The sequence below is a fragment of the Mucilaginibacter limnophilus genome (genome assembly GCF_004005815.1).
In the GTDB taxonomy this organism is placed as follows: domain Bacteria; phylum Bacteroidota; class Bacteroidia; order Sphingobacteriales; family Sphingobacteriaceae; genus Mucilaginibacter; species Mucilaginibacter limnophilus.
This window is the reverse complement of the sequence record NZ_SACK01000009.1, coordinates 115343-173013: the sequence shown is the minus strand read 5'-3', so window position 1 is coordinate 173013 and position 57671 is coordinate 115343. Positions and strand designations below refer to the sequence as shown.

Genomic DNA, 57671 nt, shown 5'->3' with positions numbered 1-57671 from the left:
AATTATTGCAACCCTTTCAACGGGCCTGTACACCGCCTGCCGTAAAGCGGATATATCAGGCAATGACACCAACCCCGATAGCGAATGGCTTAGCGGCGGCTCGCAAACGGCTTTTGATGAAGGCAGCGGTGCTTTTTCTCATATCTTCAATTCGCTGCCCGAGCATCTGGAACGGGTGCACGAAATTGGCGACCAGCAATTTGAGGCTACCTTCGTATCGGCACCCGCGCCGGTAAACCCGGGACTTGGACCAATATTCAATAACGTTTCGTGCTCATCATGCCACGTGGCCGACGGACGCGGAAAAGTACCGGGAACGGGCGAGTCGGCAGCCAATATGTTGTTCAGGGTAAGTATTCCGGGTGATACAGAGCATGGCAACCCGAAACCGGTTCCCGGCTTTGGCGACCAGCTGCAAACGCGTGGCCTGTTGGGCAAACAGCGCGAGGGCGATGTGCAGATTACTTATACTACCCAAACTTTTGAGTTTGCTGATGGCAGCACTTATCAGTTACGTACCCCGCATTATGTAATTATTGATCCGTACACTACCCTGCCTGTAGGCATTTTATTGTCACCACGTGTGGCAGCACCGGTGTTTGGACTGGGATTAATTGAAGGTATAAGCGAAGCAGATATTGTTGCCGGTGCCGATCCTGATGACAAAGACGGCGATGGCATAAGCGGCAAGCCAAACTACGTTTGGGATGTACTGAAAGAGAAAAAAGTATTAGGCCGTTTTGGCTGGAAAGCCAATCAGCCTACATTAATGCAGCAGGTAGCTGCTGCCTATAATGGCGATATCGGCATCACCAATTTTGTTTTCCCGAAGGAAAGCAGTGAGGGACAAACCCAATTTGACGCGGATCCGGGTTATAACTACGAGCTTAGCGACAGCCTTTTGCACAGCGTTGAATTTTACATTCGTACACTGGCTGTACCCGCCCGCCGTAATGCCGATAACGCGGTGGTGAAACAAGGGAAGGACATTTTCATTGCCTCTGGTTGCATAAAATGCCATAAAGCCAATGCGCGCACTGCGGTGAATGTAGCCTTGCCGCAGCTAAGCAACCAACTGATCCATCCTTATACCGATCTGTTATTACATGACATGGGTGAAGGCCTTGCCGACAATCGCCCTGACTTTGATGCCAGCGGAACCGAATGGCGTACTGCACCGCTGTGGGGTATTGGACTAACACAAAAAGTAAACGGGCATACTAACTTCTTGCATGATGGTCGTGCCCGAAACCTAATGGAGGCCATAATGTGGCATGGCGGCGAAGCCCTTCCAGCCAAAGAATATGTACGTAAGCTTTCTAAAAACGACCGCGATGCCCTGCTGGCATTTTTAGGTTCACTTTAATATAGCTGCCGCGGCTTTAGCGCAGTTGATTCCATCAATAGCCGCTGAAATAATACCCCCCGCGTAACCGGCACCTTCCCCACAAGGAAACAAGCCTTTTATTTGCGGATGCTGTAACGTTTCGCGGTCACGTGGTATTTTTACCGGTGATGATGTGCGTGATTCAACACCAACCAGTAAAGCCTCGTTGGTATAATACCCTTTCATTTTTTTGCCGAAAACGGGTAACGCTTTTCGCAGTCTTTCATTTATCCAGTGCGGTAACACTTCTTTCATCTGCACACTTTTAGTGCCGGGCAGATAGGAGTTTTCGGGCAAGTCAACCGATAGCCGTCCTTCCACGAAATCAACCATCCGCTGCGCGGGAGCAACCAGTTTACCGCCACCGGCTTTAAACGCCGCCTGCTCAATTGCCTGCTGAAAGCGCAGCATTTTAAACGGATCGGTATCACTTCCCTTTACATCTTCAAGGTTGATTTGCACTACGGTGCCTGAATTGGCGTATGGATTGTTTCGTTTCGAAGGACTCCAGCCGTTTACTACTATTTCGTCAACATCTGTAGCACAGGGGGCGATTATACCTCCCGGGCACATGCAAAACGAGAACACGCCGCGACTGTCAACCTGTTCAACCAGGCTGTAGTACGATGGCGGCAGGTACGGCCCGCGGTAATCGCAATGGTATTGTGCACGGTCAATTATTTCCTGCGGATGCTCAATGCGTACACCCAGCGCGAAGGGTTTTGCTTCTATCAGCACATTTTGCCGGTGCAGCATTTCAAATATATCCCGCGAGGAGTGGCCAGTCGCCAGGATTACGGCATCGCCATCTATCTTTTCACCGCTTGCCAGTTCAACACCTTTTATAGTATCGAAACTAATTTGTAAAGCGGTTACTTTTTTATTGAAATGCACCTCGCCGCCCGCGTTTTGTATGGTTTCGCGCATTGCAGTAATAATTTGCGGCAGCTTGTTGGTACCAATATGCGGGCGCGCGTCAACCAAAATATCTTCGGTAGCGCCATGTGCAACAAATACTTTCAGCACCTCATTCACATTGCCGCGCTTGGTTGAGCGGGTGTACAGTTTCCCATCCGAATAGGTACCCGCCCCACCTTCTCCATAACAATAGTTTGATTCTGTATTAACCAAACCTTCTTTATTGATATTGGCCAAATCGCGGCGGCGTTGTTTTACATCCTTACCCCGTTCTATCACAATTGGTTTTAATCCGGCCTGTATGCATTGCAATGCAGCAAACAATCCTGCAGGGCCGGCACCAACAATTATTACCGGTTTTTTGTCAGCCGCATTTGGGTACTCAATACGGTAATGATCCGGCACATAAATTTCATCAACAAACACCTGTACCTGCATGCGGTACACCACCTTGCGGCCACGCGCATCAATCGAGCGTTTGAGTATTTTAAAACCGGTTATTCTTTTAGCAGGGATTTTTAACGCTTCTGAAGCAAGCGTTCTAATAAATGCTTCGTCTTCATGTTGCCCGGGCGGGCATACAATTTCAGTCTCTTTTATCATACATGTGCCGGGTTTTTATCCCGGATGATGCAAAGTTACACAAAACATGTATTTTTATGATATGTTGACATTGTGTCATACACCTATCAAGTTGTAACAACGGTATGCCTTTTGATATCTAAACTGAAATTTCACCAATATTAAAATTAAAATGAAAAAATTATTATCGGTAATATTAGTAGTAGTTGCGACCATGTCATTAAGCTCATGCAGCTATAACAGCATGGTAAAACTCGACGAGAATGTAAAAAGCAAATGGGGCGCCGTGCAAAGCCAGTACCAACGCCGTGCCGACCTTATACCTAACCTGGTAAATACTGTAAAAGGTGCAGCCAATTTTGAAAAAGTTACATTAACCGCAGTGGTTGAAGCGCGTGCCAAAGCAACTTCGGTACAGGTTGATCCTACTAAGCTTACTCCCGAATCAATAAAAGCATATCAAGCCGCGCAAGGCGAATTGAGTACTGCACTTGGCAGGCTGATATCGGTTACTGAAAACTATCCAACCTTACAGGCAAACTCAAACTTTAAAGATTTACAGGTGCAACTTGAAGGTACCGAGAACCGTATCAACGTAGCCCGGATGGACTTTAACACCGCGGTGCAGGAATATAACGGCAAAATACGCTCGTTCCCGGCAAATCTTACCGCCAAAATGTTCGGCTTCAGCGAAAAAGGATATTTCACTGCCGAAGCCGGTGCAGACAAAGCGCCTAAGGTTGAATTCTAATTTATTTGTGAGTAATGAATGGTGAATAGTGAGTTGAGATTCATTTCACTATTCACACCTCACTATTCACCACTCACCAATCACAATCATGAATATATTTAACGACGAGGAGCAGCAGCGCATACAAAAAGCCATCGAGGCTGCCGAGAAAAATACGTCAGGCGAGATACGCATCTGCATTGAAAAAAAATGCAGCGAAGAAGTGCTTGACCGCGCCGCCAAATATTTCTACCAGTTAAATATGGATAAAACCAGGCTGCGTAATGGCGTGCTTATTTACCTCGCCACTGTCGACCGTAAGTTTGCCATTATTGGTGACGCAGGCATTAACCGCCAGGTACCCGAAAACTTTTGGGATGAAACTAAGAATCAGATGCAGGAACACTTTAAACATGGCAACTTGGTTGACGGTATTGTTACCGGCATCACCATGGCCGGGCAGCAACTTAAAAAGTTCTTCCCTTTTATAGAGGGAGACAGTAATGAACTAAGCGACGACATTGCCCAGATGAATGGCAATTAATCTTTAAAATCTAATGCTTAAAAAATATATAGTTGTTATAAGTCTGCTATTAACCGGCATATTCGCTTTCGGGCAGGAGTTTCCTGAAAAGCCGAACAAACTGGTTAACGACTATGCAGATGTTTTATCACCCGAGCAGGAGCAGCAGCTAAGCGCAAAAGTAGAGGCCTTTGCGGATTCGACATCTACATCCATCGCTATAGTGACAATGAAATCCGTTGGCGATTATGATATCGGCGATTATGCTTTACAACTTGGCCGTAAATGGGGTGTTGGCCAAAGCGGCAAAAATAACGGCATAATGATACTTGCCGCTATTAACGACCGCAAGCTTACCATACAAACCGGCTATGGTGTTGAAGGCGCCCTGCCTGATGCCATTACCCGCCGCATACGCGAAGAAGACATGAATCCGCGTTTTCGTGAAGGTGATTTTTACGATGGGTTTGATGCCGCGGTTGATGATATAATAAAATACACCAAAGGCGAATACAAAGCCGAGCCTAAGAAACAAGGCAAACAAAATGGAGGCGGCGGCTCGGTAGGCTTCATCATAATCATAGTAATATTTATACTGATACTTGTATTCAGAAACCGTGGCGGTGGTGGAGGCGGTGGCCGTATAATCGACCGTCGCGGCGGCGCGAGTCCGTTCTGGTGGTTTTTAGCCGGCAATATGCTTGGCGGCGGCGGGCGCAGCAGTGGTGGCTGGGGTGGTTTTTCCGGCGGTGGTGGCGGCTGGGGAGGCGGAGGCAGCAGCGGCTTTGGCGGCGGAAGCTTCGGCGGAGGCGGCTCAAGCGGCAGCTGGTAATGTTGAACAAATATTTTATATTAATACAAAACAAAAGGAGCGCGATAACGCTCCTTTATTGTATAATAGCATTATGAACAATCTGACCTGGAAAGTACTCGAATCAAACTATATACATAAAGGCTCCTGGGCAACCCTGCGTACCGATAAATGCGAGATGCCCGACGGCCGGATAGTACCTGCCTACTATGTACTCGAATATCCAAACTGGGTGAATGCCGTTGCGGTTACCGAGGATAACAAAATACTAATGGTTACGCAGTACCGCCATGCGGCTGAAATTATTTCACTTGAGATACCGGGCGGCGTTATAGATGGCGACGAAGCGCCCGAGGCTGCCATGCGCCGCGAACTGCTGGAAGAAACAGGTTACCGGTTTGATAATATCGAATACCTGGCAACCATATATGCCAACCCATCAACTGCAAACAATAAAACCTTTTGTTATTTAGCAACAGGTGGTGTAAAAGTGCAGGAGCAATCGCTGGATGAGCATGAAGAACTGATAGTGCATGAATACACCATTAGCGAGGTAAAGCAGTTCCTTGCGGAAAATAAGATAGCACAGTCGTTGCACTGCACTGCTTTGTTTTATGCGCTAATGAAGCTGGGTGAAATTGGTTAAAACCACATACAATTTTTTTGTATCTTAGTAAAGATGAAACACATAATTGATACACCACCGCGTACAGCTATGGAAGTATTTAACTTACTTCCTGAAGGAACATTATGTGAAGTAATCGATAATGTTCTGTACATGTCGCCATCACCTACAACCAATCACCAGCGAATTTTGCTTGATATAGTAGCAGAATTAAAAATTTATATAAAAACTAATAAGTTCGGTGAGGCCTTTATTTCGCCATGCGACGTTTACCTGGATAACGAACAAAGCGTTGTTCAACCTGATATTATATTTCTAAAAGCCGGTAACGATCATATGGTGCAACGTAAAGGTATTTACGGATCACCGGACTTGATGATAGAAATATTATCATCGAACAAAAAATACGATAGAGAAGAGAAGTATGCACTTTATCAGCGTAATGGTGTTGCCGAATATATTATGATAGATAGTGACACCAAGGAAGTATGGCCTTATATATTGGTTAAAGGCAGCTATGAGCCGCAGCCAATACTTAAAGGTGAGATTTACATTCATCAATTGCAATTAAGTATTTCGTTCTAACTACTCCGGGCAGTTATCTTTCCTTCTGGTATCGATTATGTAAATAATCTTCCAGCCTCCAACTGTTTTTAACAGCTGAAAAAAGTTAACACCGCAATGGCTAAAGTTACCGTCGAGGTAAAATTTATACGGCGTCCATACGCTGGCAAGCTCACCATCTATTTTAATGTTGCCCCAGGTAATACGCTCATCCCATACTTCTTTATGTGGCGTGCCCACGGCTTTTAAAAATTCACTTGCTTTTTCTGAATACAGATACGAGTTTCCATCTTTCTTTTTAGCTACGCCCTGTAACACCATATCCTTATGAAAGGCTGAGTTTAGCAATGTGCTATCGCCTTTGCGCATGGCATCAAACATGGTAGTAATGGTTTTCTTAACAGCATCAGTTTCGTTCTGCTGCGCGAAAACCGGCATGTAGCAAATAGCAAGTAAAAGCAATAAGGCTAACTTCTTCATGCTCAAAAATAAAAAAAGCCCTGCGTTATGCAAGGCTTGGTATTGTTAGAATAAGCATTAGCTCATTTTTAGTTTCTTTTGAATATCAGCTACATAGCCTTTAAACTTCTTATCGGTATCAATAAGGTCTTCAACGGTTTGGCATGCATAGATCACTGTCGAGTGGTCGCGGCCGCCAAAGAAATGACCTATTGATTTCAGCGAGCTTTTAGTATGCGCCTTAGCCAGGTACATAGATATCTGACGTGCCTGTACAATTTCACGCTTACGGGTTTGCGATTTTACCATCTCGATAGGTACTTCAAAATATTCGCAAACCAGGCTTTGTATATATTCCATTGAAATTTCTTTGGTGGAATTCTTTACAAAGTTTTTCAGCATCTGCTTGGCCAGGTTCAGGTCGATATCCTTACGGTTAAGTGTCGACTGCGCCAGTAATGATACCATCGCGCCTTCAAGCTCACGTACATTGTTATCAATATTGTGCGCTACATACTCAACAACTTCGTTTGAGAGTTCTATGCCATCCTGATAGATCTTATTTTTCAGGATTGCCATACGGGTTTCCAGATCAGGCACCTGCAAATCGGCAGACAGGCCCCATTTGAATCTCGAAAGCAAGCGCTCTTCCAAACCTGCAAGGTCTTTAGGCGCTTTGTCTGATGTAATGATCAGCTGTTTGCCCGACTGGTGCAGGTGGTTAAATATGTGAAAGAAGAAATCCTGTGTTTTTTCTTTACCGGCAAAGTTGTGCACATCATCCATAATCAGCACATCAATGGCCTGGTAAAAATTCACGAAATCGTTAATGTTATTATGCTTCAGCGCATCAACAAACTGCTGGGTAAATTTCTCGCACGATACGTACAGAACCAGCTTGTCTGGTAAGGTCTTTTTTATCTCATTACCAATGGCGTGTGCCAGGTGGGTTTTACCTAAGCCAACGCCTCCGTATAACATCAGCGGGTTAAATGAGGTGCCACCCGGTTTAGCGGCTACGGCATAGCCTGCAGAACGGGCAAGGCGATTACAATCACCTTCTACAAAATTTTCAAAAGTGTAATTGCGGTTTAGCTGCGGATCAACGTTCAGTTTTTTAAGACCCGGGATAACAAAGGGATTTTTAATATCCTTATTAATAGCGATAGGCACCGGCATTGACTGGTTTTTACCTTCGGCTCCATTACCGGTCGACGGCATATTGGTAGTATAAGGCTTATTCGATGATGATTGCTCAACAACGATGTTATACTCCAGGCGGCCTTCATCACCCAACTGCTTTTTTATGGTTTTGCGCAGCAGGCCAACATAATGCTCCTCCAGCCACTCGTAGAAAAATAAGCTCGGAACTTGTATGGTCAGAACGCTACCCTCTATTCTTAAAGCCTTGATTGGTTCAAACCAGGTTTTAAAACTTTGAGCCGGTATGTTATCCTTTATTATCTGAAGGCAGCTATTCCAAACGTTCGTACAAGTTTTTTCCATATATAGATTCGGTAAAATATTGATTTACAAACCCCATACAACACTTCCGATGAGGCAGCTACGGAACATCGAATATTCAAAAAAAAAGCTGATTAAAAAATTAAAAATGAACTTTTTGAAAAAATAAATTTTCCTAAAATTAACGCTGATTTTTTGCAAAATTCAAGTTCAACATCTATATTTTAGGCGAGCACGAAAAGGAAATTTATTTAATTAGAACTCATTATTTGGCCTAATTTTTAAAAAAATTTCGGCTTAAAACAAGCCTTCAAATATGTGTTGAAACGTGTTTGTCGCAGCCCTTGATTAACGGAAACTACCGGGGAAGGTTTAGAAAATTTTACAATTTAATATTCGCCAAATACATGTCGCAGAGTGTCAGCAATTTCACCCAGAGTGGCGTAGTTTTCAACAGCCTCTATAATCAAAGGCATCAGGTTATCAGTACCACGCGCGGCGGTTTCAAGGTGCTGCAGGCACTGTTTTACGGTGGTATTATCACGTTGCGCTTTCAAAGATCTCAGCTTTTCGGTTTGCTTTTGCCTGATGGTGTCATCCACCCTGAAAACCGGTGCTTTAATTTCATCCTGCTCGGTTAGCTTATTCACCCCTACTACTATCCGTTCACCGGTCTCTACCTCATTCTGGTATAAGTATGCTGACCGAGCTATCTCCTGTTGCATGTAGTCCTGCTCTATAGCCTTTACCGATCCGCCCATTGCGTCTATCTTATCTATATAGGTATAGGCGGCGGCTTCTATTTCATCTGTTAGCGCTTCTACAAAGTATGATCCGGCCAGCGGGTCAACCGTATCAGTAACACCGCTTTCAAACGCGATAATCTGTTGTGTACGCAAGGCTATCTTGGCTGCGCTTTCTGTAGGCAGTGACAGGGCTTCGTCATAACCGTTGGTGTGTAACGATTGAGTCCCGCCCAGCACCGCGGCAAGCGCCTGCATACTTACACGTACTATATTATTTAAGGGCTGCTGCGCGGTTAAGGTTGAACCGCCGGTTTGCGCATGGAAACGCAGCTTTTGCGCCGAGACATCGGTAGCGCCAAGTTCTTTTGTAATGTTCGCCCACATGCGCCGTGCCGCCCTGAACTTTGCTACCTCTTCAAAAAAGTTATTATGGCAGTTAAAAAAGAACGACAACCTTTTGGCGAACACATCTATATCAAGCCCTTTTTCAATAGCGGCTTTCAGGTACGTTTTGCCGTTGGCCAGTGTAAATGCCAGCTCTTGTACTGCTGTTGAGCCCGCTTCGCGGATATGATAACCTGATATGGAAATGGTATTCCATTTAGGCACCTCTTTGCTGCAGTACTCAAATACATCTGTTATAAGCCGCATAGAAGGTGCAGGAGGATATATATAGGTACCCCGTGCAGCATATTCCTTTAATATATCGTTTTGTATGGTACCCGATATCTTTGCAAGATCCTCGCCCTGCTTTTTTGCCAGGGCGATATACATAGCCAGCAATATCGAGGCAGTGGCATTGATGGTCATTGACGTGGTGATATCCTGCAGTTTGATACCGTCGAACAATATCTCCATGTCCTGCAACGAGTCGATGGCTACCCCCACCTTGCCTACCTCACCTTCGGCCAGTTCATGGTCGCTGTCATAACCTATCTGCGTGGGCAGGTCGAACGCCACCGAAAGGCCCATAGTGCCCTGACTTAATAAATAATGGTATCGCTTGTTTGATTCCTCGGCGGTTGAAAAGCCTGCATATTGGCGCATCGTCCACGGCTTGCCGCGGTACATATCCTTTTGTATGCCGCGCGTATATGGAAATTCACCCGGAAGCTCATCCATTCCCGAAGGTCGGGTGTAAACTTCTTTTATCTCGATGCCCGAAGTAGTTGTGAATTTCTTGCCGGCCATATTACAACAGGTTTTCGAGGTCTTTTTTAATCAGCGTTATGCCAATTCCGTATGGGTCGGTATCCATAGTGCTAAGCGCAGTAAGTATAGTTTTAGCCAGTTCGGTACCGGTTGCGTTTACAGGCAGCGCCTGCGCGGCGCCATTTATCACCGATAAGGTATCATCCTTTATTTTTTTCGCTACATCCCATGCACGGGCGCTTACATACAGCTGTTGTGTAACGTTGTGCTGATATTCGTTACGTATCTCGGCCATAATAAGGTGCTGCAGCTCGGCAGCCGAAAACGTTGGCGCGTTAAGCCTCACCAGCATGTTAACGGGATTTATCCGCTCGATAAAAAGCACCAGGCGCTCATAAGCCTGCAGCTTTAACGGCAGCGCCTGGCTTTGCAGGTCGACTTTATAATTCCCTTCCGCTGATGCTTTGTATGTGTCTAAGTAAGGCTTAAACAAATAATAAGCTACCCAAACCACACCTGCGCCCGAAAGCGTATATGTTAAAATGCTGACAATAATAGGCGGCAATACCATAGGTTAGTTGAAATGTTAAGGCCGGGTCATAAACAGGCCGTTGCCAACAAAAATCTGCAATTTATAGTATATTTGTGTAGATAATTAAAAATAACATGAGTATAGCTGTTGAAACCGCTCCGGTTAGCTTTACACCGGGTGCTGTAAGGGAACTATTTAAATTGAAAGATCAGCAGGAAATTGGCGATGATTTTGGTTTACGGGTAGGCGTTGAAGGTGGCGGCTGCTCAGGCATGAACTATGTGCTTGGCTTTGACCAGAAAAAAGACGGCGACCATGAATACAATATTGATGGCATAAGGGTATTTATGCACAGGGCGCACGGCATGTACCTTGCAGGTATGCAAATAGATTTTCAGGACGGCCTTAACGCGCGTGGTTTTACATTTAACAACCCTAACGCAGCAAGCACTTGCGGCTGCGGCAGTTCGTTCTCAGTTTAAAAGAGACACTTCCTTACAAAAATACGAAAGCAGCTTACGGGCTGCTTTTTTTATTTAAACCCATTGCCACTCATATTATTTATTTTTGATGTAACAAAGGCAGCCATGCTCTTGTCTTAACAGCATTAAATACCCATATGGCGGTAAAAACCACCCTTCGCGAAAACATATCCATTGCCCTGCAATCAATAGGCGGTAACAAACTGCGCACTGTGCTTACCGCGCTTATAATCTCCATAGGTATAATGGCGCTTATAGGCATACAAACAGCCATTGAAGGTATCAAGCAAAAAACCAACGATGCTTTTGCAGGACTTGGCGCCAACTCATTCACCATACAAAACATGGGTGTTAACCTGAACTTCGGCCCCGGCGGGCAGATGAAACAATACCCGCCTATCAGTTACGATCAGGCTGTACAATTCAGAAAAAACTTTAAACTACCAGTTTCCATTTCCATAAACCTGGATGTTACCGGAAACGCCATAGCCAAATACGGTAACGAAAAAACCAACCCGAACATTACGGTGAAAGGCACCAACGAAAATTACCTGCTAACCGGTGGGTACAAGCTTGCGGCCGGTCGTAATTTTTCTTCGAGTGAACTTGAAAGCGGCGATAACGTGGTAATAATTGGTGAAGAGATCAAGGAAAATCTTTTTAAAGATAAAGACGCCGTAAACAAGTCGATGTTTATTGGTGATGATAAGTTTAGGGTGATTGGTGTACTGGCATCAAAAGGTTCGGGCTCACAGTTTGGCGGCGATAAGGTATGTTTGATCCCGGTGTTCAAGGCAAAGCAAATTATTAATAACAGCAAGCCTACCTTTAACATTGTGGTTACAGTTAACCAGCCGGAAGCAGTGACCGCTACGGTTGATGAAGCAACCGCGCTGTTCAGAAACATTCGCGGACTAAACGTTGCACAGCCTGAAAACTTTGAAATATTCAGAAGCGATTCAATACAAAAGCAACTTGACAGCCAGATAGGCGGACTTAGCGTAGGCGGTATGGTGATCGGTATTATAACATTAATTGGTGCGGCCATTGGTTTAATGAACATCATGCTGGTTTCGGTAACCGAACGTACGCGTGAAATAGGCCTGCGTAAATCCATTGGCGCCACACCCGCTGTTATCCGTAAGCAGTTTTTAATTGAAGCTATTGTAATATGCCTGATTGGCGGCGCCGGCGGCATTGTGCTTGGCATCGGCATTGGCAACCTTGTTATCCTGGCTATGGAAGGCTCTTTTGCTGTACCATGGGTATGGCTTATTGTGGCAATAGTATTGTGTACGCTTATAGGTATGATATCCGGTTACTATCCTGCAAAAAAAGCTGCCCGGCTTGATCCGGTAGAAGCGCTACGTTATGAATAGGATAACAACTAAACAATAAAAAACAAAAGTCCCTGTATTCATCATACAGGGACTTTTGTTTTTTATTGTTCTTACAAGGGATTCTGGTTAATATATTTTTCCCATTCCCAGGCTGATGACATCATTACATCAAGGCCAAGTTCGGTTTTCCAGCCCAGTTTTTCTGATGATTTTGTAACATCACCCCAAACCTGCTCTACGTCACCCGGGCGTGGCGGACCAATCTGATAGTTCAGTTTTACACCGGTGGTTTGCTCAAAAGCTGCTATTACCTCAAGCACTGAACTGCCTTTGCCTGTACCCAGGTTAAATACATCGTACCCTGTAAAGCTGTCCTTTTCGGCAAGTTTTAATGCCGATACGTGTGCTTTAGCCAGATCAACAACGTGTATATAATCACGGATGCAGCTGCCGTCAGGTGTGTTATAGGTATCACCGAAAACAGTTATCTTTTCACGTTTGCCTATAGCGGTTTGCGTAATAAAAGGCACCAGATTTTGCGGAACGCCGATAGGCAGTTCACCAATCAATGCCGATTCGTGCGCGCCTACCGGGTTAAAGTAACGCAGGGATATCACTTTATAATTGCTGCCCGAGGCTACCATGTCTTTGAGGATCTCTTCGGCAACCTGTTTGGTGTTGCCGTAAGGCGATTGCGCAGGCTGTACCGGCGCATCCTCAGTAACAGGCAATTGTTCCGGCTGGCCATAAACAGTGCAGCTTGATGAAAACACAAAGTTTACCGATTTGCCATAATATCCGTTAAGCAAATTGATAAGCGAATAAAAGTTGTTGCGGTAATATTTCAGCGGATGTTGTACCGACTCACCCACTGCTTTAAAGGCCGCAAAGTGTATAATACCGGCGATATCATTTTCAGTTGCTACCAGGTTTGCTACTGCTTTTTCATCACAAAGGTCAACCTGGTGAAATATCGGTTTGTATCCGATGATCTTGGTAAGCTGCTCTAAAATTTTAGGATGTGAGTTAGACAGATCGTCAACAATAACAGGTTCGTAACCCGAGTTTACCAGTTCAACAACCGTATGCGAACCGATATAACCCATGCCGCCTGTTACCAGAATTTTTGCCATGAGATTTTATTTGTTATAGTTTGAAAAGTCTTTATGCTGAATTTCGTGCTCGGGCAACGATTTGAAGTATTCGTAAGTGATCTTTAAACCTTCGCTGCGCGATACCTTCGGCTCCCAGCCTAATATTTCTCTTGCTTTGGTGATATCCGGACGACGCTGCTTCGGATCATCAACCGGCAATGGCAGGCTGATCAGTTGCTGATTAGTACCGGTTAACTTAATGATCTCTTCACCAAACTCGCGGATGGTGATCTCGTCAGGGTTACCGATGTTTACCGGCTGCGCATAGTCGCTGAACAACAGGCGATAGATACCTTCAATTAAATCGTCAACGTAACAGAATGAACGGGTTTGTGAGCCATCACCAAACATGGTAAGTGATTCGCCGCGCAAAGCCTGGCCAATGAAAGCCGGTAGTACACGGCCGTCGTTCAGTCGCATACGCGGGCCGTATGTATTAAAGATACGTACAATGCGGGTTTCCAAACCGTGGAAGGTATGGTAAGCCATGGTCATGGCTTCCTGGAAACGTTTGGCTTCGTCATATACACCACGCGGGCCAACCGGGTTAACATTACCCCAGTACTCTTCCGGCTGAGGGTTGATGTTCGGGTCGCCATATACTTCAGATGTTGACGCAATAAGCATGCGTGCACCTTTTGCTTTGGCAAGGCCAAGCAGGTTATGCGTACCCAATGAGCCTACTTTTAATGTTTGTATAGGAATTTTCAGGTAATCGATAGGGCTTGCCGGTGATGCAAAGTGCAGAATGTAGTGCAATTCGCCGGGCACAAACACGAAACTTGATACGTCGTGGTGGTAAAACTCAAAATTTTCCAGCTTAAACAGGTGCTGAATGTTCCGGAGATCGCCTGTTATCAAATTATCCATAGCGATAACATGGTAATCTTCTTTAATAAACCTATCGCACAGGTGCGACCCTAAGAAGCCCGCGGCTCCGGTGATCAGTATCCTCTTTCTTGACATATGTGGTTGTTTTTAATAGTGATTGCTGGTAAGCCTTACAAACGGTAAAACCGCTTATTTGATTTATAGTTGTTATTTTTATCCCCCGACGAATATAACAATTCGTTCACTAAAAATGATTTTACTATACAACATTGGCGTCCGTTCATATTATTCACTGTTGTTTATTGCCTCGTTTTTTAACAAGAAGGCAAAGCAGTGGATAAACGGCCGGAAGGCACAATCGTTTGTACGTTATCCGGGTAGTATTTGGTTTCACTTTGCATCACTTGGCGAATTTGAACAGGGCCGCCCTGTGCTTGAAAAACTTAAAGAAAAGCATCCCGGACGCAAAATTGTGATCACTTTTTTTTCTCCTTCAGGGTACGAAATCAGGAAGAACACTCACCTTGCCGACGCGGTATATTACCTGCCTTTAGATACTGATGCCAACGCCCGCAGATTTATTGAAAGTGTGCAGCCGAATATGGCAATTTTCACAAAATATGAGTATTGGTACCATTTTTTTCACAATCTGCATAAAAGGCAAATTCCGCTGTATATCATCTCCGGAATTTTTCGTCCTGAGCAGGTTTTCTTTAAATGGTATGGCGGCCTGCATCGCAGGATTTTAGGCTTTGTGAGCCACTTTTTTCTGCAGGACGACAACTCGAAAAGGCTGCTGCAGGGTATCGGCATAAATAATGCCACAGTGAGCGGTGATACCCGCTTTGACAGGGTGTGGGCAAACGCGCAAAACCCGAAGCCGCTGTTGGAGATTGCCGCCTTTGCCGGCGACAGTAAGGTATTTATTTGCGGCAGCACCTGGCCCGCCGACGAGCAGTTGCTTGCTCATTTAATAACCAAGCATCCTTCATATAAGTTCATCTTTGCCCCTCATGAGGTTGAAGAAGCACGCGTTGCTGAACTTGCCGCTTCGTTGCAGGTACACCAGGTATTGCGCTATTCGCATATCGTAGAGAGTACGGTTTTAGACGAGTATAATGTGCTCATCATTGATAATATCGGCATGCTGTCGTCATTGTATCAGTACGGCCATATCAGTTATATAGGCGGCGGTTTTGGCGTAGGCATCCACAATACACTTGAGGCCGCGGCCTTCGGACTGCCGGTAATCTTCGGACCGAATTATTCACGGTTTAAAGAAGCTAAAGACCTCATTCCCCTGCATGCAGGTTTCAGCATAAATAATGAAAACGAACTGGAAACTGTAGCCGGTAAGCTGATAAATGATGAAACGTTTTACGCCTTAGCAAGCCAAAACGCGGCAGAATATGTGGAGCGTCAGAAGGGAGCAACAGAAATGATATTAGCTCACATCAATGCTTAGCCTATTATTTAGGCCTGAAATAATATCATTATATATTTCGGTACCTTTACCTTTAATTAAGGCGGTATTAAGCACTACATTGCTACCATAAAACAGTTTATTATAATAATACACAGGGTAGTCCCAAACTGATTGTGGTTTTTGGTTTTGTTTCATGTGAAAAGATATTACTCCTGAATCGTATAGATAGATATTATTGATATCTTTCCAATATATAAACCGCTTGTAGGTATTGTCGCGGATAAATGTATCGTTAATTTTTAATGCTACTTCTCCTTTCAAACCAGTCTTAATAAACTTTAAATTATTAAGGAATACAATAATGATTATTATAAGGAGCAGGGCATTTAAAGAAACCCAAAAACCATTATTTTTAGATTCAATTAGGTATATAACCAGCATCAAGGTAACTAACGACAGATAAAGCAGATAAACAATTACTGCTTTTTTGCTGTAGATAAAGGTTTGGTTTTGCATAGATATAAAACTATATATTTCGCCGGATAAATAAAAGATGATAACTACCCGCAAAAACAAGCTTATCGAATGGTTTTTTCACTGGTACATTATAAAGCTTGTTGATGGTAATTTCAGCTCGTTTAATTTTAACCAGGTTAAGGTTGACAACCGCAGGTCGGTTTTACTGCTGGCTAATCACTTCAGCTGGTGGGACGGCTTTGTGCTTTATTATTTAAATCAAAAGATATTTAAAAAACGCTTTCACATTATGATATTGGAAGAAACTGTGCGCAAAGTTTTCTTCTTTAAATACCTTGGGGCATTTTCAATCAGCAAAAACTCCAGGGATATGCTGGCTTCACTTAATTATGCGGCAGACCTGTTGAAAAATCCCGACAATCTGGTGCTGATATTTCCGCAGGGAAAGCTGTATTCGAACTTTGTTGATGAAGTTTACTTTGAAAAAGGAATACAACGGGTTATCGAAAAAGCGGGTAAAAATACGCAGGTTGTATTTGCCGCTACTTTTATCGAAAACTTCGGACACAAAAAGCCCGGTATTAACGTTTATCTACAAAACAACAACAGTAACTTTGCAACGCTCGATGAGCTTTCGGCCGCGTATGCGCAGCATTACAGTGAGGCAAAACAACAACAAACCCAAATAAGTATATAGTGATCATCGCCATAACGGTTACCTTCTTTTTCCTGATACTGCGTTTTACGGTTACGTTGTTCAACTTTATTTCAAACCCCAAGCTTCCCCGCATAGGTACCCGCCAGCACGATCTTGTTTCGATACTCATACCCGCACGTAACGAAGAAAAAAATATATTGGATCTGCTACAATCTATAACCGCACAGGAATATGAAGATTATGAAGTGATCATTCTTGACGACGGCTCGACAGATGGCACTTATCAGCTTTGCGCAAATTACGCTGCCACTCATCATAAGTTTAAAGTAATAAAAGGCGCCGAACTGCCTGATGGATGGCTTGGTAAAAATTACGCCTGCCACCAGCTTGCAAAACATGCCAGGGGCCGTTACCTGTTGTTTTTAGATGCTGATGAAACCATTGAGCATGGCCTGATCAACAGCGCTGTACACCGCATGCAACTCCGCAGACTGGCTTTATTGAGTTTGTTCACCAACCAGCAAATGCTGACTTTTGGTGAAAACCTGGTAGTACCATTAATGCACCTGCTTTTGCTTAACCTGCTGCCTATCCGCCTCATTTATTTGGCTAAACACTATGCAGTAGCTGCCGCAAGCGGTCAGTTCATGTTTTTTGATGCCGAAGTTTATCACAAAGAACAATGGCACCAAGCCGTCCGTGATAAGGTGGTTGAAGACGTAGAGGTGATGAAAAAAGTGAAGGCCGGCCGCTACCGGGGCGAAAGCCTGCTGGCCAACGGCATGATATATTGCCGCATGTACACGGGTTTTTTTGAGGCATTAAACGGCTTCAGTAAAAACTTTCTGGCGATATTCAATTACAGCGTGTTAGGCTTTTTAACCTACATCATTATAGTAATAGGTGGCCCTTTGCTCATTATTACCACACTTAACCTGCCGCTGATATTTTTTATGGTGGGGTTGATTGTTTTAACGCGCATTATGGTATCTTTATCTGCCGGGCAAAACGCCTGGCTTAATGTGCTGCTCCACCCCCTGCAAATGATCAGCCTTACCTGCATAGCTTTTTTGGCTATACAGCAATACTTAACCCGTACTACAACATGGAAAGGCAGAAAAGTATAACTTATCCGGCTGTCAAAAAACAATATGCCCCACCACGTACTGGTAAGTGGCTGGTTACCCTGATCCTTTTATTTCATGCGGTTGGCATAGTTGGCTTTACCCTTATAAAAACAAGGCCTTTTTTTTTAGTATTAGTGCCCTTCCATTTACTATTGATGACAGTATTAGTGGTAAAAAGCCACAACCGGCTGAGCAAAAAATTTCTTTATTTTTTTATTATCACCGCTTTAGCCGGCTTTATAACCGAACTGGTTGGTACAGCTACCGGTTTGCTTTTTGGTACTTACAGCTATGGCAGTACATTAGGAATCAAAGCTGCAGGGGTACCGCTTTTGATGGGGTTATTGTGGTTTTTAATGATCTATTCGGCCGGGGTTACCATGCGTTTATCCGGCTTAAAGTATATCGTTTTGCGAGTGCTTATTGGCGCTGCATTGCTCACCGCCCTCGATTGGCTGATTGAGCCTGTTGCAATTAAGTTTGATTACTGGAACTGGAAAAATAACATCATCCCGATGTATAATTATGTGTGCTGGTTCGGGCTTAGTTTGGTACTTCTGTTAATTTTTGAACTGTTCAGGTTTAAAAAACAAAGCGGTGTAGCGGTAGTTTTTTTGATTACGCAGTTCATATTTTTCATTGCCCTGAGGTATGTATAATATTATGATGTTTTTGGCGTAAATTTGTAAAGGCATGGGAGAGTATAATTTACAGGTAACAATAGATCAGGATTCGGGCTTTTGCTTCGGTGTGGTATTCGCCATTGATATGGCTGAAGAAATACTTGACGAAGATGGCTACCTCTATTGCCTTGGTGATATTGTGCACAACGACGAGGAAGTTGCCCGCCTGAAAGGCAAAGGCTTGCGCATCATCGATCATACCCAGCTAAAAGATCTGCATAACGAAAAGGTGCTGATACGCGCGCACGGCGAAGCGCCCGAAACTTACCGAACTGCGTTAGAAAACAATATTACGCTTATCGACGCGTCGTGCCCGGTAGTGCTGAAGCTGCAGAACCGCATTAAAACATCATACGACAACAGCGAGAAGATATTGATTTTTGGTAAACATGGCCATGCCGAGGTGATCGGCTTGGAAGGGCAAACCAATAACGAAGCGCTGGTTTTTCAGGATATCGCCGAACTGGATAATGTTGAACTGCCGGCCAACTTTACATTGTACAGCCAAACCACAAAAAGCATGGACAAGTTTTATGCTATAAAGGATGAGTTGCAAAGCCGTGGTTACGACGTAAAGGCTAACGATACCATCTGTCGCCAGGTATCAAACCGGGATAAAGACCTGCCAAAGTTTGCCATCCGTTTTAATAAGATCGTTTTTGTATCGGGCAGGAAATCATCAAACGGCAAGGTGCTGTACGAGGTATGTAAAAAACATAACCCGTACACCTACTTCATTTCGGCGGTTGACGAACTGGATAAAACCCTGTTCTCGCCGGGAGATACTGTTGGCATAGCCGGCGCTACCTCAACGCCCATGTGGCTAATGCAGGATGTGAAAACGGCACTGGAACAATTTTAAGCATACTATTTGCTGTAATAGCATATTCATGCACAAACAGCCCTCACATACCGGTTTCTTTGTAGCCTTGCTTGTTTTAGGCAGTTGGGCGGCTTGCATTGTGTCGTTAATGCAATGGCAGGTTAATTTCAGCAATCCGTTACTGTACTTGTTTATTTTATTGCAGATGCACCTGTACACCGGGCTATTTATCACCGCGCACGATGCTATGCATGGCACTGTATCGCCCAGTAAAATACTTAACAATGCCGTAGGCTATGCTTGCACGTTTTTATATGCGGCATTCTGGTTCCCTTATTTAAATAAACAACATCACAAGCATCACCGCCATGTGCATACCAATGATGATCCTGATTACCATCACGGGAACTTTATAGCCTGGTATTTCAGCTTTATGCGGAATTACCTTTCCATCTGGCAAATCATCATCATGGCAGCCGCGTTTAATATTCTGAAGATTTGGATACCGCAACAAAACCTGCTGTTGTTTTGGGTTACGCCATCGCTGTTAAGCACTTTGCAGCTGTTTTACTTCGGCACCTATTTGCCGCACAAGGGCGAACATGATAACCTGCACCAGTCGCGCAGCCAAAAGCGTAATCATATATTGGCGTTTTTCAGCTGTTACTTTTTTGGGTACCATTATGAGCACCATGATTCGCCGGGTACGCCGTGGTGGAGGTTGTGGAAGACAGAGCCGCCAATTAGCAAGTAGTTGTGTCATCCCGAACTTGTTTCGGGATCTCCTAGGATATTCGTTGGATTGATGCTGAAGCAAGTTCCGCATGACAACCTTATAACACCACTCAACTTAGTAAACTACTTATCTACTCACCAACCCTCATCCTTCTGCAATAAATATTTCCTGTTTAGGGGGTTAGGCGGCTTTTTGCTATTTTTGGAGCCTCAAAATATATTATGGCCAAAAAGGGAATTCTGCTTGTAAATTTGGGTACGCCCGACACTCCTTCAACTGCTGATGTGCGCCGTTACCTGGATGAGTTTTTGATGGATCCACGCGTTATAGATGTAAACCCTGCTTTGCGTACCTTTTTGGTTAAGGCGGTGATAGTGCCATTCAGGGCGCCAAAATCGGCTAAATTGTATAAAGAGATTTGGAGCGATACCACCGGTTCGCCTTTGAAGCATTACAGCATTTTACAGCGCGATGCCTTGCAGCAGCGCCTTGGCGATGGCTATATGGTTGAGCTGGCCATGCGTTACCAGAACCCGTCAATCGAATCGGCTTTAGACAATCTGAAGAATGCGTTGGTTGAAAGTATTTTGGTTATTCCGATGTTTCCGCAGTACGCATCAGCAAGCACCGGTTCGGTTTACGAGAAAGTTATGCGCCTGATGAAAGAATGGCCAACCCCGCCGCCTGTTAGCTTTATCAACTCATTTTATGATGACGATTTGATGATAAAAACCTTTGCCGATAATGCGTTAAAATACAATCCGGGTAGCTATGATCATATACTGTTCAGCTTTCACGGCTTGCCGCAGCGACAATTGATTAAGGCCGACCATACCCATAGCTGGTGTTTAAAAGTGAACGATTGCTGCCAAACTATCAACGATAAAAATAAATTCTGCTATTCGGCACAATCATATCATACCGCAAAGCTGATAGCTGCTGAGCTGAACATCCCTAAAGAAAAATATACTGTTTGCTTCCAGTCACGCCTGGGCAGCGACCCATGGGTACAGCCATACACCAGCGAAGTTATAGCACAACTGGCCAAAGAAGGCAAAAAACGCCTGCTGGTATTTTGCCCTGCCTTTGTTGCCGACTGCCTGGAAACCGTTTATGAGGTTACTGAAGAGTACGGTGCTGAGTTCCGCCACCTGGGGGGTGAAGAAGTGCAGCTGGTAGAAAGCTTGAACGATTCGCCGACATTTATTGACGCGCTTGAGCGTATGGTGAGAAGGAATTCGTCACTTGACCAGTTTCAGCCGGTTGCCTAAATTTGGTGCATGCTATTAAAACCTATCGAGCGTGTTGAGGAGATAAGCAATGATAATTTTCAAAAGTTGCATCTTCAGCAAAAAGAACCGGTAATACTTAGAAATTTTGTAAAGGGTAGCGCGGCGTTAACCAAGTGGGATTACGATTACTTTAAGAAAGTTGCGGGCCATCACAAAGTTAATTTGTATGGCCGTGAAGATGCTTTTAATGACCATGCTACCAGTCCGCCGGTACAAAAAGCGACTTTTGGCGAGTACCTGGATATGATCTCGTCTGCTCCGTCTGAACTAAGGCTTTTCCTTTTCAATCTGCTGAAGATAGAACCTGAACTGAAAAAAGACCTGGTTTATAACGACCCTACAGGCGGAAAAATAGTATCATGGTTACCATTTATGTTTTTTGGCGGCGAAGGCTCAAGTGTGCGGTATCATTATGATATTGACATGTCGCATATATTTCTAACCCAGTTTAAGGGTGTAAAACGTGTGCTGCTTTTCTCGCAGGAACAAACTCCGTTGCTATACAAACTTCCATATAACTTTCATGGGGTAGCCAACTTAAATAACCCCGCCGACGAACGTTACCCTGCCCTTAAATATCTTAAAGGCTGGGAATGTGACCTGCAGCCCGGCGAAACGCTATATATTCCTTCAGGTTACTGGCATTACATTAAATACGTTACCGAAGGCTACTCAGTAAGTTTGCGCATGCTGAACGAAAGCCCTATGGAACGCCTGCGTGGTTTTCGCAACATTGTTATTACCCGGCGCATTGACAACACCATGAGGCGGTTATTTAACGGCCGGTGGCTTAAATACAAACTTAACCAAGCCGATAATGCAGCAAATAAAGCGATAGAAAAGCTGAGTAAAAACTCTGCTTAAGCATTTTAGTCTATTGCCAGAATAAAAAATATCATCCATATTTATAAAAAATTACTTCATAAATATGGGACTTTTTAGCAGGCTGCTTAACGAACTGATTGATATTATCGAGTGGGTTGACACCACCAATGACACCTTGATCTGGAAGTTTCCCCGGCAGGACAACGCCATCAAAATGGGCGCCAAGCTTACCGTGCGTGAATCGCAAGTGGCAGTATTTATCAACGAAGGCAAAATAGCCGACATATTTCAGCCAGGCATGTATGAGCTTACCACCCAAAACATGCCCATACTTACCACCCTGCAAGGATGGAAATATGGTTTTGAAAGTCCATTTAAAGTTGATGTATATTTTGTAAGCACACGCCTGTTTACTAATCAAAAATGGGGCACCAAAAACCCGGTGATGCTGCGGGATGCCGAATTTGGCCCGGTACGGTTACGTGCATTTGGCTCGTTTGCCTTTAAGGTGAAAGATGCCGCGGTTTTTTTGAAAGAAGTATCGGCAACCAATCCGGTTTATACTGTTGATGAGATAAACGAGCAACTGCGCAATACCATTGTATCACGCGGTATGGATGCTGTTGCGGCTTCAAAAATCGGAATATTAGATCTGGCCGCTAATTATGATGAAGTTGGTAACCTCATAAAAGTGAGCATACAGCCCGATTTTGATTTATATGGCTTAAGCCTTACCACGGTGCTGGTTGAAAACATATCATTACCGCCCGAAGTGGAAGAGGCGCTTGACAAGCGCACCAGCATGGGCATATTGGGTAACCTGGGCGCATTTGCACAATACCAGGCAGCTAACGCCATCGAAAAATCTGCCGAGAACAGTATCGGCGGTAACTTAGGCGCTGCCGGTATGGGGCTGGGTGTTGGCGCTGCAATGATGGGGCAGGTAGGCGACCTGTTTAAACCTAATAATGTAAACAGCTTTGCTGATACGCCGCCGCCTTTATCAACTTCTGTACAATATTTTGTTGCCATTAATGGCAAACAGGAAGGTCCTTTTAGTACGTCGCAGGTTAGTCAATTGGCAAGCGAAGGTAAAATATCAGCCGCCAGCATGGCCTGGAAAAAGGGCATGGCCGAGTGGTCTGCTGCCGGTTCATTCACTGAACTTGCAGCATTGTTTACTGACAATACTCCTCCACCGCTACCGCAATAAGTATGGAAACAAAACCGGCCGCTGTAAGCGACCAGCTGAAATGTAAAAACTGCGGCGCTATACTACATTTTGAGCCCGGTACCCGGAATTTAAAATGCGATTATTGCGGAGAAGTAAACGAGATTGACACAACACCCGCTGTGGTTGAGGCTATTGCTTATGACAAGTTTATTTCGGAGGTTCAGCCATATCAGGACACCAAAAATGCGCAGGTAGTTAATTGTAAAAGCTGTGGCTCGCAAACTGTTTTTGATAAAAATGTTACTGCCGGCAAATGCCCTTTTTGCGCCTCGCCGCTGGTAATTGAGCTTACGGTTAATCAAACCATACTTCGCCCGCATTATATATTACCATTTATGATTACTTGCGATGGCGCAAATGATTTTTTCAAAAAATGGATGAAAGGCTTATGGTTTGCGCCAAATGATCTTACCGAAAAAGTAAACAGTAACGCCTCTTCACCATTACAGGGGGTATATATGCCTTACTGGCTTTATGATACCGATACTACCACACGCTACACAGGGCAACGCGGCGAATATTACTATACTACCGAAACATATACTGAAACAGTAAACGGAAAAACAGAAACCCGCACCCGGCGTGTACGCCACACACGCTGGTACGATACCTCAGGCACGGTGTACTGTAATTTTGAAAACGTTACTGTACCATCAAGCCAATCGTTACCGCAGGATACTATGATAAAACTTGGTCCGTGGGACTTTAACCAGCTGACAAATTTCGACGAACGTTATTTAAGCGGATTCAGGTCGGAAAACTTCCAGGTTACCGTACAAGAGGGACTTGGGGTTGCTGAAAAACTTATTCAGCCTCAAATTGAAGACGAGGTGCGTAGTGACATCGGTGGCGACGAACAGCGTATAGACAGTACGTCAACACAACATAATAATCTTGGTGTAAAGTATGTTATGCTGCCGGTTTGGGTTAGCTCATATAAATACAATAACAAAATTTACCAGTTTACAGTTAACGCCTGTACCGGCGAAGTAATAGGCCAGCGTCCGTACAGCGCTATTAAGATCATTCTTGCGGTTTTGGCTGCACTGGCTGTGATAGCGTTACTAATCATTTTCTTTTCGGGTAATCAGCAAGCGTCATATTAAAAGGATAACGTATAACCTGCTTTACCTTTCGATGTTAAGTGCGATAAGTAAACCTGTAAGTGCAAGATAAACTCCGGTAAAACACAAAGTGGCAGTACTGTAAAATTCAACAACCCCCACAAATAATAATACTAAATAGGCAGGAAGAAGTGCGGCAAGCAGCCATACAATTAATATTTGTTGGTAATAAGAGGGAGTACTATCTTCAAAATCTTCGTGATTATTAAACTGCTCAATACGCTGGCGCAGTAAACAAACGGCATGCGCATGCATTGCGTCGTCGTATTGAAACAGGTCATCAGTTTCATAATATGCCAGTATGCTTTCGGCTTCGGCCCGGGCATTTTTTTGTTTTGGGGGTAAAAAGCTTAACGCGCCGCTCAGGTTGTTTTTATGCCCGGCATCTTCAGTTATAGCAATAGCAAGGCTGTCTTCAGTAAATTGGTTTAGCAGCGAAACTTCCTCATTCTTGTTGGTATCGGCATTAATCAGGTTGGTACAATCAGCTGTAGCAGCAGCTGGTTTTTCGGCTAAGGTTTGCATGATAGATACAAATACTTGCCACCTTAACTAAATATAAAACAATTGAAAGATAAGGTGGCTGTTGAAAATCAACACAGTAGTGCAGTGCAATTATAACTGCCTTACTGACATTAATATAATAACTATCTGCAAAACAACAAAATGGTTTATTTTATTTCATTTATTGTATATATGTACAAACATGTTTTTGCATTTTGTAAAAATGATTTAGCAATTAACAGGCCTTTCGTAAGTGTTTTTACCTTTGTGTAGTGAAAATAACGCAGCGCTATTTTATTGAGCTTGCCTATGATGGTACCAACTATCATGGCTGGCAGATACAGCCTAACGCTGTAACCGTACAGCAATTGCTCAACAAGGCGCTATCAACCATTTTGCGCCAACAGGTTGAAACCACCGGCTGCGGCCGTACCGATACCGGAGTACATGCAAAAGAATTTTTCGCGCATTTTGATATACAGGCCATGGACTATGGACCATTGACCATGGACTGCCGGGGTATCAACGCCCTGCTTCCGCATGATATTGCCGTTAAACGTATTTTTGCGGTAGATAATGACGCGCATGCGCGGTTTGACGCTACGTTGCGCAGTTATGAATATCACATACATTTTCAAAAAGATCCTTTCAAACACACCTACTCGTGGCTGCTGCGCAACAGGCCCGATACCGGTTTAATGAACGAGGCGGCAGCAATTATTAAAGAATATACCGACTTTAGCTGTTTCAGTAAATCGAACACGCAGGTAAAAACCAATAATTGCAAAATAAGCCGTGCCGAATGGTTGGAAACAAACGACAGCATGGTATTTCATATTTCGGCCGACAGGTTTTTGCGTAATATGGTACGCGCCATTGTAGGTACGCTGATACAGGTCGGTCGTCGCGAGATACCACCCGAAGCCGTCAGGGATATTATAAACAGTAAAAACCGCAGCAACGCCGGAACATCTGTACCGGCATGCGGGTTATATTTAACGGAGGTGAAATATGAGATTTTGAATTTCGGAAATCCAATTTCGAATTTTGAAAATGCGAATGAGAAGCATACTAAATCAGCTAACAATTAATAAAGGAAAAGACAAATTCGAAATTGAATTTTCGAAATTCGAAATAACAATATGGCAGAAGTAACCGGAAAAGCGCTTGATTGGAAACTGCTGGGCAGGGTAATGCACTACGTTAAACCTTTTAAGGTAACGTTTGCTATTTCTGTATTCCTGACCATATTTTTGGCTGTGATAGCGCTGGTGCAGCCAGTACTAATTGAAAAAACGCTTGATGATTATATCATTCCCGGCAATTATAACGGGCTGATAATTATGGTTAGCCTGATGCTTGGGCAGCTTGCCTTACAAACTGTAGCGCAGTATTATCAAACGTATTTGACCAGCGTTTTAGGCCAGTCCGTAATACGCGACCTGCGTATAGATGTATTTAACCATGTCACCAGCCTGCGGTTAAAGTATTTTGACCGTACACCGATAGGTGTGCTGATCACCCGTACGGTGTCTGACCTGGAAACCATCGCTGATATCTTTGCCGAAGGCTTGATTTCTATCATGGGCGATATGCTGCTATTGCTGTCTATCATCGGCTATATGCTTTGGCTCGACTGGCGGCTGGCGCTTATCACACTGATACCGATGCCTTTACTGCTAATGTCAACGTCAATTTTTCAGCGGGCAATAAAATCAGCTTTCCAGGATGTGCGTACACAGGTAGCGCACCTGAACACTTTTCTACAGGAGCATATTTCGGGCATGAGCGTTATCAAATACTTCGCCCGTGAAGAGCAGGAGTTCCGCAAGTTTAACGCGGTAAACAAAAAGCACCGCGACGCCAATATCCGCAGCAACTGGTCGTACTCAATATTCTTTCCTGTTATTGAAATTTTATTCGCCATATGCATGGGCTTGCTTGTGTGGTATGGCTGTGAGCGTATTTTAGGCGATACCTTAAGCATCAGCGACCCTGAAAAACGCCTTACCATTGGTAAAATATCAAGCTTTATCTTTTTGCTGAACTTGCTTTTCAGGCCGGTGAGGCAGCTTGCCGATAAGTTTAACACCCTACAAATGGGCATGGTAGGCGCCGACAGGATTTTTAAGGTTCTGGATACCGATGAAGTGGCCGAAAACAAGGGTACCCTAAAGCCGGCTATCTTAAAAGGCGACATCCGTTTCGAACATGTTTGGTTTGCTTATAATGATGAGAACTGGGTCTTGAAAGACATCAACTTCCATGTTGAGCCTGGCAAAACGCTGGCACTGGTGGGTGCAACAGGTGCGGGTAAATCATCAACCATAAATATACTGAACCGCTTTTACCAGATTGGCAAAGGCAGCGTAAAAGTTGACGGGCATGATATTCACGATTATGATGTTGACTACCTGCGCAGCCGCATAGCCACGGTTATACAGGACGTATTCCTTTTCAGCGATACCATTGGCAACAATATCAGCCTGAACAACCCCGCGATTACCCGTGAGCAGGTTATTGCCGCAGCAAAAGAAGTAGGCGCACACGAATTTATTGAACGCCTGCCCGGTGGATATGATTATAACGTGATGGAACGCGGTGCAACACTTTCAGCAGGACAAGCGCAACTAATCTCTTTTATACGGGCGCTGGTATATAACCCGACAATTTTAGTGCTTGATGAGGCTACATCATCAGTTGATACCGAAACCGAGCAACTGATACAAAATGCCATTCAGAAACTGATGCAGGGGCGCACGGCCATCGTTATTGCTCACCGCTTGTCAACCATACAAAATGCAGATAATATCATCGTGCTTGATCATGGTGAGATCAAAGAATCGGGCACGCACCAGCAACTGCTTAAAATTGATGATGGATATTACCGCAAACTATATGATCTGCAGCTGAACTCGTCGGGTATAGCGCGGTAAGTTAGTCGGGCTGAACTTTACCTTTGTCCATGCCCTTTTGAGCAGGAGGCGTTTTTATTGGATTAACCGGCTGCTCGTCATTCTCGTGCACTTTGGCAATATCGCCGCCATGCGGTTCATCGGCATCATACAGGCGGTCTTCGTTACGCACCTTGCTTTCGCCGCCGTTGTCTGCGGGGCGGTCGGTTGGTGTATCTGATGGTGACGGTTTCTCAGGGTTGTTTGCTGGCTTTGTCATAATTAGTAAACAGCCATGCAGGGCTATTGTTTATCGTCATAAACTTCGCTGCTTAAGTTAATTTTTGTTAAACAGGCGAAAGCATAACGCACAGCGTTATTTAAATAACATATAAACTTTTACCTTTATAGCGGGTTTGTTAACTTCGCAAGCAGGGCTGTGCATAAGTCATAGCTGCGGCGAACATTATACAACAGTACATGGAAGAAATTGAAGTAAGCGCAGAGGCGAAAAAAACCAAGTCGATATACATATCTACCGTATTCGGACTGGCCATGGTTCTATTAATGATAGGGTTGCTTGGCCTGCTGCTGGTACATGCCAATAAGATATCGCGCTACGTGCGGGAGAACATCGTTTTGAACGTGTTTGTTGATGAAGCTGCTCACGAACCTGACGTGCTGGAACTGCAAAAACAGCTTGAAGCAAACATAATGGTTAAGCAAACCCAGTACGTTAGTAAAGAGCTTGCTGCACGTAACCTGCAAAAAGATCTTGGCGAAGACTTTGTGAAATTCCTGGGTTATAACCCGCTTTCGCAATCGCTGGATGTTTACCTGAAAGCCGATTATGCAAACAATGCCGATATTGAAAAATTCAAGGCACAGCTACTTAAAAACCCGATGGTGAAAGAGGTTAAATATCAGCAGTCGTTAGTGTCTGACATGAATAATAACATTACTAGGATCAGCCTGATCATATTGGCATTCGGCGGCATCTGGGTGGTGGTTTCGGTAGCATTAATCAATAATACCATCAGGCTGGCTATTTATTCGCAAAGGTTCCTGATAAAATCAATGCAACTGGTAGGCGCTACCAAATCTTTTATACGCAAGCCGTTCATCACTTATGGTATTTGGCACGGACTGCTGGGCGCTTTAATTGCTATCATCATCCTGATGGCGACACTGTACTTTGCGCAAATGCAGATACCCGACCTTGTGGTACTGCAAAGCTATACCGAGTTCGGACTGGTGTTCCTCGGCGTAATAGGCATCGGAATATTCATTTCAGGCATAAGTACATACTTCGCTGTAAACAGATTTCTAAGATTAAAAATATACCAGTTATACAGGTAACACTCATTTAAAAATTTATCACTCAATAAAAACATGGCACAAAAAGTAACAAAACCAACTACGCCATTTAAAACACAACCGACGCCAGCGAACAACACGCCGGTCAACTTTATATTTGATAAAGCTAACTACACCGTATTCATTATTGCCATTGCCGTGGTTGCGCTCGGCTTTTTCCTGATGTCGGGCACTACCGATATCTACAGCACAACCAAAATTGTGGTAGCGCCGGTGGTAGTACTTATCGGTTTTGGAATTGGTTTTTACGCGATATTACGTAAACCCGCTTCTAAGGCATGATAGATATTGTTCATGTTATTATTTTGGCAATTATTGAAGGTTTAACCGAATTTTTGCCTGTTTCATCAACCGGCCACATGATCATCGCCTCATCGGCAATGGGTATAGCTTCCGATCCTTTTATCAAGCTGTTTACTATAGCCATACAGCTTGGGGCCATACTTTCGGTTGTCATTCTCTACTTCAAACGTTTTTTCCAGTCGACACGCTTTTACTTTAAATTGCTCGTAGCCTTTATACCATCGGCTGTTTTTGGTTATCTATTAAGCGATAAGATAGACGCGTTGCTTGAAAGCGCACTTACCGTAGGTATTACACTGTTTATAGGCGGCATTATTTTGCTGTTTGTTGATAAATGGTTCAACAAACCGTTGGTTGAAAAAGAAGAAGACATCAGCTTTTTAACCGCGTTGAAAATCGGCTTTTTTCAGTGCCTGGCCATGATTCCCGGCACCTCACGTTCGGCAGCTACTATCATCGGCGGCATGTCGCAAAAGCTTAGCCGCACCGCTGCTGCAGAGTTTTCTTTCTTTTTGGCCGTACCAACCATGTTTGCTGCAACCGCTAAAAAGCTGCTCGACTTTTATAAAGAAGGCCATGTATTTTCGGGCGAAGAAGTTAAATTACTGCTGATTGGAAACATTATTGCCTTTATAGTTGCGCTGTTGGCTATCCGCACCTTTATTACCTTTTTGGAGAAAAAAGGCTTTAAGATTTTCGGCTGGTACCGCATTGTTGTTGGCGGCATAATCATCGCGCTTTATCTAAGCGGGCACAACCTTGAAGTAATTTAATCAACAAACATTATACTAAATAGCGATGCGTTTGAAACCCATCGCTATTTTTGCTTTATAAACGTACGTGAAAGAGAACTACACCCATATCAATGAATTTGCAGAAGGCGAACTGCTGCTGATAAACAAACCTTATCGTTGGACCAGCTTTGATGTTGTTGGTAAAATACGCAACGCTTTTAAGCCGCTTAAACTGAAGGTAGGTCATGCCGGTACACTCGACCCCTTGGCTACCGGGCTGCTGATCATCTGCACCGGTAAAATGACCAAGCAGATAGATACGTTTCAGGCTGAAGAAAAAGAATATACCGGCACTATGGTATTGGGCGCTACAACACCATCATATGATATGGAGACCGAAGTCGACCAAACTTTCGATATCAGCCATATCACTGAAGAACAGCTTCATGCCGCTACCCGGCAATTCACCGGGGATATACAGCAGTACCCGCCTGCGCATTCGGCAGTAAAAGTTGAAGGTGAGCGACTATACGAAAAGGCCCGCCGTGGCGAAGAAGTAGAGCTTCGCCTGCGCAATGTTACCATTACTGAGTTTGAACTTACACGCGTTGAGTTGCCCGAGGTTGATTTTCGGGTAGTGTGCAGCAAAGGCACCTACATCCGCTCTCTGGTGAATGATTTTGGGAAGGCCTTAAACAATGGTGCCTACCTGTCGCGCCTGCGCCGCACCCGCAGTGGTAATTTTAAAGTTGAAGATGCCCGTGAGGTGATGGAGATGGTGAATATTATCAGAGAGTTAAAGAGTGTACAAGCATAGCTTTAGTGTCCTACTTGATTCAGCATCTCACATGCAAAGTAGCCCGTCCTGTAGGATGCCGAATCAAGTTCGGCATGATGAATATTAACTATTCAAAGTGTCCTTTAAGTCTTGCATCTCTGGATTAACAGATTGAATAAGGTCTACCTTCCATTGTTTATGCCAGTTCTTTAGTTGCTTTTCTCTGGCAATAGCATCTTCAATACAGTCAAAATGTTCGTAGTAAACCAAATCAAACAGTAAGTACTTTTTGACAAACACAGAACCGTCGCCATTAAGATGTTGCCAAACACGCGAATCAAGATTACTGGTTACACCTATGTAAAACGTTGTTCGGTATTGGTTGGACATAATGTAAACATACCCTTGTTTAAATACCATATTCAATATTAATAAATAATAAGGTCATGCTGAACTTGGTTCAGCATCTCTCATGCAAAGTAGCCCGTCCTGTAGGATGCCGAATCAAGTTCGGCATGACGTTTCAATAATTACACAAACATCTTCCTAACTAAAAATCATCCCAAAACCATACATTTGCAGCCAATGAACATCTATCATCATATTGATGAGTTTAAGCCGGTAAATAATGCTGTGGTTACTATCGGCACGTTTGATGGCGTACACCTTGGCCACCGGAAGATAATTGAAAGCATTGTAAGCCTGGCGCGTGAAACCGGCGGCGAAACGGTAATACTTACTTTTTTTCCGCATCCGCGGATGATACTTAATCCGGAAGATGAAAGCCTGAAGATGATCAACACCATGCAGGAAAAGGCGCTGTTGCTTGAGCAGCTTGGCGTGGATCACCTCATTATCACCCCATTTTCGCGCGACTTCTCAAACCAACTGCCTGAGGATTATATCCGCGATATGCTGGTGAACAAAATCGGCACAAAAAAAATTGTTATCGGCTACGATCATCGTTTCGGCAAAGACCGCAGCGGCAGCTTAAACGATCTTTTGCATCTGTCGCCACAATATGGTTTTGATGTGATACAAATACCTGAGGAAGATATTGATGAGATAGCCGTCAGTTCGACCCGTGTACGTAATGCCTTGCTTGGAAACGACATTAAACAGGCCAATGCCCTGTTAGGCTACCCATACTTTCTTACCGGAAAAGTGATCCGCGGCGACCAAATCGGCCGTAAAATAGGCTACCCAACTGCTAATATCCTGATAGAGGAGCACTATAAACTGATACCTGCCGACGGTATTTTTGCCGTTACTGTTGAGGTTGAAGGCGAAACGCATAAAGGCATGGCCTATATCGGCAGCCGCCCTACCGTAAACGGTGTGACCCGTAATATAGAGGTGAATATTTTTGATTTCAGCCGGGAAATCTACGGCCAGCAAATACGCATGAATTTTCTGCACTATGTTCGCGGAGACGTAAAATTTTCGTCCCTGGAAGAACTGCAGGCACAACTGGCCAAAGACCAGCAAGCTGTACTGACCTTACTTTCTGATTAAATTTTCTTCTTTCTTCCGGTTAATCAGCAATTAAGTATTTATTAATACCCTGCCATACTTTAGTAGCTCAATTACTAACCGTATTATGAGCAGAATAAAAAGCATATCGCCTTGGGCGACCTATTTCCTTAGCGTATTATTAGTCATTATTTTTTACGGATCTAACTCATCGTATGCACAAAGCGGGCGGCTGATGGCGGGCACCGCCAAAATAAATATCACCCCTAAAACCGATGAACCGCTGCACGATTCGGTATATGCGCGCAGCCTGATACTTGATGTCGCCGGTAAACGCCTGGCTATTGTAGCTGTCGACCTGGCAATATTTTCAAGCGACCGCGTGGTACAGATATGTAAGCAAAAGTTCGGACTGCAGCAGGTCATCATCAGTTCATCACATACACATTCCGAGCCGCATCCGGATGGCAAATGGGCTTTTCAAAATAACATCCATGTACCTTTTTATGAGGAACAAATAATCAAGGTAGTAGGTATGGCTGTAAAGAACATGTTCGAGGCGCGCATCGCTGCCGGGTACAAAACATTTCCGCAGCTTGGCTTCAACAGGTTGATCATTCGTGAAGATGGCCATGCAAAACAATCGTGGACAGGGGACGCGCATTACAAGGTAGAAAACCCCGACCGTATCCCGTTCGGCCCGGTTGACCAGGAACTGGGCTTGTTAAAAATCACTGATAATCAAGGCAACACGCGTGCAGTGATCATGAACTATGCTATGCATTCAGATATTGTTTGTTTTAATTATGCTATATCAGCCGATTACCCGGGCGTTGCCACCCGCAAGGTGGAAGAAGCGCTGGGTAAGGGCATAAACTGCCTGTTTGTACAAGGAGCCGGCGGGAATATTGAGTCGTTACAGATCAGCAGGCGGCGGTCGGGTCCTAACGACCCGATGCCTACCGATTACGGCGTAATGGAACGCGTGGGTGAACTACTGGCATGGGAAGCTATTAGTCTGGCAAAAAGCATACAAGCGCCTTCAGCTACCGAAGCTGACATAAAACTGATGGCGGATTCCATCACTTTAACCGGCAGGTACAACAAGTCGTTAAAATACAATGTGCATTTTTCAACCATCCTCATCAATAACAAGATCGCGATAGCTGTTTGCCCGGGTGAGCCCTTTGTGCAGTTCCAGCTCGACTGGAAGCAAAAGATGAATCTGGCAAACGCCAGCGGCTTTTTGTTTGGTTACTCGTGGAGCGGCGGCAAATGGCCGGGCTACATGGCCGATGTACGCTCGGCGGCTTTGGGTGGTTATGGTGCAGATGAAGGCGGCGACCTGATACAGGTAGGTGCGGGTGAAGCCATAATGACCCGGCAACTGGAAAACTATTACAAGCTAACAGGTTTGATGCGTAGTACCCCGCCGCAATAACAGCCGGTTGCTATCAACCAATTTTACGGTTATTTGTATTATCAAATACAATTACCATATTACCTGCGTATGGCCAAGCTGAACATTGATAAACAGGAAAGTGAGTTTTTAGACGAAGCTATCGCCCATTGGCAAAAGGAAGGTTTGGTTGATAGTGATCTGGCCGGAAAACTTAAGTCATCATACGAAATAAAGGGTTTCGACTGGATGCGCCTGGCTAAGTACTCGTTTTGGGTGGCGCTGGCTTGTGGCGTGATTGCCGTTGGTTCGCTGATTATTGACAGGGATGTTATTGAATTATTGAGCAAGCTGTATAACACACCCGATATTATAATCAGCCTACTTTCGGGTATTGCGGCGGCTTACTTCTACTATATAGGCCGCAAACGGCAAAGGCTTTATCCTGAGAAAGTTTTCAGTAACGAAGCGCTGATTTTTGCCGGAGTGTTATTCACGGCAAGTTGCGTTGCTTATTTAGGCAAAACGTTTGATAATGGTTCGGGGCATTATTCGCTGCTGTTCCTGCTTTCAGTATTTGTGTACGGCTTTTTAGCCTGGCGGATAGATTCGGGTATGATATGGCTATTCGCGCTAATATCGCTGGGCAGTTGGTTTGGCACCGAAACAGGTTACCAAACCCGATGGGCCGACTACTTTTTGGGTATGAACTACCCACTGCGTTTTGTGGTATTCGGCAGCTTGCTGGTTATTGCCTGCTATCTGCTTAAAAATAAAAAATGGTTAGAGCGCTTTTGGGAACTTACCTATGTGGTAGGATTACTTTACCTCTTCCTTTCACTGTGGTTATTAAGCATTTTTGGCAACCTGGGCAGTGTGGACAGCTGGTGGCAAATCAAGCAAATCAGTCTGTATTACTGGGGAATTATCGCCGGGATTGTGGCAGGCGGCTTCTTGTGGTACGGCCTTAAAAAGCACGATGTGATAGCCCGCGAGTTCGGCATAACTTTTTTGCTAATATTTGTTTATACCAAATACTTCGAGTACCTGTGGGAACACATGAACCGTACGCTGTTCTTCGGCATACTGGCCATATCGTTCTGGTTCATAGGCCGTAAGGCTGAAAAAATATGGAACATTAATGCCGGCAAAAAAGAACCAACGGCTAATGCTTGAGAAAAACCAGATAGATCTGCTTAAAGATGTGGTAAGCCGCAAAAGCGAAGAAAAGTACCGCTATACTAATGTTGATTACCCTCGTACTTAACTCAAATTTGCTTTGAATATACTGTGCAAACTTAGCATAGGCATATAGGCACAAAAATGATCCGCCTGCCGAACCTAAACTAAAAATTACCAGCGCAAACTCGCCGTCCAGTATCCACTGGTGAGTAATTAAATAAGTACCGGTGATAGTCCAGAAAGGGATTTGCATAGGGTTGATAAAACCCAGCATAATGCCGTATTTAATTGCCGAGTGATTAGAGTATTTGGTTTTAGGCGGTTTATTACGATTTATCCAGGTGATGGTTCCCAAAATCGTAAACAACGCTATCATTACATAATCTATAGCCGTATCAAGCTTGGCTTGTTGCGACAGCCACTTGGCGGCATGCATAATAAACAGCGTAAAAAAGAACTCGATGATAGAAAACGCGGTGATAAATTGCATGGCTTGTTTAAAACCGCGGTTTATGGTGATCTGCACCAGCGTTAGGTTGATATTTCCCGGGGGAATATACCCTATAAAGTTAGCTGCAAGGCCCAGAAAAAAAGTCAGGAAGATCATCCTTTAGATATCATAATTCAGGCTGCGAAGATAAGGAATATCTGAAATTGCAAGGTTAAATAAATGCGTCATTGCGAGGAACGAAGCAACCTCTGAACTTTCATGTGGATTTACATGCGTAGAGATTGCTTCGTTCCTCGCAATGACGGGCGTTTAAATATGAATAAATGACTTTACTTCTTCAACCCTATCTCTATCAGCCTTTCATCAAGGTATTCGCCTGCGGTGATATCCTCATAAGCCTTTGGATGTTCGGCATCGATGCACGACTCAAGGCAGGTTAAGTCCATGTCTGATTTGGGGTGCAGGAAAAACGGTACCGAAAAACGTGAATTTTTCATCAGTTCGCGCGGCGGGTTTACCACACGGTGGGTTGTTGATTTCAGCTTGTTATTGGTAAGCCTTTGCAGCATGTCGCCAACATTCACCACCAGGTCTTCACCATGCGCTTTTACCGGGAACCATTCACCGTCGCGGGTAAGTACCTCAAGGCCGTCGGCGCTGGCGCCAATCAGCAGGGTAATCAGGTTGATGTCTTCATGTGCCCCGGCACGAACCGCGTCATCCGGCACGGCATCAGGGTTTTCAATAGGAAAATAATGCAGCGTGCGCAATATGGAGTTGCCGTTGTGTACTTTGTCGTCAAAGTAATTTTCGGGCAGGTTTAAATAAACGGCGATGGCTTTAAGCAGGTGCTTGCCAATGGTTTCGAGCTTGCGGTATATTTCTGATGTTACAGCGTTAAACTCAGGCAATTCTTCTACCTCTATATTTTCGGGATAAATATCCTTAACAGGATCGTTATCTTCAACGGTTTGCCCTATCTGCCAAAATTCTTTCAGGTCAGGTTTGGTGAAGCCTTTGGCCGTTTCTTTTTCCTTACCCGTATACCCCCGCTGACCGGCAAGGCCGGGTATCTCATACTTATTCTTTATTTCATCAGGCAGGGCAAAAAGTTTTTTTACCTTATCGTACAGCTCGTTTATCAGTTCTTTGCTTAAACTGTGGTTGGTAATGGTAACAAAGCCGGTTTCGTTAAAGGCTTTGCCGATATCGTTTGAGAACTTTTTACGCTGCTCATCGCTGCCTTGCACATAATCGTTCAGGTCGAGCGTTGGAATATTTACAGTACTCATATTATTTATCAGTTAATATTGGTATAAAGATAGCGGTAAATAACTGCATTTGTAAGCTATTTGTAACCTTTAAGGGATAATCAACCTAATAGTTACAGGGCATTAAACGTTTGACAAAATTGAAAGTCAGAGATGTATATATTGAGTGAATTATGAGAATCTTCAACAAAATATGGGGCTTTATTTTAATAGTACTTCTAACAGTACTGGCCTCTCCAAATAAAAGTTTCGCCCAGGATTATGTTACCGACCAGGACTTTTACGACGAACTGGAGCCTTACGGTACCTGGGTGTATAACCCCGACTATGGTAACGTTTGGGTGCCCGATGTAGAGGATGGCTTTCAGCCTTATTCAACCCGCGGGCACTGGGTAATGACATCATATGGCAATACCTGGGTGTCTGATTACGACTGGGGTTGGGCACCTTTCCACTACGGCCGCTGGACATTTGACAACTATTACGGCTGGATGTGGGTACCTGGTTACGAATGGGCACCTGCATGGGTAACCTGGAGACAGGGTGGCGGCTATTATGGCTGGGCGCCTTTAACTCCCGGCTTTAGTATCGGCATGTCATTCAGCAACTATGATGTACCGGATTACTACTGGACATGCGCTCCCGAAGCGTACATTGCCGATCCGTACATATACAACTACTATGTGCCTTACAGCAACAGGGTAACCATTATACGCCGTACTACATACATCAACAACACATATGTGTACAATAACCGCAGGTATTACAGCGGCCCAAGGGTTGACGATGTAAGGCGTGTAACCGGCCGCGAAGTAAGGGTTTACAACATTAACAACAGCCGCAGGCCTGTTAGCGGTGGACGCAGTGTACGTGATAACAGCTTGAATATATACCGCCCGGCGGTTCGCAGGATTGATAACGCCAAGCCTTCACGTGTGGTTGACGGTAACGCTTACCGTCGTGCTAACCCGGATGGAGTAATTGCCGACCGCTCAAGAGGTATCAACAAAGACAACGTTGAACGCCTTACCCGTACCGCACGCAGTGAACAACCTGCAAGCAATGTAGTACGTGTGAATAACGACAAACCTGAAAGCCGCGCAAGCCGCCGCATCGAGCGTACGCAAAACCGTGATGCCAATGTAAATGGTGGTGGTGTACGTAACAACAATGCTGCTGATGTACGTAACAATAACGACGATAACAGGCGGAGGGCTCAGCGTGATCTTAGTGAACAACAACGTCAGCAAAGGGAAGCACAAAGGCAACAGGCCGATCAAAACCGTGAAGTACAACGCCGTCAGGCCGACCAGCAGCAGGATCAGCAACGCCAGCAGCAAGCTGAACAGTTACGTGGTCGTCGTGATCAGCAGCAAACTGAGGCTCAGCGTCAACAACAATTGCAACAACGCCAGCAACAGGCCGAACAGCAACGTCAGCAGCGCGAGCAGCAAATGCAGCAACAGCGTGAAGCTCAGCGTCAGCAGCAGGCCGAACAGCAACGTCAACAACGTGAACAGCAGATGCAGCAGCAACGCGAAGCTCAGCGTCAGCAGCAAGATCAACAACGCCAGCAGCAGGCCGAACAGCAACGTCAACAACGTGAACAGCAGATGCAGCAGCAACGCGAAGCTCAGCGTCAGCAGCAAGATCAACAACGCCAGCAGCAAGCCGAACAGCAACGCCAACAACGTGAGCAGCAAGTTCAGCAGCAGCGTGAGGCTCAGCGTCAGCAGCAGGAGCAACAACGCCAACAGATACAACAACAACGCGAATCGCAACGCCAGCAACAACAACCACGTTCAGAAGGTGGTGGCGGCCGCGGACGCAGAAACTAATATACTATTGATTTGATTAAGGACAGTTACCAACGGGTAATTGTCCTTATTTTTGCTACCTGTATGATAACATTATTACGCCGTGCCCGGCAAAGGGCATTATTATTTATATTACTGCTGCCACTAACTGTTATAGCGCAAAAGCAGGCGGTTACATCAAAGAAAATCGTGTTTATGGAAAACGCCTGGCAGCAGGCGCTTGATATGGCAAAAAAGCAAAACAAATATGTGTTTGTTGATGCCTATGCCGTTTGGTGCGGTCCGTGCAAAATGCTTAAACGCACTACTTTTAAAGATAAGGAAGCCGCCGCTTTTTTCAATCGCAATTTTATAAATGTGGCCATGGATATGGAAAAAGGCGTTGGCCCCTCGCTGGCGCAACAGTGGCAACTGCAGGCTTATCCAACACTATTAGTATTTAATCCTCAGGGTAAGCTGGTGTTATATACAGTTGGATTTATTCAGGCGCCTGATCTGCTTAGGTTTGGTAAACAGGCGCTGGCAACAAAAGCAAAGTAAAAAGATAAAGGCATAAAAAAGACCGAAATGACTCTCGCAGTATTTCGGCCTTACATCTACCTATGAAAAACAAACCCTCTGAGAAGGGTATTAACAGTTATTCAAAAGTAATGCCAGCCGAAAAATTTGAAATTTTGAACTTATATAAAATTAAATTTGCTTAATTGGCGTGGTAACGGGAAAATAGCACCACGCAATAACGTAGAAGTTTTTACTCAATTGAGGAATAGGCACACCTACACCTTTAAACAAATCATATTAAATACACCGCATCATCCTCATTTGTTTTATTTAAAACAACATCAACATGATCTTTTATTACGGTGGAAAGGGCTATGCCCGAAAAATCGGTAGTAACGGGGAAGCTTTTGTGGTTACGATCAATAAGCACTACGCTACGAATCTTCTTTAGAGGAATATTCAGAAACACGCCCATTCCATAAGCAAGCGTTTTGCCGCTATTCAGCACATCATCAACAATTATAATCACCTTGTTGGCGCATTCCTGCAAATCGGTACTTATAGATGATTTTAATGTACTGCTTTGCTTATCAATCTCAATATTCAGCAGGCGGCTTTTAAATGGAGCGATGTCATCCAATATACTTTTTAAACGCTGTGCTACAAGGTTACCGCGCGGCAATATGCCTGCTATAATAATTTCTTCTTCATCAAAGTTATCTTCCAGCAACTGGTAGGCAATTCTGTCTATCTTTTGCTGTATCTGCTGGCTGTTCAGTATCAAAAGTTTTTTATCGGGCATTTTAGTGCTGATATAAATTATTAGCTAAGATAGGCTTTACCCGTATAAAGCCTAAACTTTTTTACCTTAATACTTTACTCTTTTCCGTATGGAAAGAAAACGAAATTGGCGCCCTCGGGTACTACTGCAAACACGCACATATAATCGTGCGGGTTTTTATAACTGTCTATAAACCTTTGCTTAAGTTCCTTTTTTATCACACCACGCTCAATGAATTCTTCAAGGGTGCTGGCATGTATAGTCCAATCAGAATTCAACTCGTTTTTATCCAGTATCACCTCCCCTATTTTCATTTCATGCTGATGAGCTATAAAAATAGGGTAGGCAGATAACCCCTCAACCATTATCTCAACAGCCACTTCGCGTATCGACTCGCTGAAAAATTTCAAGTCAACCTCAAGGCTTAGCAGCGGGCTTTTAGCCTTTTTCTGCTCGTTGTTTCCTTCGTTCAGTAATTCTTCAGGATCCATGTGTATAAATTCTAATATTTAAACTGTAAACACTAACTTTATTAATTGGTGTCAAATTTCTGACGGTGTTGACGGTGTTGACGGTGTTGACGGTGTTGACGGTGTTGACTCTGTTGACGGTGTTGACTCTGTTGACTCTGTTGACGGTGTTGACTCTGTTGACGGTGTTGACTCTGTTGACGTCAACACCTGCTTAAGCGTTAGCAGCACCACATTCTCAACGTGCTGTGTATGCGGAAACATATCAACCGGCTGAATTACAACCGTGTCGTATTTTTCCTTCAATACCTGCAGGTCGCGGGCCTGTGTGGCGGCATTACAGCTCACATACACAATCTTCGGCGACTCAATTTCCATCAGCCTGGCTACCACATCAGGGTGCATGCCCGCACGCGGCGGGTCGGTAATAATCACGTCAGGCTTGCCATGCTCAGCCACAAATTCCGCCGACAGTACATCCTTCATATCACCCGCGTAAAATTTGGTATTGCTGATGTTATTGATAGCCGAATTGATCTTGGCATCCTCAATAGCCGATGGCACGTACTCAACACCCACCACTTCGCGTACATGGCCGGCCACAAAATTGGCAATGGTGCCCGCGCCGGTATACAAGTCGTACACCAGTTCGTTACCGGTGAAGCCTGCAAAATCACGTGTTATCTCGTACAACTTTAAAGCTTGTATCGAGTTGGTTTGGTAAAATGATTTCGGCCCGATACGGAATTTAATAACACCATGCGGCGACGGCATTTCCTCGTAGATGTATTCAGGGCCCTTCCAGGCCAGTACGTCCTGGTCAAAAATGGTATCGTTCTTTTTCTGGTTGATGATGTACAATAAAGAAGTGATCTGCCGGAACTCAGTCTCAAGATAGCCCATCAGCTTGCTTACTTCTTCCTCTGTAGCATAAGCGAAAACCACCACCACCATTATTTCCCCTGTTGATGAGGTACGGATGATCAGGTTACGCAACGCGCCGGTGTGCTGCTTCAAATCGTAAAACGAATAACCATGCTGCAACACAAATTCGCGTATGCTGTTACGCAGCGAATTTGACGGCTCGGCCTGCAGGTAGCAGTGGTTAATATCCAGTATCTTATCAAACCGGCCGGGTATGTGGAAGCCAAGGGCATCCATGTTCAGCTGCTCGTTGTCGCGGCTTTCGCCGTCATACAGCCAGCGCTTGTTGCTGAAGGTAAACTCGAGTTTATTACGGTAGTATTTATCAGCTGGTGAGGGTACAATAGGCAACATGCCGCTTACATCAATTTTAGCCAGGCGGCTTAGCGCGTCGGCAACAGCTTTTTGCTTAAATTTCAGCTGTGCCTCATACGTCATATGCTGCCACTTGCAGCCGCCGCAAGTACCAAAGTGCCCGCAAAAGGCCTCAACACGGTATTCTGAAGGCTTTTTAAGCTCGGTTATCTTTCCCTCGCCAAAGTTTTTCTTGCTGCGGAAAACCTGCACGTCAGCCACATCACCCGGAATAGCCTTGTCAATAAACAATACAAAATCGTCCGCCTTGCCTACGCCCTTGCCTTCTTCGGCAATGTCAATGACGGTTATGTTCTCAAAAAATTTATGCTTTGTGCCTCTGCTCATCAGGCTGCAAAGGTAAGTCAATTATTTAAAAAATGCTCCGGTTATACTTCGCTCTGGTTAACCTGCTCCAGTATCAAATGCAGTTTCTCGACAGTAATAGGCTTTACTATAAAATCTGAAACGGCTTCAATTGACCTTGCCTTGTCCAGGTCGTCTTCGGCAATCGATGAGCTTACAATATACACCACAATCTTTTTATCAATATGCGGCTTTAACTTTACAAACTCATCCATAAACTGCCAGCCATCAAGCACAGGCATGTTGATATCAAGCAGTATCACATCAGGCAGCATATCTGCCTTGTTTAGGTATTCAATAAAAAAATCAAGTGCCACTTTGCCGTTATGGAAAAATAATGTCTTTTCGGCAAATTTTTCATGTGCTATAATACGTTTAACGGCGAAGGTATAAATCTCATCGTCATCAATAACACAAGCTATATTTATCTTATTCATTAAAAATTATTTTAAATACTGATCCTTCGCCGGGCGTACTTTCAACTTGTATACTGCCACCCTGCGATTCTACCTGTGTTTTCACCAGGAACAAGCCCACGCCACGCGCGTTCTTGGTATCATGGAAAGTTTTATATAACCCAAAGATCTTTTCACCATGCAATTTAAGGTCAATCCCCCTGCCGTTATCGCGGCACTCAAGCACGGTGCATTGCTTCTCATCTTTATATGTACGCAATTCAATAACCGGCGAACGTTCACTACGGTATTTAATGGTATTAGTCAGCAAATTTAGTATAATGCTTTCAAGATATATAGGCGGAAAGTTTACTTCTTCAACCTTAAAGTCCATATTAATCACAGCCTCGCTTAACCGGATGTCATTTTGAATGATACGCATTACTTTAAGGGTAACGGCCTCAAATCCCAGTTTTTCTGACTGGATCACACTGTCTTTTATCTTGATAGCTTCTGATAGGTCGTTAAGCGTATCGTTAAGTCCGCCTGAAATACTTTTAATTTTATCCACCAGATCGGCATTGTCCTCGGTAAGCGATGTTGTATCTATCAGTGAAGATATCAATGAAATGTTGCTGGCATGGTTACGTATATTATGTGACAGGATATGCGTAAAATTTTTTAGCTGCTGGTTGTTTTGGGTAAGCAGTTCGAGCGATTTGCTCAACGCGAGTTCGTTTACTTTGTATCGGTCGATATCCATAAACACACCACGCAGCTTTATCAGTTTTCCTTCTTCATCAAAAAAAGGTTCGCCAATTGATCGCGCCCAAATGGTTGTGCCGTCTTTGCGAGATACCAGTACTTCCATATCCCAGCTACCGCCGTGGTTGTAAGCATTGGTAATGGCCTCATCCATTTGATTATAATATGTTCCGGGAAAATATTGCAGCATATTCACATCGTCTATCGGGCTATCATACGGCAGTTCAAAAATATCATAAATACTTTTTGACCAGGTTCGCTTGTTGTTAGCTACATCAAGTTCCCAACCGCCTACACGGCTTATGCGCCCGGCTTCTGAAAGCAAAAACTCGCTGGCAGCCAGTTTTTCTTCAATAATCCGCCTTTTTTCTATCTCAGCCTGCAAGTCGCTTACTGAGCGCAAATTAAGTATCATCGGCATTACTCGGTACAACGCATACACCGTTGACATGGAGACTATAGCGGTAGCAAAACGCAGTACTGCGCTAAAGCGGTAGGCCGGCCACCAAAACGCCATCGCGTCAATAAGGTGGGTTAAGCCGCAAAGCAGGATAAAAGCAATGAACAGGCCGAATATTTTATAAAAGGGAACGTCTTTGCGTTTTACAAGTATGTGGATGAGTAACAGCGGGATGGCAAAATAGGCCGCCCAGATACCAAGATCAGACAGCAGGTAAAGCCACCCATGAAAGTCGCTCCACTCACCGCAGTGCCAGCGTGCGGGCCATTTATCGGTATCAAGCAGCCCGGTAAAAAAGTCATGTATCTGCCGGCTTAAAGGAACGTCAGCATGAGCAACATTAACAGCCTTTGAACCGCATAAAGGTCCGCATGAAAGGCTGTCAGTCTTCAATGAAGTATATGGCACCTAATAATACTTTAAGTTTTACGAAATATATTTACGTTGTTGATTACTGGTTGTTTTTTATTGGTTAACTGCGAAAATAATCTTGTCTAAACATCTACCAAATAGCAATACTACTGATTTATAGGCTATTCAGAAAAAATTAAAACCGAAAATATCCTTATTTCACTAAGTTTTAATCTAACAAAGTAACTGATAACCCAGTTCAAAATAAATTACGATAAAAGGAGTACACCAGATGAGTATGCGTATATATTATTTTTATTACGCAAATTGTATGTAGCCCGATGTAGCCGTTATAGTTTTTAAAGTACGGGCATATTTATATCGCATTTTGCGACAATATGATTTAAAATCAAGTCCGCCGGCATTAAATATTTTTTTATGTGCGAACCAAACAAGCAGAGAAGTTGCGTAGAAAAACACCTTATAAGCAGGCGCACGCCATAGTTTTGAAAATGAACTTTTATGCTGAAATATCATATCCATACGTTCGGTTTGAAAAGTGATATGATATGCTTCATCTATTAAAATATCAGTACATATCTGTTTTAATAAACTGCAGTTGGTAGCATTTTTTAGTGCCTGGTAGAAAATCTGCGCAGTACTTTCAACAGTAATCACAGCCAGCGTCCACAACTCCATACTGGTATTAAAATAACGTATCTTCCTAAACAGACTGTCACCCCAATCTTTTTTGATACGTGCTTTATTGATTTTATCAAGATAACGACCAAGATTGCCGCCATGCTTTTGCTCTTCTTTAATAAATAACTTAATCGCTTCAATATATGCTTGATCATTTACTTTATTAGCATATTTGGTGGCAGCGGCTATCAGATGCAGGCCTTCAGAGGTTTCGCCCAACTGCCATGCCTGTAATGAAGATAAAATGGTATTTATCTCTGCTTCGCTAATTTCAGGGAATTTATCCCAGTCGACTCTTTTTTGAAAGGCATTAGCTTTAAAATGCCCTATCCAATAATTACTTGTATGTATCATATTATGATTAGTTTCTGATTTATAGGGCACCAATATCTTTAACAGCGCTACTTTCAACCGCATCGGGCTTATAGCACCAAATCACGGCAACCAATACACATGTATAAGTTGCAACATAGCCCAAGTATCCCTGCCTGACCCCGTGTGTAAGTATGCCATCATAAAAAAGATTAAATGCAAACACAATTAAGGCCATACCGGCAAAAGAAAGCAGCGACTTTTGCTGCACCTGTGTCAGGTTTTTTCCGGCAAGGCAGTAACACATAAAAGCAAATATGACAAAGCTTGGAAATGAGTAAATTATGCCAACAACAACCGCTGTAAGTATAAAGGATAATGGCTCGGCCTCATATTGTGTTACAGTGAAATAAAAAGCAAGAACTACCGGCGGTAGCAACACGCTTGCTTGCCACATTTTTAAGGCATATTCAAATGCTTTCATAAGTTTCAATTTTTGAACCCGGCAGCTGCCCCCAGCTGCCGGGATGAGATAAGTGATAAGGAAGGTGTTAATTTTTGTCGAAGTTTATTTTGCGGGATACATACATCAGTATAGCGATGATGACAAACAGGGCTATGCTGCCAACCATCAGAGCGAGGTCTTCAAGCTGTATAATAACGAATATAAAAGCGTAGAAAACAGTAAGTATCAGTGTGAATAAAGCGGCTGCCTTACGGTTTTTAAGCAGCGACGCGATAAATGTGGCTATAAGTGCTATGGTAGCAATTGATGCTATAGCATACGCGTAATTGAAGCCGACCTGCTCGGCAAATGACAACAGCAAGGTATAATAAATAACCATTGCGGCCCCGATTAGGATGTAGTTGAACACATGCACCCTGTACTTGCCTATAAGTTCGGTCAGGAATAACGATACAAAGGTTAGTAAAATAATAAGTATGGCATACTTGCTTGTACGCATGGTTTTTTGATATTCATCAACAGGCAGGCGCAGCCTTACACCAAACACCGCGTCTTGCTGACCGGTGGTTGTAGCAATGTCTATTGATTCGCGCGTGTAAATCAGTTTGTCTCCCGGTTCCTCAACATTTAATAAGGTGTTATCAGTAACCCACTGCTGAGGATATGGGCGGTTATAATACAGCATGCGCCATTTGGCAGTAAAGCTGCTGTCCTTTATATCCCGGGTGTCGGGCAGATAACGTCCTTCAAAGCTCGGACTACTCCAGTTGCCGGTTACAGCAACATCCGTTACTTTACCCAGGTGCATAAAGTGCAAACCACCGCTACCTTTTATGTCCATATCATAACTAAAGTTTAATGTACTACCTATTTTGCCGGTTAGGTTAATGCCGCCCTGCAGGCCATTGGCAAATAATGCTGAACCGCTTAACACAGGCTCCACACGTATCTGCTGATCAGACAATTTTATTACAGGATTATTCTTTAATCCTTTCAGGTCGCTTATGCCAAATGTTACTTTAGCCCTGTCAAGCATAAGCTGTGATTCGGTTATGCCTAAACTTTGCAGGTTCAGTTTATCAAAATTTCCGCTAACCTTCACTACAGCATTATACACCACTACATCATAAATGCCGCGGTGAAGCACCTGCGTTTTTAATTGTGACTGGTATTTCAAAGCATCTGGGAGTACATACAAATAGTCGATAGTTGCTTTTTGGATCACTTTTTTGGCTGTGTCTGTTATATTTTCAATTTTTTTATAAGGGATTACCAGCACCGGCCCTCTGATTAACTGGCTGCCCGACCACGTAGCTGATACATCCTTAATTATTCCATCCTGACGTTCGGCCCGTTCACTGATCAGCCCCTGTATCATTACCGATGGAATGAGCAGTAATAAAATAATAAATCCTATAAAAAATGCTTTTACCGCGGCCGACTCCTTGAGCCAGTCTAAAAATCCGCGTGATTTTGGTTCGTCTGTCATCTTTTTGATAATTAAAAGTACTTTGTGTTTCAAAGTTTAGATATAAAAAAAATTATTTTCCTCTCTGTAGTTTTAAAAATTGGTCAAGTGCGTCAATATGTTGTTTAAATGCTTTTTTACCCTTTTCAGTAGCAGCGTAGTTGGTATTGGGCTTGCGGCCAACAAATGTTTTGTTTACCACAATATATTCATCCTTTTCAAGCGCTTTTAAGTGCGATGCCAGATTACCGTCGGTAATGCTCAGCAATTCTTTAAGCGAATTAAAATCGTACCGTTCATTAGCCACCAGTACGCTCATAATTTGCAGCCTTACGCGGTTCTCAAAAGCCTTATCAAGATTTTCAAAAGGATTTTTAGCCGCCATATTTAAAGTACATTATACTGCCGTAAACAATGTGCAGTACCCCAAAGCCTAAAGCCCATAACAACAATCCATAACCCGGCAGTAAAGCGGCAATCAATCCCAAAGCTATTTGAAGTATGCCCAGATATTTCACAACGCCAAAGGTATAATTACTTGCAGAAACCAGCGCAAGGCCGTAAAAAATTAGTGAGGAAGGTATTACAAATTCGAATATTCCTCTTCCAAGTAAAATAATAATAAATAATCCACCTGCCAAAAGCGGTACTGATATGTTAAATAGAAGAGCTTTACTTGCTGGGCCCCATACCTGCTGGCCTTTCCTTTTTGCTTTATAGGTAGATAAAACAACACATGTAACAACAGAGGCAATTAAAACACCTATGGCAATCCAAATAGTACTTGAAGGTAAATAATAAATTATCGTGTGCCACCCGGGTATTACACTATAAGCAGTGTTGGCACCACTTAATTTAAAATATATAATACAAACGCCTATCAGTGCGTATACACCCGCCAGAACGCCCGATAATCCGCTAAGTGAAATGAACTTTGACGAGCGCTCCATCAGGCTGCGGATGGATGCCAGATCGTCGTGAATTTGTTTTTCTTCCACGTGAAAGTACTTTTGTTTTCAAAGTAATGAAGAATTTATTATCTTTCAAAGTTTTATTTAAAAATATTTAAACCATAATAGCCGCTTTTACCAGGTAAGGCAAAATTTCTTTTTGAAACGACACAAAATTCTTACGCACATCAGCATCGCTTACTGATGTAAACGCGAAGCTGAATACGATACTTTTACTGCACTTAATTAAAAAACGTAGTCGCTGCTGGTAGGTTTCGTGCTTAGGCATGCCGTTAAGTCGGGTAAACGATAGTACCAACAGATCTTCCAGTTCGTTAGACAAGTTTTTTAAAAACTCCTGCGAGTTGGCCGACTCGCGGATAAACTCCCAACCGATAAACTCGTTACAAACGGTGTACGAGAGCCGACAGGTTTTCATGATAAGGTTTGACAGATGCTGCTCCTCATCATATTCGGCAGGGGTTGAATTGATCAGTTCATTAACACTTACCTGTATATAATCCATCAGTAGCGAGTGGAGTATCGCTTCCTTACTGTCAAAATACTTATAGATAGTGGCCTTGGCAATGCGGGCCTTTTTGGCAATTTCGTTTACGCTGGTTTTATGGTAACCGAATTTACGGAACAGGTCTTGCGCAGCGCGCTTTATGCTGTCTTTAATTTTATCGGCTTCCATTAATTGGTAATCTTAATTTCAAATTGTGTAACCACTACATTGTACATTCTTAGCGCTCTGGTAGCCGGTGCCTTTACCGGCGAACCATCAGTAAGTGAAAATTTTGATCCGCTACAGGGATCAGTAGCAGTTGGCAAACCTTCGTCGGCAACAACGGCACATTGTTTTTCGGGCTGATAGCTGCTGCAGCGATCAAATGCCATAATGTTACCGCCATTATTATATACTATTATTCCGGCAACGCCCCCGCCAAAAGTAATAACACTTCCCGCGCTGTTAATAGTGTTATATCGCGGGTCGCCTTTTTGTATGGTTACATTTACCGGTACATAGGGCACTATGTCCTGCTGCTTACCGCATCCCAGCAAACAAACCATCAGCAACGCCCAACCCCACAACTTCATTTTAAATTATTTCAGTTTGAAACTGCTCTAGGAAACGCACATCATTTTCAGAGAACAGGCGTAAATCACGGATAACGTATTTCAAATTCGTAATACGTTCAATACCCATCCCAAAAGCAAAACCGGTATATTTTTTACTGTCAATATTGCAGTTTTCTAAAACGTTAGGGTCAACCATACCACAGCCCAGTATTTCTACCCAGCCAGTGTATTTACACATGTTGCAGCCCGAGCCTTTACAAATGGTGCATGATACGTCCATTTCGGCCGATGGCTCAGTGAACGGGAAGTACGACGGGCGGAAACGTACCTTAGTACCTTCGCCATAAAGCTCCTGCACAAAGTGATAAAGCGTTTGCTTCAAGTCGGCAAATGAAACATTCTCATCAATATACAAGCCTTCGACCTGGTGAAAAAAGCAGTGTGCACGTGCTGAAATGGCCTCGTTACGGTAAACGCGACCGGGCATAATGGCCCTGAACGGCGGTTTGCCGTTCTCCATCATACGCACCTGCACTGACGAGGTATGCGTACGCAAAGCGATATCATCCTTGCCGCTGTTCTTTTTAATAAAGAAGGTATCCTGCATATCACGGGCAGGATGTTCTTCAGGAAAGTTCAGGGCTGAGAAGTTGTGCCAGTCGTCCTCAATCTCCGGCCCCTCTGCAACCACGAAGCCCAAACGTTTAAAGATATCGATAATCTCGTTTCGTACCAGCGATAGCGGGTGACGTGAGCCAATGGCAAAACCTTCGCCCGGCAGGGTAAGGTCGCCTTCGCTTTTTGCCCCTTCTTCGGCACCGCCTAAACTTTCTTTAAGCTCGTTATACTTGGTTTCAGCCAGCTGCTTAAACTGGTTTAGTACTTTGCCAAAGGTGCGTTTTTCTTCGGGACCAACAGTTTTAAACTGCTCAAAAAGGTCTTTAATAATACCCTTTGTTCCCAAAAACTTTATGCGGAAGCTTTCAAGCTCTTCGGCTGTAGTTTTCGCAAATTCGTTTATCTCGCGGGTATATTTATCTATAGTTTCCTGCATATTAATAACTTCACCGCAAATTTACTTAATTACATTTAATTCCCTGCCCACTTTGGTAAAAGCTGCAATAGCTTTATCCAGGTGCTCCTGCTCGTGCGCTGCTGATAGTTGTACCCTTATCCTCGCCTTGCCTTGCGGTACCACAGGGTAGTAAAAACCTATCACATAGATGCCTTCATCAAGCATTTTGGCCGCAAACTCCTGCGCCAGTTTGGCATCGTACAACATAACCGGAACTATAGGGTGAACACCGGGTTTAATGTCGAAGCCCGCCTCCGTCATTTTCTCACGGAAATATTTGGTATTGTTTTCCAGTTTATCACGCAAATCAGTGGTTTCACTCAACATATCCAGTACAGCTATTGACGCACCGGTAATGGCGGGTGCAAGCGTATTACTAAACAGGTATGGCCTCGAACGCTGGCGCAGCATGTCGATAATTTCTTTCCTGCCCGATGTAAAACCACCAGAAGCGCCGCCCAAAGCTTTGCCTAACGTTCCGGTAATAATATCAATCTTTCCCATTACATGGTGATGCTCGTGCGTCCCCCGGCCGGTTTTGCCCATAAAGCCGCTGCAGTGGCTTTCATCTATCATCACAAGGGCATTATACTTTTCGGCCAGTTCAACAATTTCATCTAACTGTGCAATGGTACCGTCCATACTGAAAGCGCCATCGGTAACGATGATGCGGTGACGAAGATGCTGTGTGGCCTTTAACTTTTCTTCCAGGTCGACCATGTCATCATGTTTGTAACGGTGGCGTTGTGCTTTACACAGGCGAACACCGTCGATTATAGAAGCATGGTTCAGTTCGTCGGAAATTATAGCGTCCTGCTCGTTAAATAATGGCTCAAACACCCCGCCATTAGCATCAAATGCTGCTGCATAGAGTATGGTGTCTTCAGTGCCTAAAAATTCAGCTATTTTTTGCTCAAGCGTTTTATGGATATCCTGCGTACCACAAATAAACCGCACTGACGATAAGCCGTAACCGTGCGTATCCATAGTAGCCTTAGCAGCTTCAATAACTTTAGGATGTGATGAAAGCCCGAGATAATTATTTGCGCAGAAGTTGATCACTTCTTTACCGCCTTGTACGGTAATGTCGGCACCTTGCGGTGAAGTGATGATGCGTTCTCTTTTATATAATCCGGCTTCTTCAATAGCAGCAAGCTCCTGCTGCAATACCGGTTGCAATGTTTTGTACATAAGAGGTCAGTGTTTATTAACAGGACGAAATTACGCATTAAGCGCAATCATAAAAACCTTGGCCTTAAATATATGTTTATCAGAGGAAAACATTTTTGCACCCTCCGTAATTAGTAGTTGTGATATGACACGATACTTCCTGCTGATATTTAGTGTTTTATGTGCCAACATTGTATCGGCGCAGCAATACCTTTTATCAGGAAGAATCACTGATGCCAATAACCAGCCGGTACCTTTCACTTCAGTATATATACGCAATTCCACCTATGGCACTTCGGCAAATGAATCCGGCCGGTACCAATTTAAGCTCAGCCCGGGTGAATACAATTTGATATATCGTTTTGTAGGCTACAAAGAGAAAACATTGCATGTAACCATCAGCGACCATGATGAAGTATTGAACGTACAACTGCAGGACGAAGTATTTACCCTGCGACAAGTAACGGTTACCGGCAAACGCACCGATACGCCGGGAATGGATATTATGCGCGAGGTGATAAAGAAGCGCGAGTTTTATCTTAACCAAGTTAAAGGTTATAAATGCGCAGTATATATTAAAGGGGTACAACGACTGCTTAAAGCGCCTAAGGAATTGATGGGAAAAGAAGTGGCCCGTGTGCTTGATCTTGACTCGAACGGCCGTGGAATTCTTTATCAGTCAGAATCGCTATCTGAATATAATTATGAGCATCCGGGCAAGGTGCGCGAGATAACTATCGCCTCAAAAGTTGCCGGGCAGAATACAACGTTTAGCTACAATAAGGCTTCGGACCTGCAACTGAACCTTTACGAAAACCTGTTTATTATAAACGGGCTAAGCAGTCGCGCGTTTGTAACGCCTGCTGCCGATAATGCTTTCAAGCATTATCGTTTTGTTTTGGAGGGCACCTTTATCGCAAACGGCAAAACAATCGATAAGATAAAAGTTATTCCTCGCGCTAAATACGGCCAGGCCTTTCAGGGGAATATTTACATAGTGCATGACGACTGGCGCATTTACGGCGCCGACCTGATGCTGACTAATAAAAGCAATGCCATCAACCTTATCGATACTTTGAAGATCAGTCAGCAATATGTGCCTGTTACCGATGAGGTTTGGATGCCGGTTTCGGTACATTTTGACTTTGGCGGCAATGTATTAGGCTTTAAGTTTGCCGGCTACTATGTAGGCGTATATAATAATTATAAAATAAACCCGCAGTTTGAGCCGGGCTTTTTCAACGGTGAAATACTGCATGTTGATACCGCTTCAAACAAAAAAGACTCAACGTATTGGGCAAACACCCGCCCTATTCCGCTTACTTTACAGGAAGCACGCGACTATGTTAAAAAAGACAGTGTTTTTGAAACGCAGAACAATGACAAGTACAAAGATTCGGTACAGCGGGCCAATAACAAATTCAACCCTTTAAGTTACCTGGTATTTACGCATGAAACCGAGTACTGGCGAACCAAGCAATCGCTTTTATTGCCACCGCTTTACCGGGTAATATTCTATAATACTGTTGAAGGCTATGGCATTGATTTCAGGCCGAGATTTATAAAATCATACGAGAACCTTAACCAGGTAGATATCACCCCTGCGTTTCACTACGGCTTTGCCAGCAAAATGCTCAGTCTGAATGTTACAGCCAACTTTACTTACGATCCACTGAATGCCGGAAAGATATACACCAGCTTCGGTACCGATGTACTGGATTTAAACAATGTAGGCACCCGCTCGCTGCTGTTTAACACCATAAGCTCGCTTATATACGAGAACAACTATGTAAAATATTACCGTTCAAAATTTGGTTTGGTGGGTTACCAGCGTGAGTTATCTAATGGCTTGCTATGGAACATTAACCTGAGTTATTCAAACCGCAGGCAATTGTACAATGTATCGTTCAATCATATCCGCGATGTAAAAAATAAAGATTACACATCTAACAATCCGTTAGCACCGGTTGAAGCCCCGGCTGATGACCGCTCGTTTTTATTTCCCGATCACAACGCGCTCACGCTGGTCACATCCCTGACTTATAACTTTAACCAGCGGTACATGACACGCCCTACCGGGAAAATATATGTACCCTCAAAATATCCAACGCTGCAGCTTAACTACCGTAAGGGGATAAATAAAATATTCGGGTCGGATGTAGATTATGATTTTCTATCATTAGATGTATCGCAGGATAATATTCCCTTGGGATTATATGGTACCTCGTCTTTTAAAATAACCGGTGGCCAATTCTTTAACCGTAAAACGCTATATTTTATGGATTACAACCATTTTTTGGGCAACGTTGGTTTAACGTTCGACCCAACATATGTGGGCAGCTTCCACTTTCTGCCGTTTTATGAGTTCAGCACCAACCGGGCATTTTTAGAAGCACACTACTTCCACAATTTTTCAGGAGTATTCTTTAACAAGATCGGCTTTTTAAGAAAATTTAAACTGGAAGAAGTTGTAGGCGCCAACTACCTGAACGCCGTTGGCCGTCGTAACTATTACGAGTTATATGCAGGTATCAAAAAATACTTCTTCCGTATAGACTACGGTATCTCATTCGCCGAGAACCGGAAATATATTCAGGGCATCAGATTATACTATGGCATCAGGTAAGAAGAATTCTACTTGCCCGATGCTGCGCAATCTTATAAGTTGAAGCTATTTGCTCCGGCTTTAAGCGCAAGTATTTTACCCTTCCAAACCAACTCACCAGTAGTTTCCTGCGGCAGGGTAACATTTATTTTCCACTTGCCTTTATTAAGTGCATAAGCAACTTTTACTTTCCCTGCCGGATGCGGCACTTCTCCGCTTACATTGGTTATAGCGCCTAAATGTGGTTCTACTTTTATTTTACTAAAACCCGGCGCCTCAGTATCAACCCCTAAAACTGTTCTGAAAAACTCAATGTTTGGGCTGCTTCCCCATGCATGGCAATCTGAACGCGTGAATTCAATGTTCGAATCTTCTGTCCAGGTAGTAAGACCCATCTTGATATTTTCGCGCCATATATCCAGCCAGTTGATATAATCGTCGCCCAAGCCTGCTTTTACAAGCGCCTGGTGCAGGTAATATTTAAAGTAAATGGTGCATTGCGTTAAGCTTTTATCGGTAAGCATACGGTTACCAATTTCCTTCAAATCAGCTTCGTCAACAATGCCGGTAAGTATAGCCAACGAGTTGGCATGCTGCGAAAACATGGTTTTGTCTTCAGTATCGGCAAATAGTTTTTTTGATGGGTCGTAGTACTTGCGTTTTATGGTAGACTTTAATTGTTCAGCTTTTTTACTGTACATATCGGCATAACCCGGCATACCCATTTTTGCTTCCATAGCAGCGGCCCACTGGTAAGCCCAAAGCAACTGCAGGTCTAAAATAGCCGAGCTGCCATCCGCACCTGAAGGCGGCGCACCAATACCCCAGTTTTTACCGTTCGCCCAATCAACAAACGTCCAGTAAGGCGTATTTTTTAACGAGCCATCAGCCTGTTGGTATTTGGCAAAGTATTCGAGCACACCGCGAGCGCCAATCAATTTGTCTTTTACAAACGCGCTGTCGTCACGGTACATCCAGTAGTCATATAGCATACCTATATACCACAACGAAAAAGTAGAAATGATTTGTGTACCACGGCTTGGATAACGGCTAAGCGTAAGGCCTTCTGGCAGTCGCGAGCGGTCCATCAGGTTTATCGCATTACGTGCCAAGCGGTCGTCGCCGGTGTAGTAATAAGATATCATGGCCTGTACGCGGGTATCGCCAATGTATTGCAGCTGTTCGTAATAAGGGCAATCGGTATAGGTTTCCCATGCGTTAAGACGCGCCGTACGCCATCCAATATCAAGTATTTGTTTGATTTCGTTACTGTTGCTGTTGAATACCGCATTTACTTTGAACGGATAGCCGGTAAACATACCGTAAATATCGTTGATAACAAGCGGCTGATCTTTAGTGTGAACGAGCAACTGGATATACCGGAAAGTACGGAAGTTAAGGGTAGTGAATGATTGCCCTTTATCACCGTTAGATAAAATGCTGTCTGCACGACCGGAAAATATCTTGCCTTCCACATCATTACGGTTGCCTTTGCGCCCGCCATATTGTGTAAACTCGGTGTATAATGTTTCGGCATATTTAAGCGCGATGCCGGCATCTTTACCGCCGCTAAAATTCAGCGTTACATAAGCGTTTGTTAAAAATGTTTGATCGAGCAGCAGCACTGCTGTAGTATTGGCCGGAATGGTAACAGCCGTGCTTTTTCCGGGGAAGCCGGCAGGTACCGTAACGCCTGTGGCTTTTCGTAATGTAGGTATGCGCTGGTAGGTCATTTCCATTTGCGGTATTTGCGAAGGCACCAACTCCCAGCCCGAACCATCCCAAACACCTTTAAGCTGACCGTTGGCAATTTCGTTTGCGGCAGACCATTGGCTGTCGTCGAAATTAGCGACTGTCCAGTCCCCTTTTACAGCTTTGTTCATATCCACCATTTCGCCTTTTGTAGCTGCAAAAAAATATCCGGGTACAGGGCCATTTGCGTTGCTGCGGATAACCTTCCAGGTTTTGTTGGTATTCAACACATCTTCAGCATCCGATCCTCCTTGTACAATCAGGCCGGTACGTAAAGAAATCTGTGCCTCGGGGCGGTACTGGGCTTCGTTGAAAACAAGCGCGGCAACAGTGTTTTTACCCGTGGTGAGATACGGCGCAATGTCAATCGTTTCATAGTTCCAGTAGTAAAGATCGCCGCGGGCCGGACCTAATGATACCAATTTACCGTTTACATATAGTTTATAACGGTTATCGGCCGAAACATGGATGTTGAATGTTGATGGCCTTGCAGCCAGATCAATGTTTTTACGGAAAAAATATACACCGTAATCCCTGCCTTCGTCATTTTGAAGGGCAATCCATTTAGCGTTCCATGACCTTTGGCGCGTTTCCGTTGAAGGCTTTTGCCCCCTGCTTTGCTGAACAAAAAATAATGAAATAAAGATTATAGTCGCGTAGAAAAATCTCATTGGTTCTAATTGGGTTGTTAATCAATTCAGCGGTAAAGCTAAAGTGTTTCTTAACAAAGTAAACAACTATGTTTTTATTAACTATCCCGTACCGTCATGACAGGCTGCTTTACCTAAACCTGACCAATCTCATTTTTACATAACTGCTGAAATTCTTATCTTTGCAGCCGCATTTAACACTGTTTGCAGCAGTATCAATGTAAGTTATGAAATACAACACACTACTTTACTATTGCTATAGTACTATAGCTGACGCGGAGCAATTTGCCGCCGATCACCTTAAATTTTGTAAAGATCTTGGCCTAACCGGTCGTATTATTGTTGCCGATGAAGGTTTGAATGGTACCGTTTCGGGCACTGTTGAAGCATGTAAAACCTATATGGAAACCGTGCATGCCGACCCTCGCTTTGCCGCTACCGAGTTTAAAATTGATGAAGTGAATACCCCGTCATTCGTAAAAATGCATGTGCGCTATAAATCGGAAATTGTACACTCAGGACTGCGCGATCCGCATATTATTAATCCGCAGGTAAAAACAGGCAAGCATCTGGAGCCGGTTGAGTTTATGGAAATGAAAGACCGTGACGATGTGGTGGTATTAGACGTACGTTCGAACTATGAACATTCGCTTGGTAAATTCAAGAACGCGGTAACACTGGATATCGATAACTTTCGCGACTTCCCGGCCATGATAAACGAATTATCTAAATACAAAGACAAAAAAATACTTACCTATTGTACCGGCGGCATCAAATGCGAAAAGGCATCAGCCTTGCTATTGCACGAAGGTTTTAAAGATGTTTACCAGTTGCACGGGGGTATTATTAAATATGGCAAGGAAGCCGGCGGTAAAGATTTTGAAGGCAAATGCTATGTATTTGATAACCGATTATCTGTCGACGTGAACAGTGTAAATCCTGTTGTTATTTCAACATGCTATAACTGCGGGGCAACTACCGATAAGATGATCAACTGCGCTAACCCTGAGTGCAATGAGCACTTTACCCAATGTGACGCATGCGGCGACAAAATGGAAGGTTGTTGCAGCCCGGCCTGCAAGGAGCATCCGCGCAAACGTGTATATGACGGAACTGGGTATTATGTAAAGGTCCCACAACCGGTAAATAAGAAAGCAAAGCCGGAATTGGCTTAATTATACAG

At 43.9% G+C, this 57671-nt stretch carries 59 protein-coding genes (1 of these 59 cut by a window edge); 31 read left to right on the top strand and 28 right to left on the bottom strand.

Annotation, left to right across the window (positions count from 1 at the left end; translation table 11 throughout):
• Positions 1 to 1366, top strand: partial view of a di-heme oxidoreductase family protein gene (locus EOD41_RS18075; protein WP_127707564.1) — the 3' portion only. It extends 26 nt beyond the left edge of the window; the window shows 1366 of its 1392 coding nt (coding positions 27-1392); its start codon lies off the left edge, out of view; its stop codon occupies positions 1364 to 1366.
• Here the strand turns inward: EOD41_RS18075 and EOD41_RS18070 are convergent.
• Positions 1358 to 2908: an NAD(P)/FAD-dependent oxidoreductase gene (locus EOD41_RS18070; RefSeq protein ID WP_127707562.1), complete on the bottom strand. Its 1551-nt coding sequence runs from the start codon at positions 2906 to 2908 to the stop codon at positions 1358 to 1360. The genes EOD41_RS18075 and EOD41_RS18070 overlap by 9 nt on opposite strands.
• Positions 2909 to 3059: 151 nt before the next feature.
• On the opposite strand from EOD41_RS18070, the gene EOD41_RS18065 reads away from it, so the two are divergent.
• The 5 genes from EOD41_RS18065 (at position 3060) to EOD41_RS18045 (ending at position 6161) form a co-directional block, all read left to right on the top strand.
• Positions 3060 to 3638, top strand: a complete 579-nt coding sequence (locus EOD41_RS18065; RefSeq protein ID WP_127707560.1) for a LemA family protein — start codon at positions 3060 to 3062, stop codon at positions 3636 to 3638.
• Positions 3639 to 3726: 88 nt separating this feature from the next.
• The gene (locus tag EOD41_RS18060) at positions 3727 to 4161 is read left to right on the top strand and encodes a TPM domain-containing protein (RefSeq protein ID WP_127707558.1); all 435 of its coding nucleotides are present in this window, start codon (positions 3727 to 3729) and stop codon (positions 4159 to 4161) included.
• 13 nt (positions 4162 to 4174) lie between these two features.
• Positions 4175 to 4972: a TPM domain-containing protein gene (locus EOD41_RS18055; RefSeq protein ID WP_127707556.1), complete on the top strand. Its 798-nt coding sequence runs from the start codon at positions 4175 to 4177 to the stop codon at positions 4970 to 4972.
• 73 nt (positions 4973 to 5045) lie between these two features.
• Positions 5046 to 5597 (top strand): NUDIX hydrolase, encoded by a 552-nt coding sequence (locus EOD41_RS18050; protein ID WP_127707554.1) that lies wholly within the window; start codon positions 5046 to 5048, stop codon positions 5595 to 5597.
• 33 nt (positions 5598 to 5630) lie between these two features.
• Positions 5631 to 6161: a Uma2 family endonuclease gene (locus tag EOD41_RS18045; protein ID WP_127707552.1), complete on the top strand. Its 531-nt coding sequence runs from the start codon at positions 5631 to 5633 to the stop codon at positions 6159 to 6161.
• Here EOD41_RS18045 and EOD41_RS18040 read toward each other — a convergent pair whose 3' ends face one another.
• From EOD41_RS18040 to EOD41_RS18025, 4 genes are all read right to left on the bottom strand, one after another.
• Positions 6162 to 6620, bottom strand: coding sequence for a nuclear transport factor 2 family protein (locus EOD41_RS18040; protein ID WP_127707550.1), 459 nt, complete (start codon positions 6618 to 6620; stop codon positions 6162 to 6164). It lies immediately after the preceding gene.
• Between the two features lie 57 nt (positions 6621 to 6677).
• Complete coding sequence (gene dnaA / locus EOD41_RS18035; RefSeq protein WP_127707548.1) at positions 6678 to 8105, bottom strand: chromosomal replication initiator protein DnaA; 1428 nt, start codon at positions 8103 to 8105, stop codon at positions 6678 to 6680.
• A gap of 347 nt (positions 8106 to 8452) precedes the next feature.
• On the bottom strand, positions 8453 to 10000 hold the full coding sequence (locus EOD41_RS18030; RefSeq protein ID WP_127707546.1) for an acyl-CoA mutase large subunit family protein: 1548 nt from the start codon (positions 9998 to 10000) through the stop codon (positions 8453 to 8455).
• A gap of 1 nt (position 10001) precedes the next feature.
• Positions 10002 to 10532: a DUF7935 family protein gene (locus EOD41_RS18025; protein ID WP_127707544.1), complete on the bottom strand. Its 531-nt coding sequence runs from the start codon at positions 10530 to 10532 to the stop codon at positions 10002 to 10004.
• A gap of 95 nt (positions 10533 to 10627) precedes the next feature.
• Here EOD41_RS18025 and EOD41_RS18020 point away from each other — a divergent pair, with 95 nt between their 5' ends.
• Complete coding sequence (locus EOD41_RS18020) at positions 10628 to 10975, top strand: HesB/IscA family protein (protein WP_127707542.1); 348 nt, start codon at positions 10628 to 10630, stop codon at positions 10973 to 10975.
• A 137-nt stretch (positions 10976 to 11112) separates the two neighbouring features.
• Positions 11113 to 12354, top strand: a complete 1242-nt coding sequence (locus tag EOD41_RS18015) for an ABC transporter permease (RefSeq protein ID WP_127707540.1) — start codon at positions 11113 to 11115, stop codon at positions 12352 to 12354.
• 71 nt (positions 12355 to 12425) lie between these two features.
• Here EOD41_RS18015 and galE read toward each other — a convergent pair whose 3' ends face one another.
• Both galE and EOD41_RS18005 read right to left on the bottom strand, forming a co-directional pair.
• Positions 12426 to 13448, bottom strand: coding sequence for a UDP-glucose 4-epimerase GalE (gene galE / locus EOD41_RS18010; protein ID WP_127707538.1), 1023 nt, complete (start codon positions 13446 to 13448; stop codon positions 12426 to 12428).
• A gap of 6 nt (positions 13449 to 13454) precedes the next feature.
• Positions 13455 to 14435, bottom strand: a complete 981-nt coding sequence (locus tag EOD41_RS18005) for a UDP-glucuronic acid decarboxylase family protein (protein WP_127707536.1) — start codon at positions 14433 to 14435, stop codon at positions 13455 to 13457.
• Positions 14436 to 14550: 115 nt separating this feature from the next.
• Here EOD41_RS18005 and EOD41_RS18000 point away from each other — a divergent pair, with 115 nt between their 5' ends.
• On the top strand, positions 14551 to 15765 hold the full coding sequence (locus tag EOD41_RS18000) for a 3-deoxy-D-manno-octulosonic acid transferase (protein ID WP_127707534.1): 1215 nt from the start codon (positions 14551 to 14553) through the stop codon (positions 15763 to 15765).
• Here EOD41_RS18000 and EOD41_RS17995 read toward each other — a convergent pair.
• Positions 15745 to 16242, bottom strand: a complete 498-nt coding sequence (locus EOD41_RS17995; protein ID WP_127707532.1) for a hypothetical protein — start codon at positions 16240 to 16242, stop codon at positions 15745 to 15747. The two genes, EOD41_RS18000 and EOD41_RS17995, sit on opposite strands and share 21 nt — an antisense overlap.
• A gap of 37 nt (positions 16243 to 16279) precedes the next feature.
• Between EOD41_RS17995 and EOD41_RS17990 the strand changes: the two genes are divergently transcribed.
• From EOD41_RS17990 to EOD41_RS17950, 9 genes are all read left to right on the top strand, one after another.
• Complete coding sequence (locus tag EOD41_RS17990) at positions 16280 to 16900, top strand: lysophospholipid acyltransferase family protein (RefSeq protein WP_127707530.1); 621 nt, start codon at positions 16280 to 16282, stop codon at positions 16898 to 16900.
• Positions 16900 to 17988 (top strand): glycosyltransferase, encoded by a 1089-nt coding sequence (locus EOD41_RS17985; protein ID WP_127707528.1) that lies wholly within the window; start codon positions 16900 to 16902, stop codon positions 17986 to 17988. Before EOD41_RS17990 ends, EOD41_RS17985 begins: the two co-directional genes overlap by 1 nt.
• Entirely contained in the window at positions 17967 to 18647 is a 681-nt protein-coding gene (locus EOD41_RS17980; RefSeq protein ID WP_127707526.1) for a carotenoid biosynthesis protein, read from the top strand. Before EOD41_RS17985 ends, EOD41_RS17980 begins: the two co-directional genes overlap by 22 nt.
• 34 nt (positions 18648 to 18681) lie before the next feature.
• Complete coding sequence (locus tag EOD41_RS17975; protein ID WP_127707524.1) at positions 18682 to 19533, top strand: 4-hydroxy-3-methylbut-2-enyl diphosphate reductase; 852 nt, start codon at positions 18682 to 18684, stop codon at positions 19531 to 19533.
• A gap of 28 nt (positions 19534 to 19561) precedes the next feature.
• Positions 19562 to 20248: a fatty acid desaturase gene (locus EOD41_RS17970; protein ID WP_127707522.1), complete on the top strand. Its 687-nt coding sequence runs from the start codon at positions 19562 to 19564 to the stop codon at positions 20246 to 20248.
• Positions 20249 to 20451: 203 nt separating this feature from the next.
• A complete protein-coding gene (hemH, locus tag EOD41_RS17965; RefSeq protein WP_127707520.1) occupies positions 20452 to 21501 on the top strand; it encodes a ferrochelatase in 1050 nt (349 codons plus the stop codon).
• A gap of 9 nt (positions 21502 to 21510) precedes the next feature.
• Positions 21511 to 22386, top strand: a complete 876-nt coding sequence (locus tag EOD41_RS17960; protein ID WP_127707518.1) for a cupin-like domain-containing protein — start codon at positions 21511 to 21513, stop codon at positions 22384 to 22386.
• 64 nt (positions 22387 to 22450) lie between these two features.
• Complete coding sequence (locus tag EOD41_RS17955; RefSeq protein ID WP_127707516.1) at positions 22451 to 23560, top strand: SPFH domain-containing protein; 1110 nt, start codon at positions 22451 to 22453, stop codon at positions 23558 to 23560.
• A 2-nt stretch (positions 23561 to 23562) separates the two neighbouring features.
• Positions 23563 to 24687: a zinc finger domain-containing protein gene (locus EOD41_RS17950; RefSeq protein WP_127707514.1), complete on the top strand. Its 1125-nt coding sequence runs from the start codon at positions 23563 to 23565 to the stop codon at positions 24685 to 24687.
• Positions 24688 to 24708: 21 nt separating this feature from the next.
• Here the strand turns inward: EOD41_RS17950 and EOD41_RS17945 are convergent, their stop codons facing one another.
• Complete coding sequence (locus EOD41_RS17945) at positions 24709 to 25230, bottom strand: hypothetical protein (RefSeq protein WP_127707512.1); 522 nt, start codon at positions 25228 to 25230, stop codon at positions 24709 to 24711.
• A gap of 251 nt (positions 25231 to 25481) precedes the next feature.
• On the opposite strand from EOD41_RS17945, the gene truA reads away from it, so the two are divergent.
• Entirely contained in the window at positions 25482 to 26300 is an 819-nt protein-coding gene (gene truA / locus EOD41_RS17940) for a tRNA pseudouridine(38-40) synthase TruA (RefSeq protein WP_127707511.1), read from the top strand.
• 51 nt (positions 26301 to 26351) lie between these two features.
• Complete coding sequence (locus EOD41_RS17935) at positions 26352 to 28145, top strand: ABC transporter ATP-binding protein (RefSeq protein ID WP_127707509.1); 1794 nt, start codon at positions 26352 to 26354, stop codon at positions 28143 to 28145.
• A gap of 1 nt (position 28146) precedes the next feature.
• Here EOD41_RS17935 and EOD41_RS17930 read toward each other — a convergent pair whose 3' ends face one another.
• Positions 28147 to 28383: a hypothetical protein gene (locus EOD41_RS17930; RefSeq protein WP_127707507.1), complete on the bottom strand. Its 237-nt coding sequence runs from the start codon at positions 28381 to 28383 to the stop codon at positions 28147 to 28149.
• A gap of 200 nt (positions 28384 to 28583) precedes the next feature.
• Here EOD41_RS17930 and EOD41_RS17925 point away from each other — a divergent pair, with 200 nt between their 5' ends.
• From EOD41_RS17925 to truB, 4 genes are all read left to right on the top strand, one after another.
• Positions 28584 to 29462 carry a cell division protein FtsX gene (locus EOD41_RS17925; RefSeq protein ID WP_127707505.1) on the top strand — a complete coding sequence of 293 codons (879 nt, stop codon included), beginning with the start codon at positions 28584 to 28586 and terminating at the stop codon, positions 29460 to 29462.
• Between the two features lie 33 nt (positions 29463 to 29495).
• On the top strand, positions 29496 to 29762 hold the full coding sequence (locus EOD41_RS17920; protein ID WP_127707503.1) for a DUF3098 domain-containing protein: 267 nt from the start codon (positions 29496 to 29498) through the stop codon (positions 29760 to 29762).
• Complete coding sequence (locus tag EOD41_RS17915) at positions 29762 to 30556, top strand: undecaprenyl-diphosphate phosphatase (protein WP_127707598.1); 795 nt, start codon at positions 29762 to 29764, stop codon at positions 30554 to 30556. Before EOD41_RS17920 ends, EOD41_RS17915 begins: the two co-directional genes overlap by 1 nt.
• A 67-nt stretch (positions 30557 to 30623) precedes the next feature.
• Positions 30624 to 31334, top strand: coding sequence for a tRNA pseudouridine(55) synthase TruB (gene truB, locus EOD41_RS17910; RefSeq protein ID WP_127707501.1), 711 nt, complete (start codon positions 30624 to 30626; stop codon positions 31332 to 31334).
• A gap of 84 nt (positions 31335 to 31418) precedes the next feature.
• Here truB and EOD41_RS17905 read toward each other — a convergent pair whose 3' ends face one another.
• Positions 31419 to 31715 (bottom strand): GIY-YIG nuclease family protein, encoded by a 297-nt coding sequence (locus tag EOD41_RS17905; protein ID WP_127707499.1) that lies wholly within the window; start codon positions 31713 to 31715, stop codon positions 31419 to 31421.
• Positions 31716 to 31880: 165 nt separating this feature from the next.
• Between EOD41_RS17905 and EOD41_RS17900 the strand changes: the two genes are divergently transcribed.
• From EOD41_RS17900 to EOD41_RS17890, 3 genes are all read left to right on the top strand, one after another.
• Positions 31881 to 32810 (top strand): bifunctional riboflavin kinase/FAD synthetase, encoded by a 930-nt coding sequence (locus EOD41_RS17900; RefSeq protein ID WP_127707497.1) that lies wholly within the window; start codon positions 31881 to 31883, stop codon positions 32808 to 32810.
• Positions 32811 to 32895: 85 nt separating this feature from the next.
• The gene (locus tag EOD41_RS17895; protein ID WP_127707495.1) at positions 32896 to 34209 is read left to right on the top strand and encodes a neutral/alkaline non-lysosomal ceramidase N-terminal domain-containing protein; all 1314 of its coding nucleotides are present in this window, start codon (positions 32896 to 32898) and stop codon (positions 34207 to 34209) included.
• A gap of 69 nt (positions 34210 to 34278) precedes the next feature.
• Positions 34279 to 35343: a DUF2157 domain-containing protein gene (locus EOD41_RS17890; protein ID WP_205780590.1), complete on the top strand. Its 1065-nt coding sequence runs from the start codon at positions 34279 to 34281 to the stop codon at positions 35341 to 35343.
• On the opposite strand, the gene EOD41_RS17885 is transcribed toward EOD41_RS17890, so the two are convergent.
• Together EOD41_RS17885 and EOD41_RS17880 are read right to left on the bottom strand one after the other, a co-directional pair.
• The gene (locus EOD41_RS17885; protein WP_127707493.1) at positions 35333 to 35956 is read right to left on the bottom strand and encodes a LysE family transporter; all 624 of its coding nucleotides are present in this window, start codon (positions 35954 to 35956) and stop codon (positions 35333 to 35335) included. The genes EOD41_RS17890 and EOD41_RS17885 overlap by 11 nt on opposite strands.
• A gap of 173 nt (positions 35957 to 36129) precedes the next feature.
• Positions 36130 to 37092: an isopenicillin N synthase family dioxygenase gene (locus tag EOD41_RS17880; protein ID WP_127707490.1), complete on the bottom strand. Its 963-nt coding sequence runs from the start codon at positions 37090 to 37092 to the stop codon at positions 36130 to 36132.
• Between the two features lie 152 nt (positions 37093 to 37244).
• Here EOD41_RS17880 and EOD41_RS17875 point away from each other — a divergent pair, with 152 nt between their 5' ends.
• Entirely contained in the window at positions 37245 to 38909 is a 1665-nt protein-coding gene (locus tag EOD41_RS17875; RefSeq protein WP_127707488.1) for a DUF6600 domain-containing protein, read from the top strand.
• 63 nt (positions 38910 to 38972) lie between these two features.
• Positions 38973 to 39428 (top strand): thioredoxin family protein, encoded by a 456-nt coding sequence (locus tag EOD41_RS17870; protein WP_127707486.1) that lies wholly within the window; start codon positions 38973 to 38975, stop codon positions 39426 to 39428.
• A 253-nt stretch (positions 39429 to 39681) separates the two neighbouring features.
• Here the strand turns inward: EOD41_RS17870 and EOD41_RS17865 are convergent, their stop codons facing one another.
• The 14 genes from EOD41_RS17865 to kbl all read right to left on the bottom strand — a co-directional run bounded on the left by EOD41_RS17865 (position 39682) and on the right by kbl (position 51502).
• Complete coding sequence (locus EOD41_RS17865) at positions 39682 to 40191, bottom strand: phosphoribosyltransferase family protein (protein ID WP_127707484.1); 510 nt, start codon at positions 40189 to 40191, stop codon at positions 39682 to 39684.
• Positions 40192 to 40265: 74 nt separating this feature from the next.
• Positions 40266 to 40661: a hypothetical protein gene (locus EOD41_RS17860; protein WP_127707482.1), complete on the bottom strand. Its 396-nt coding sequence runs from the start codon at positions 40659 to 40661 to the stop codon at positions 40266 to 40268.
• A 51-nt stretch (positions 40662 to 40712) separates the two neighbouring features.
• Positions 40713 to 42266, bottom strand: coding sequence for a 23S rRNA (uracil(1939)-C(5))-methyltransferase RlmD (gene rlmD / locus EOD41_RS17855; protein ID WP_127707480.1), 1554 nt, complete (start codon positions 42264 to 42266; stop codon positions 40713 to 40715).
• Positions 42267 to 42307: 41 nt separating this feature from the next.
• The gene (locus EOD41_RS17850; protein WP_127707478.1) at positions 42308 to 42721 is read right to left on the bottom strand and encodes a response regulator; all 414 of its coding nucleotides are present in this window, start codon (positions 42719 to 42721) and stop codon (positions 42308 to 42310) included.
• Positions 42714 to 44297, bottom strand: a complete 1584-nt coding sequence (locus EOD41_RS17845) for a sensor histidine kinase (protein WP_127707477.1) — start codon at positions 44295 to 44297, stop codon at positions 42714 to 42716. The genes EOD41_RS17850 and EOD41_RS17845 overlap by 8 nt, the downstream gene beginning before the upstream one ends.
• 276 nt (positions 44298 to 44573) lie before the next feature.
• On the bottom strand, positions 44574 to 45311 hold the full coding sequence (locus EOD41_RS17840; RefSeq protein WP_240663484.1) for a ferritin-like domain-containing protein: 738 nt from the start codon (positions 45309 to 45311) through the stop codon (positions 44574 to 44576).
• 19 nt (positions 45312 to 45330) lie between these two features.
• Positions 45331 to 45753 carry a hypothetical protein gene (locus tag EOD41_RS17835; RefSeq protein WP_127707475.1) on the bottom strand — a complete coding sequence of 141 codons (423 nt, stop codon included), beginning with the start codon at positions 45751 to 45753 and terminating at the stop codon, positions 45331 to 45333.
• A gap of 67 nt (positions 45754 to 45820) precedes the next feature.
• Positions 45821 to 47224 (bottom strand): cell envelope integrity protein CreD, encoded by a 1404-nt coding sequence (creD, locus tag EOD41_RS17830; RefSeq protein ID WP_127707473.1) that lies wholly within the window; start codon positions 47222 to 47224, stop codon positions 45821 to 45823.
• A gap of 52 nt (positions 47225 to 47276) precedes the next feature.
• Positions 47277 to 47588, bottom strand: coding sequence for a winged helix-turn-helix domain-containing protein (locus EOD41_RS17825; protein ID WP_127707471.1), 312 nt, complete (start codon positions 47586 to 47588; stop codon positions 47277 to 47279).
• On the bottom strand, positions 47578 to 48201 hold the full coding sequence (locus EOD41_RS17820) for a hypothetical protein (RefSeq protein ID WP_127707469.1): 624 nt from the start codon (positions 48199 to 48201) through the stop codon (positions 47578 to 47580). The genes EOD41_RS17825 and EOD41_RS17820 overlap by 11 nt, the downstream gene beginning before the upstream one ends.
• A gap of 67 nt (positions 48202 to 48268) precedes the next feature.
• Entirely contained in the window at positions 48269 to 48850 is a 582-nt protein-coding gene (locus tag EOD41_RS17815) for a TetR/AcrR family transcriptional regulator (protein ID WP_127707467.1), read from the bottom strand.
• On the bottom strand, positions 48850 to 49254 hold the full coding sequence (locus EOD41_RS17810; protein WP_127707465.1) for a Rieske (2Fe-2S) protein: 405 nt from the start codon (positions 49252 to 49254) through the stop codon (positions 48850 to 48852). Before EOD41_RS17810 ends, EOD41_RS17815 begins: the two co-directional genes overlap by 1 nt.
• A 1-nt stretch (position 49255) precedes the next feature.
• Positions 49256 to 50290, bottom strand: a complete 1035-nt coding sequence (pheS, locus tag EOD41_RS17805; RefSeq protein WP_127707463.1) for a phenylalanine--tRNA ligase subunit alpha — start codon at positions 50288 to 50290, stop codon at positions 49256 to 49258.
• A gap of 21 nt (positions 50291 to 50311) precedes the next feature.
• Positions 50312 to 51502 carry a glycine C-acetyltransferase gene (gene kbl, locus EOD41_RS17800; protein ID WP_127707461.1) on the bottom strand — a complete coding sequence of 397 codons (1191 nt, stop codon included), beginning with the start codon at positions 51500 to 51502 and terminating at the stop codon, positions 50312 to 50314.
• 124 nt (positions 51503 to 51626) lie between these two features.
• Here kbl and EOD41_RS17795 point away from each other — a divergent pair, with 124 nt between their 5' ends.
• Positions 51627 to 54107 carry a DUF5686 and carboxypeptidase regulatory-like domain-containing protein gene (locus EOD41_RS17795; RefSeq protein ID WP_164849979.1) on the top strand — a complete coding sequence of 827 codons (2481 nt, stop codon included), beginning with the start codon at positions 51627 to 51629 and terminating at the stop codon, positions 54105 to 54107.
• Between the two features lie 32 nt (positions 54108 to 54139).
• Here the strand turns inward: EOD41_RS17795 and EOD41_RS17790 are convergent, their stop codons facing one another.
• Positions 54140 to 56509, bottom strand: a complete 2370-nt coding sequence (locus EOD41_RS17790; protein ID WP_127707457.1) for an alpha-L-rhamnosidase-related protein — start codon at positions 56507 to 56509, stop codon at positions 54140 to 54142.
• Positions 56510 to 56715: 206 nt separating this feature from the next.
• Between EOD41_RS17790 and trhO the strand changes: the two genes are divergently transcribed.
• Complete coding sequence (trhO, locus tag EOD41_RS17785; protein WP_127707455.1) at positions 56716 to 57663, top strand: oxygen-dependent tRNA uridine(34) hydroxylase TrhO; 948 nt, start codon at positions 56716 to 56718, stop codon at positions 57661 to 57663.
• Positions 57664 to 57671 lie beyond the last annotated feature (8 nt).

What these genes read in the sequence shown, in the direction of transcription:
- EOD41_RS18070 (WP_127707562.1), bottom strand. Translation starts at nt 2,908, where the DNA reads ATGATAAAAGAGACTGAAATTGTATGCCCGCCCGGGCAACATGAAGAC.
- EOD41_RS18065 (WP_127707560.1), top strand. Translation starts at nt 3,060, where the DNA reads ATGAAAAAATTATTATCGGTAATATTAGTAGTAGTTGCGACCATGTCA.
- EOD41_RS18060 (WP_127707558.1), top strand. Translation starts at nt 3,727, where the DNA reads ATGAATATATTTAACGACGAGGAGCAGCAGCGCATACAAAAAGCCATC.
- EOD41_RS18055 (WP_127707556.1), top strand. Translation starts at nt 4,175, where the DNA reads ATGCTTAAAAAATATATAGTTGTTATAAGTCTGCTATTAACCGGCATA.
- EOD41_RS18050 (WP_127707554.1), top strand. Translation starts at nt 5,046, where the DNA reads ATGAACAATCTGACCTGGAAAGTACTCGAATCAAACTATATACATAAA.
- EOD41_RS18045 (WP_127707552.1), top strand. Translation starts at nt 5,631, where the DNA reads ATGAAACACATAATTGATACACCACCGCGTACAGCTATGGAAGTATTT.
- EOD41_RS18040 (WP_127707550.1), bottom strand. Translation starts at nt 6,620, where the DNA reads ATGAAGAAGTTAGCCTTATTGCTTTTACTTGCTATTTGCTACATGCCG.
- dnaA (WP_127707548.1), bottom strand. Translation starts at nt 8,105, where the DNA reads ATGGAAAAAACTTGTACGAACGTTTGGAATAGCTGCCTTCAGATAATA.
- EOD41_RS18030 (WP_127707546.1), bottom strand. Translation starts at nt 10,000, where the DNA reads ATGGCCGGCAAGAAATTCACAACTACTTCGGGCATCGAGATAAAAGAA.
- EOD41_RS18025 (WP_127707544.1), bottom strand. Translation starts at nt 10,532, where the DNA reads ATGGTATTGCCGCCTATTATTGTCAGCATTTTAACATATACGCTTTCG.
- EOD41_RS18020 (WP_127707542.1), top strand. Translation starts at nt 10,628, where the DNA reads ATGAGTATAGCTGTTGAAACCGCTCCGGTTAGCTTTACACCGGGTGCT.
- EOD41_RS18015 (WP_127707540.1), top strand. Translation starts at nt 11,113, where the DNA reads ATGGCGGTAAAAACCACCCTTCGCGAAAACATATCCATTGCCCTGCAA.
- galE (WP_127707538.1), bottom strand. Translation starts at nt 13,448, where the DNA reads ATGGCAAAAATTCTGGTAACAGGCGGCATGGGTTATATCGGTTCGCAT.
- EOD41_RS18005 (WP_127707536.1), bottom strand. Translation starts at nt 14,435, where the DNA reads ATGTCAAGAAAGAGGATACTGATCACCGGAGCCGCGGGCTTCTTAGGG.
- EOD41_RS18000 (WP_127707534.1), top strand. Translation starts at nt 14,551, where the DNA reads ATGATTTTACTATACAACATTGGCGTCCGTTCATATTATTCACTGTTG.
- EOD41_RS17995 (WP_127707532.1), bottom strand. Translation starts at nt 16,242, where the DNA reads ATGCAAAACCAAACCTTTATCTACAGCAAAAAAGCAGTAATTGTTTAT.
- EOD41_RS17990 (WP_127707530.1), top strand. Translation starts at nt 16,280, where the DNA reads ATGATAACTACCCGCAAAAACAAGCTTATCGAATGGTTTTTTCACTGG.
- EOD41_RS17980 (WP_127707526.1), top strand. Translation starts at nt 17,967, where the DNA reads ATGGAAAGGCAGAAAAGTATAACTTATCCGGCTGTCAAAAAACAATAT.
- EOD41_RS17975 (WP_127707524.1), top strand. Translation starts at nt 18,682, where the DNA reads ATGGGAGAGTATAATTTACAGGTAACAATAGATCAGGATTCGGGCTTT.
- EOD41_RS17970 (WP_127707522.1), top strand. Translation starts at nt 19,562, where the DNA reads ATGCACAAACAGCCCTCACATACCGGTTTCTTTGTAGCCTTGCTTGTT.
- hemH (WP_127707520.1), top strand. Translation starts at nt 20,452, where the DNA reads ATGGCCAAAAAGGGAATTCTGCTTGTAAATTTGGGTACGCCCGACACT.
- EOD41_RS17960 (WP_127707518.1), top strand. Translation starts at nt 21,511, where the DNA reads ATGCTATTAAAACCTATCGAGCGTGTTGAGGAGATAAGCAATGATAAT.
- EOD41_RS17955 (WP_127707516.1), top strand. Translation starts at nt 22,451, where the DNA reads ATGGGACTTTTTAGCAGGCTGCTTAACGAACTGATTGATATTATCGAG.
- EOD41_RS17950 (WP_127707514.1), top strand. Translation starts at nt 23,563, where the DNA reads ATGGAAACAAAACCGGCCGCTGTAAGCGACCAGCTGAAATGTAAAAAC.
- EOD41_RS17945 (WP_127707512.1), bottom strand. Translation starts at nt 25,230, where the DNA reads ATGCAAACCTTAGCCGAAAAACCAGCTGCTGCTACAGCTGATTGTACC.
- EOD41_RS17935 (WP_127707509.1), top strand. Translation starts at nt 26,352, where the DNA reads ATGGCAGAAGTAACCGGAAAAGCGCTTGATTGGAAACTGCTGGGCAGG.
- EOD41_RS17930 (WP_127707507.1), bottom strand. Translation starts at nt 28,383, where the DNA reads ATGACAAAGCCAGCAAACAACCCTGAGAAACCGTCACCATCAGATACA.
- EOD41_RS17925 (WP_127707505.1), top strand. Translation starts at nt 28,584, where the DNA reads ATGGAAGAAATTGAAGTAAGCGCAGAGGCGAAAAAAACCAAGTCGATA.
- EOD41_RS17920 (WP_127707503.1), top strand. Translation starts at nt 29,496, where the DNA reads ATGGCACAAAAAGTAACAAAACCAACTACGCCATTTAAAACACAACCG.
- EOD41_RS17905 (WP_127707499.1), bottom strand. Translation starts at nt 31,715, where the DNA reads ATGGTATTTAAACAAGGGTATGTTTACATTATGTCCAACCAATACCGA.
- EOD41_RS17900 (WP_127707497.1), top strand. Translation starts at nt 31,881, where the DNA reads ATGAACATCTATCATCATATTGATGAGTTTAAGCCGGTAAATAATGCT.
- EOD41_RS17895 (WP_127707495.1), top strand. Translation starts at nt 32,896, where the DNA reads ATGAGCAGAATAAAAAGCATATCGCCTTGGGCGACCTATTTCCTTAGC.
- EOD41_RS17890 (WP_205780590.1), top strand. Translation starts at nt 34,279, where the DNA reads ATGGCCAAGCTGAACATTGATAAACAGGAAAGTGAGTTTTTAGACGAA.
- EOD41_RS17885 (WP_127707493.1), bottom strand. Translation starts at nt 35,956, where the DNA reads ATGATCTTCCTGACTTTTTTTCTGGGCCTTGCAGCTAACTTTATAGGG.
- EOD41_RS17880 (WP_127707490.1), bottom strand. Translation starts at nt 37,092, where the DNA reads ATGAGTACTGTAAATATTCCAACGCTCGACCTGAACGATTATGTGCAA.
- EOD41_RS17875 (WP_127707488.1), top strand. Translation starts at nt 37,245, where the DNA reads ATGAGAATCTTCAACAAAATATGGGGCTTTATTTTAATAGTACTTCTA.
- EOD41_RS17870 (WP_127707486.1), top strand. Translation starts at nt 38,973, where the DNA reads ATGATAACATTATTACGCCGTGCCCGGCAAAGGGCATTATTATTTATA.
- EOD41_RS17865 (WP_127707484.1), bottom strand. Translation starts at nt 40,191, where the DNA reads ATGCCCGATAAAAAACTTTTGATACTGAACAGCCAGCAGATACAGCAA.
- EOD41_RS17860 (WP_127707482.1), bottom strand. Translation starts at nt 40,661, where the DNA reads ATGGATCCTGAAGAATTACTGAACGAAGGAAACAACGAGCAGAAAAAG.
- rlmD (WP_127707480.1), bottom strand. Translation starts at nt 42,266, where the DNA reads ATGAGCAGAGGCACAAAGCATAAATTTTTTGAGAACATAACCGTCATT.
- EOD41_RS17850 (WP_127707478.1), bottom strand. Translation starts at nt 42,721, where the DNA reads ATGAATAAGATAAATATAGCTTGTGTTATTGATGACGATGAGATTTAT.
- EOD41_RS17840 (WP_240663484.1), bottom strand. Translation starts at nt 45,311, where the DNA reads ATGATACATACAAGTAATTATTGGATAGGGCATTTTAAAGCTAATGCC.
- EOD41_RS17835 (WP_127707475.1), bottom strand. Translation starts at nt 45,753, where the DNA reads ATGAAAGCATTTGAATATGCCTTAAAAATGTGGCAAGCAAGCGTGTTG.
- creD (WP_127707473.1), bottom strand. Translation starts at nt 47,224, where the DNA reads ATGACAGACGAACCAAAATCACGCGGATTTTTAGACTGGCTCAAGGAG.
- EOD41_RS17825 (WP_127707471.1), bottom strand. Translation starts at nt 47,588, where the DNA reads ATGGCGGCTAAAAATCCTTTTGAAAATCTTGATAAGGCTTTTGAGAAC.
- EOD41_RS17815 (WP_127707467.1), bottom strand. Translation starts at nt 48,850, where the DNA reads ATGGAAGCCGATAAAATTAAAGACAGCATAAAGCGCGCTGCGCAAGAC.
- EOD41_RS17810 (WP_127707465.1), bottom strand. Translation starts at nt 49,254, where the DNA reads ATGAAGTTGTGGGGTTGGGCGTTGCTGATGGTTTGTTTGCTGGGATGC.
- pheS (WP_127707463.1), bottom strand. Translation starts at nt 50,290, where the DNA reads ATGCAGGAAACTATAGATAAATATACCCGCGAGATAAACGAATTTGCG.
- kbl (WP_127707461.1), bottom strand. Translation starts at nt 51,502, where the DNA reads ATGTACAAAACATTGCAACCGGTATTGCAGCAGGAGCTTGCTGCTATT.
- EOD41_RS17795 (WP_164849979.1), top strand. Translation starts at nt 51,627, where the DNA reads ATGACACGATACTTCCTGCTGATATTTAGTGTTTTATGTGCCAACATT.
- EOD41_RS17790 (WP_127707457.1), bottom strand. Translation starts at nt 56,509, where the DNA reads ATGAGATTTTTCTACGCGACTATAATCTTTATTTCATTATTTTTTGTT.
- trhO (WP_127707455.1), top strand. Translation starts at nt 56,716, where the DNA reads ATGAAATACAACACACTACTTTACTATTGCTATAGTACTATAGCTGAC.